The 50,585-nt window shown below is 67.2% G+C and carries 49 protein-coding genes and 1 other RNA gene; 25 read left to right on the plus strand and 25 right to left on the minus strand.

Going from position 1 to position 50,585, the window contains the following annotated elements:
* Positions 1-146: 146 nt before the first annotated feature.
* Positions 147-635: a Cys-tRNA(Pro) deacylase gene (gene ybaK / locus ABD231_RS19560; RefSeq protein ID WP_344153628.1), complete on the plus strand. Its 489-nt coding sequence runs from the start codon at positions 147-149 to the stop codon at positions 633-635.
* Here ybaK and ABD231_RS19565 read toward each other — a convergent pair.
* The 3 genes from ABD231_RS19565 to ABD231_RS19575 form a co-directional block, all read right to left on the minus strand.
* Complete coding sequence (locus tag ABD231_RS19565) at positions 622-1,425, minus strand: ATP-binding cassette domain-containing protein (protein ID WP_344153631.1); 804 nt, start codon at positions 1,423-1,425, stop codon at positions 622-624. The genes ybaK and ABD231_RS19565 overlap by 14 nt on opposite strands.
* Positions 1,422-2,297, minus strand: coding sequence for an ABC transporter permease (locus ABD231_RS19570; RefSeq protein WP_344153634.1), 876 nt, complete (start codon positions 2,295-2,297; stop codon positions 1,422-1,424). Before ABD231_RS19570 ends, ABD231_RS19565 begins: the two co-directional genes overlap by 4 nt.
* Positions 2,298-2,550: 253 nt before the next feature.
* Positions 2,551-3,552, minus strand: coding sequence for a substrate-binding domain-containing protein (locus tag ABD231_RS19575; RefSeq protein ID WP_344153637.1), 1,002 nt, complete (start codon positions 3,550-3,552; stop codon positions 2,551-2,553).
* A gap of 131 nt (positions 3,553-3,683) precedes the next feature.
* On the opposite strand from ABD231_RS19575, the gene ABD231_RS19580 reads away from it, so the two are divergent.
* Positions 3,684-4,682, plus strand: a complete 999-nt coding sequence (locus tag ABD231_RS19580; RefSeq protein WP_344153640.1) for a LacI family DNA-binding transcriptional regulator — start codon at positions 3,684-3,686, stop codon at positions 4,680-4,682.
* On the opposite strand, the gene ABD231_RS19585 is transcribed toward ABD231_RS19580, so the two are convergent.
* The gene (locus ABD231_RS19585; protein ID WP_344153643.1) at positions 4,672-6,747 is read right to left on the minus strand and encodes a phosphocholine-specific phospholipase C; all 2,076 of its coding nucleotides are present in this window, start codon (positions 6,745-6,747) and stop codon (positions 4,672-4,674) included. The genes ABD231_RS19580 and ABD231_RS19585 overlap by 11 nt on opposite strands.
* A gap of 170 nt (positions 6,748-6,917) precedes the next feature.
* Positions 6,918-7,997, minus strand: coding sequence for a 3-deoxy-7-phosphoheptulonate synthase (locus ABD231_RS19590; RefSeq protein ID WP_344153646.1), 1,080 nt, complete (start codon positions 7,995-7,997; stop codon positions 6,918-6,920).
* 279 nt (positions 7,998-8,276) lie between these two features.
* On the opposite strand from ABD231_RS19590, the gene ABD231_RS19595 reads away from it, so the two are divergent.
* The 5 genes from ABD231_RS19595 to ABD231_RS19615 all read left to right on the plus strand — a co-directional run bounded on the left by ABD231_RS19595 (position 8,277) and on the right by ABD231_RS19615 (position 10,404).
* Positions 8,277-8,612 carry a hypothetical protein gene (locus tag ABD231_RS19595; protein WP_344153648.1) on the plus strand — a complete coding sequence of 112 codons (336 nt, stop codon included), beginning with the start codon at positions 8,277-8,279 and terminating at the stop codon, positions 8,610-8,612.
* 4 nt (positions 8,613-8,616) lie between these two features.
* Positions 8,617-9,165: a histidine phosphatase family protein gene (locus ABD231_RS19600; protein WP_344153653.1), complete on the plus strand. Its 549-nt coding sequence runs from the start codon at positions 8,617-8,619 to the stop codon at positions 9,163-9,165.
* Positions 9,162-9,563, plus strand: a complete 402-nt coding sequence (locus tag ABD231_RS19605; protein ID WP_344153656.1) for a fluoride efflux transporter FluC — start codon at positions 9,162-9,164, stop codon at positions 9,561-9,563. Before ABD231_RS19600 ends, ABD231_RS19605 begins: the two co-directional genes overlap by 4 nt.
* Entirely contained in the window at positions 9,542-9,925 is a 384-nt protein-coding gene (gene crcB, locus ABD231_RS19610) for a fluoride efflux transporter CrcB (protein WP_344153659.1), read from the plus strand. The genes ABD231_RS19605 and crcB overlap by 22 nt, the downstream gene beginning before the upstream one ends.
* A 188-nt stretch (positions 9,926-10,113) precedes the next feature.
* On the plus strand, positions 10,114-10,404 hold the full coding sequence (locus ABD231_RS19615; protein ID WP_344153662.1) for a WhiB family transcriptional regulator: 291 nt from the start codon (positions 10,114-10,116) through the stop codon (positions 10,402-10,404).
* Positions 10,405-10,450: 46 nt separating this feature from the next.
* Here ABD231_RS19615 and ABD231_RS19620 read toward each other — a convergent pair whose 3' ends face one another.
* The 6 genes from ABD231_RS19620 to ABD231_RS19640 all read right to left on the minus strand — a co-directional run bounded on the left by ABD231_RS19620 (position 10,451) and on the right by ABD231_RS19640 (position 14,858).
* The gene (locus ABD231_RS19620) at positions 10,451-10,864 is read right to left on the minus strand and encodes a PLD nuclease N-terminal domain-containing protein (protein ID WP_344153666.1); all 414 of its coding nucleotides are present in this window, start codon (positions 10,862-10,864) and stop codon (positions 10,451-10,453) included.
* A gap of 70 nt (positions 10,865-10,934) precedes the next feature.
* Positions 10,935-11,810, minus strand: a complete 876-nt coding sequence (locus ABD231_RS19625) for an ABC transporter permease (protein ID WP_344153669.1) — start codon at positions 11,808-11,810, stop codon at positions 10,935-10,937.
* Positions 11,797-12,603, minus strand: coding sequence for an ABC transporter ATP-binding protein (locus tag ABD231_RS19630; protein WP_344153673.1), 807 nt, complete (start codon positions 12,601-12,603; stop codon positions 11,797-11,799). Before ABD231_RS19630 ends, ABD231_RS19625 begins: the two co-directional genes overlap by 14 nt.
* 24 nt (positions 12,604-12,627) lie before the next feature.
* Positions 12,628-13,710: an ABC transporter substrate-binding protein gene (locus ABD231_RS19635; protein ID WP_344153675.1), complete on the minus strand. Its 1,083-nt coding sequence runs from the start codon at positions 13,708-13,710 to the stop codon at positions 12,628-12,630.
* Between the two features lie 91 nt (positions 13,711-13,801).
* Positions 13,802-13,915, minus strand: coding sequence for a putative leader peptide (locus tag ABD231_RS42180; protein WP_380160824.1), 114 nt, complete (start codon positions 13,913-13,915; stop codon positions 13,802-13,804).
* Positions 13,916-13,967: 52 nt separating this feature from the next.
* A complete protein-coding gene (locus ABD231_RS19640) occupies positions 13,968-14,858 on the minus strand; it encodes a M1 family aminopeptidase (protein WP_344153678.1) in 891 nt (296 codons plus the stop codon).
* A 409-nt stretch (positions 14,859-15,267) separates the two neighbouring features.
* On the opposite strand from ABD231_RS19640, the gene ABD231_RS19645 reads away from it, so the two are divergent.
* Positions 15,268-17,820: a family 78 glycoside hydrolase catalytic domain gene (locus ABD231_RS19645; protein WP_344153681.1), complete on the plus strand. Its 2,553-nt coding sequence runs from the start codon at positions 15,268-15,270 to the stop codon at positions 17,818-17,820.
* Here the strand turns inward: ABD231_RS19645 and trmB are convergent.
* Together trmB and ABD231_RS19655 are read right to left on the minus strand one after the other, a co-directional pair.
* Entirely contained in the window at positions 17,801-18,505 is a 705-nt protein-coding gene (gene trmB / locus ABD231_RS19650; RefSeq protein ID WP_344153684.1) for a tRNA (guanosine(46)-N7)-methyltransferase TrmB, read from the minus strand. The genes ABD231_RS19645 and trmB overlap by 20 nt on opposite strands.
* A 946-nt stretch (positions 18,506-19,451) precedes the next feature.
* Positions 19,452-22,427, minus strand: a complete 2,976-nt coding sequence (locus tag ABD231_RS19655) for a bifunctional [glutamine synthetase] adenylyltransferase/[glutamine synthetase]-adenylyl-L-tyrosine phosphorylase (protein ID WP_344153687.1) — start codon at positions 22,425-22,427, stop codon at positions 19,452-19,454.
* Positions 22,428-22,586: 159 nt separating this feature from the next.
* Between ABD231_RS19655 and ABD231_RS19660 the strand changes: the two genes are divergently transcribed.
* Both ABD231_RS19660 and ABD231_RS19665 read left to right on the plus strand, forming a co-directional pair.
* Positions 22,587-23,120, plus strand: coding sequence for a hypothetical protein (locus ABD231_RS19660; protein WP_344153690.1), 534 nt, complete (start codon positions 22,587-22,589; stop codon positions 23,118-23,120).
* 45 nt (positions 23,121-23,165) lie between these two features.
* The gene (locus tag ABD231_RS19665) at positions 23,166-23,741 is read left to right on the plus strand and encodes a peptidylprolyl isomerase (RefSeq protein ID WP_344153693.1); all 576 of its coding nucleotides are present in this window, start codon (positions 23,166-23,168) and stop codon (positions 23,739-23,741) included.
* Between the two features lie 465 nt (positions 23,742-24,206).
* Here ABD231_RS19665 and ABD231_RS19670 read toward each other — a convergent pair whose 3' ends face one another.
* Positions 24,207-25,547, minus strand: coding sequence for a glutamine synthetase family protein (locus ABD231_RS19670; RefSeq protein ID WP_132415057.1), 1,341 nt, complete (start codon positions 25,545-25,547; stop codon positions 24,207-24,209).
* A 120-nt stretch (positions 25,548-25,667) separates the two neighbouring features.
* Here ABD231_RS19670 and ABD231_RS19675 point away from each other — a divergent pair, with 120 nt between their 5' ends.
* Entirely contained in the window at positions 25,668-26,069 is a 402-nt protein-coding gene (locus ABD231_RS19675; protein ID WP_344153758.1) for a hypothetical protein, read from the plus strand.
* On the opposite strand, the gene ABD231_RS19680 is transcribed toward ABD231_RS19675, so the two are convergent.
* Both ABD231_RS19680 and ABD231_RS19685 read right to left on the minus strand, forming a co-directional pair.
* Positions 25,995-26,906, minus strand: coding sequence for an HTTM domain-containing protein (locus tag ABD231_RS19680; RefSeq protein ID WP_344153701.1), 912 nt, complete (start codon positions 26,904-26,906; stop codon positions 25,995-25,997). The two genes, ABD231_RS19675 and ABD231_RS19680, sit on opposite strands and share 75 nt — an antisense overlap.
* The gene (locus ABD231_RS19685) at positions 26,903-27,361 is read right to left on the minus strand and encodes a hypothetical protein (protein ID WP_344153704.1); all 459 of its coding nucleotides are present in this window, start codon (positions 27,359-27,361) and stop codon (positions 26,903-26,905) included. The genes ABD231_RS19680 and ABD231_RS19685 overlap by 4 nt, the downstream gene beginning before the upstream one ends.
* A gap of 57 nt (positions 27,362-27,418) precedes the next feature.
* Here ABD231_RS19685 and ABD231_RS19690 point away from each other — a divergent pair, with 57 nt between their 5' ends.
* On the plus strand, positions 27,419-28,075 hold the full coding sequence (locus tag ABD231_RS19690) for a peptidoglycan recognition protein family protein (RefSeq protein WP_344153707.1): 657 nt from the start codon (positions 27,419-27,421) through the stop codon (positions 28,073-28,075).
* Here ABD231_RS19690 and ABD231_RS19695 read toward each other — a convergent pair.
* Positions 28,027-29,205 (minus strand): DUF418 domain-containing protein, encoded by a 1,179-nt coding sequence (locus ABD231_RS19695; RefSeq protein ID WP_344153710.1) that lies wholly within the window; start codon positions 29,203-29,205, stop codon positions 28,027-28,029. The two genes, ABD231_RS19690 and ABD231_RS19695, sit on opposite strands and share 49 nt — an antisense overlap.
* Positions 29,206-29,291: 86 nt before the next feature.
* Between ABD231_RS19695 and ABD231_RS19700 the strand changes: the two genes are divergently transcribed.
* From ABD231_RS19700 to panB, 4 genes are all read left to right on the plus strand, one after another.
* On the plus strand, positions 29,292-29,543 hold the full coding sequence (locus ABD231_RS19700) for a hypothetical protein (protein WP_344153713.1): 252 nt from the start codon (positions 29,292-29,294) through the stop codon (positions 29,541-29,543).
* 142 nt (positions 29,544-29,685) lie between these two features.
* Positions 29,686-30,225 carry a P-loop nucleotide/nucleoside kinase family protein gene (locus ABD231_RS19705; protein WP_344153716.1) on the plus strand — a complete coding sequence of 180 codons (540 nt, stop codon included), beginning with the start codon at positions 29,686-29,688 and terminating at the stop codon, positions 30,223-30,225.
* A 9-nt stretch (positions 30,226-30,234) separates the two neighbouring features.
* The gene (locus ABD231_RS19710; protein ID WP_344153719.1) at positions 30,235-32,007 is read left to right on the plus strand and encodes an NAD+ synthase; all 1,773 of its coding nucleotides are present in this window, start codon (positions 30,235-30,237) and stop codon (positions 32,005-32,007) included.
* Between the two features lie 176 nt (positions 32,008-32,183).
* The gene (gene panB / locus ABD231_RS19715) at positions 32,184-34,241 is read left to right on the plus strand and encodes a 3-methyl-2-oxobutanoate hydroxymethyltransferase (protein WP_344153721.1); all 2,058 of its coding nucleotides are present in this window, start codon (positions 32,184-32,186) and stop codon (positions 34,239-34,241) included.
* Between the two features lie 601 nt (positions 34,242-34,842).
* On the opposite strand, the gene rnpB is transcribed toward panB, so the two are convergent.
* Positions 34,843-35,241, minus strand: an RNA gene (rnpB, locus tag ABD231_RS19720) — RNase P RNA component class A.
* Positions 35,242-35,249: 8 nt separating this feature from the next.
* Positions 35,250-35,618 (minus strand): DUF952 domain-containing protein, encoded by a 369-nt coding sequence (locus tag ABD231_RS19725; protein ID WP_344153724.1) that lies wholly within the window; start codon positions 35,616-35,618, stop codon positions 35,250-35,252.
* A gap of 245 nt (positions 35,619-35,863) precedes the next feature.
* Between ABD231_RS19725 and ABD231_RS19730 the strand changes: the two genes are divergently transcribed.
* The 4 genes from ABD231_RS19730 (at position 35,864) to ABD231_RS19745 (ending at position 44,209) form a co-directional block, all read left to right on the plus strand.
* Positions 35,864-38,674: a glycosyl hydrolase family 95 catalytic domain-containing protein gene (locus ABD231_RS19730; RefSeq protein WP_344153727.1), complete on the plus strand. Its 2,811-nt coding sequence runs from the start codon at positions 35,864-35,866 to the stop codon at positions 38,672-38,674.
* Between the two features lie 25 nt (positions 38,675-38,699).
* Entirely contained in the window at positions 38,700-41,516 is a 2,817-nt protein-coding gene (locus ABD231_RS19735) for a carbohydrate-binding protein (protein ID WP_344153729.1), read from the plus strand.
* A gap of 10 nt (positions 41,517-41,526) precedes the next feature.
* Positions 41,527-42,648 carry a ThuA domain-containing protein gene (locus tag ABD231_RS19740; protein WP_344153731.1) on the plus strand — a complete coding sequence of 374 codons (1,122 nt, stop codon included), beginning with the start codon at positions 41,527-41,529 and terminating at the stop codon, positions 42,646-42,648.
* A gap of 67 nt (positions 42,649-42,715) precedes the next feature.
* Positions 42,716-44,209 (plus strand): S10 family peptidase, encoded by a 1,494-nt coding sequence (locus tag ABD231_RS19745; protein ID WP_344153733.1) that lies wholly within the window; start codon positions 42,716-42,718, stop codon positions 44,207-44,209.
* On the opposite strand, the gene ABD231_RS19750 is transcribed toward ABD231_RS19745, so the two are convergent.
* The 3 genes from ABD231_RS19750 to map are packed head-to-tail and all read right to left on the minus strand — an operon-like array spanning position 44,184 to position 45,741.
* Positions 44,184-44,483 carry a hypothetical protein gene (locus ABD231_RS19750; protein WP_344153736.1) on the minus strand — a complete coding sequence of 100 codons (300 nt, stop codon included), beginning with the start codon at positions 44,481-44,483 and terminating at the stop codon, positions 44,184-44,186. The genes ABD231_RS19745 and ABD231_RS19750 overlap by 26 nt on opposite strands.
* 29 nt (positions 44,484-44,512) lie before the next feature.
* Positions 44,513-44,896, minus strand: coding sequence for a GNAT family N-acetyltransferase (locus ABD231_RS19755; RefSeq protein WP_344153739.1), 384 nt, complete (start codon positions 44,894-44,896; stop codon positions 44,513-44,515).
* Positions 44,893-45,741: a type I methionyl aminopeptidase gene (gene map / locus ABD231_RS19760; RefSeq protein ID WP_344153742.1), complete on the minus strand. Its 849-nt coding sequence runs from the start codon at positions 45,739-45,741 to the stop codon at positions 44,893-44,895. Before map ends, ABD231_RS19755 begins: the two co-directional genes overlap by 4 nt.
* A gap of 47 nt (positions 45,742-45,788) precedes the next feature.
* On the opposite strand from map, the gene ABD231_RS19765 reads away from it, so the two are divergent.
* On the plus strand, positions 45,789-45,986 hold the full coding sequence (locus ABD231_RS19765; protein WP_344153745.1) for a hypothetical protein: 198 nt from the start codon (positions 45,789-45,791) through the stop codon (positions 45,984-45,986).
* Positions 45,987-46,056: 70 nt separating this feature from the next.
* Here ABD231_RS19765 and ABD231_RS19770 read toward each other — a convergent pair whose 3' ends face one another.
* Positions 46,057-46,662: a histone H1-like repetitive region-containing protein gene (locus ABD231_RS19770; RefSeq protein ID WP_344153748.1), complete on the minus strand. Its 606-nt coding sequence runs from the start codon at positions 46,660-46,662 to the stop codon at positions 46,057-46,059.
* Between the two features lie 48 nt (positions 46,663-46,710).
* The gene (locus ABD231_RS19775) at positions 46,711-47,004 is read right to left on the minus strand and encodes a hypothetical protein (protein ID WP_344153760.1); all 294 of its coding nucleotides are present in this window, start codon (positions 47,002-47,004) and stop codon (positions 46,711-46,713) included.
* On the opposite strand from ABD231_RS19775, the gene ABD231_RS19780 reads away from it, so the two are divergent.
* Positions 46,955-47,647: a helical backbone metal receptor gene (locus ABD231_RS19780; RefSeq protein ID WP_344153750.1), complete on the plus strand. Its 693-nt coding sequence runs from the start codon at positions 46,955-46,957 to the stop codon at positions 47,645-47,647. The two genes, ABD231_RS19775 and ABD231_RS19780, sit on opposite strands and share 50 nt — an antisense overlap.
* A gap of 63 nt (positions 47,648-47,710) precedes the next feature.
* Complete coding sequence (locus tag ABD231_RS19785) at positions 47,711-47,887, plus strand: hypothetical protein (protein WP_165952739.1); 177 nt, start codon at positions 47,711-47,713, stop codon at positions 47,885-47,887.
* An 8-nt stretch (positions 47,888-47,895) separates the two neighbouring features.
* Here the strand turns inward: ABD231_RS19785 and ABD231_RS19790 are convergent, their stop codons facing one another.
* Entirely contained in the window at positions 47,896-48,393 is a 498-nt protein-coding gene (locus ABD231_RS19790; protein WP_344153752.1) for an NUDIX hydrolase, read from the minus strand.
* A gap of 91 nt (positions 48,394-48,484) precedes the next feature.
* Between ABD231_RS19790 and ABD231_RS19795 the strand changes: the two genes are divergently transcribed.
* Positions 48,485-49,387, plus strand: coding sequence for an aldo/keto reductase (locus tag ABD231_RS19795; protein ID WP_344153754.1), 903 nt, complete (start codon positions 48,485-48,487; stop codon positions 49,385-49,387).
* A gap of 2 nt (positions 49,388-49,389) precedes the next feature.
* The gene (locus ABD231_RS19800; RefSeq protein ID WP_344153756.1) at positions 49,390-50,547 is read left to right on the plus strand and encodes an alpha/beta hydrolase; all 1,158 of its coding nucleotides are present in this window, start codon (positions 49,390-49,392) and stop codon (positions 50,545-50,547) included.
* Positions 50,548-50,585 lie beyond the last annotated feature (38 nt).

Raw genomic sequence — 50,585 nt, forward strand, 5'->3', positions numbered from 1 at the left:
CACCCTTAACCATGGTGCAGAACCCCCAACCGCGGTGGCTAGCCAGCCAAATGGGGTTCGGGCGGGGGCGTGTGGGCGTTCGGGCGGGGGCGTTCGGGCGGCGGGCGTGTGGGGGGTTTGGGTGGGTGGGCGGTTAGGGTCGGGGGGTGGCTAAGGGGAAGCAGTCGGTGGGGACGCCGGCGACGGTGGCGTTGACTAAGGCGAATGTTCAGTTCAGCTCGCATGCGTATGAGCATGATCCGGCAGCGAAGTCGTACGGGTTGGAGGCGGCTGAGGCGCTCGGGCTAGAGCCGGAGCAGGTGTTCAAGACGCTGCTGGTCGAGGTCGACGGGAAGCTGACTGTCGGCGTCGTGCCGGTGGACAAGCAGCTTGATCTGAAGGCGATCGCGGCGGCTGCCGGTGGGAAGAAGGCCGTGATGGCCGACCCGGCCGCGGCCGAACGCACGACCGGGTACGTCGTCGGTGGGATCAGCCCGATCGGTCAGAAGCGTCCGTTGCCGACAGTCGTGGACAGTACGGCGACCGACCACGCCACCGTCTATGTGTCGGGTGGTCGGCGAGGGCTCGACATCGGTCTCGCCCCCGCCGACCTGATCGCGGTCACGAACGCCCGGACCGCGGCTATCGCACGCTGACGTCCACCAGGTTCGGCGGTGCGTCCGGGTCGCCGGGCCGGAGGGCTCCGGTCATCAGCGAGACCACCTGGCTCATCGACGCGTCCGCCGGCCGTACGACGGCGGTCCGGCGGCCGAGGCGGTGGACGTGGATGCGGTCGGCGATCTCGAACACCTGGGGCATGTCGTGGCTGATCAGCACCACCGGCAGCCCGCGATCACGGATCCGCCGGATCAGGTCGAGCACCTGCCGCGATTCCTTCACGCCGAGTGCGGCTGTCGGTTCGTCCATGATGACCATCCGGCTGCCGAACATAGCGGCCCGGGCAACCGCGACAGCCTGCCGCTGACCACCGGACAGCGTCTCGACCAACTGGCCGATGTGCTGCACGGTTTCGATGCCCAAGGCATCTAGTTGCTTCTGCGCCTGCTCGCGCATCGCACCGCGGTCGAGCAGCCGGAACACACTGCCCAACGGGCCAGTACGGCGTACTTCGCGGCCGAGGAACAGATTCGTGGCGATGTCCATCGCCGGCGCCAGCGCCAGCGTTTGATGGACCGTCTCGATGCCTGCGTGCCGAGCGTCGAGTGGTGAATGGAAATGCGTCTCCGACCCGTCGAGCAGGATCGTGCCCTCGTCCGGGATCAACGCGCCGGACAGGGCCTTGATCAGGCTGGACTTGCCGGCACCGTTGTCGCCGACCACGGCCAGCACCTCACCGGCGTACAGGTCGAAGTCGGCACCGTCGATCGCGGTCACCCGGCCGTAGCGCTTCACCAAACCGCGGGCTTGCAGTGCGGGTGTCGTCATCGCGACCTCCTCCGAACGACCTGGTCGAAGGCAACCGCGGCAATCACCAGGACACCGGTTGCGACATCCTGGTAGAGGCTGTCGATCCCGGCCTGGGTCAGACCGCTGCGCAGTACGGCGACGATCAGCGCGCCGACCACGGTTCCCATCACGCTGCCCCGGCCACCGAACAGGCTGGTGCCGCCGATGACTACCGCGGTGATGCTGTCCAGGTTGCCGGTCTGGAAGGCGTTCGGGTCCGCGTTCGGAATCCGGCCGAGTGCCTGCCAGGCGGCGAACGCGTAGATCACGCCGGCGATCAGGTAGACGCTGAACCGGGTCCGGCCGACGTGGATACCCGTCAACCGGGCGGCCTCCGGATCGTTGCCCAGGGCATACACATGTCGCCCCCAGGCAGTTCGGGTGAGCGCATACCAGGTGATCGCGAACATCACCACGGCCAGCATCATCCCGTGCGTCACCTTGATCTGGCCGAACAGGTAGCCGCCTTCGCCGAGCACACCGAGCAGGTTGTCGGTGACCGGGTACGAGCTGCCTTCGGAGTACAGGCGACCGGCCGCGAGGACGACCGTCAGCATGCCGAGCGTGACGATGAACGGCGGCAGGTTGAGCATCGTCACCAGCCCACCGGAGATCGCGCCCAGCACCGCACACACCAAGAACCCAGCCACCAACGCAACCACCGAGTTACTGCCCTCGGTCACCAGCCGCGCCAGCACCATCGTCCCCAGCACCATGACCGCGGCATTCGCCAAATCAATCCCGCCGGTCAACACGATCAACGTCTGCCCCAACGCCAGCGTCGCCACCACCAACGACTGCTGCACCACCAAACTCAGGTTGTCCACGGTGAGGAACGTCGAAGTCGTCACCGAAAACACAACCATCGCCAAAATCAACGCGGCGAGTGGTCCCAGCGCGGGGTTATGGAGGAAAGCCTCACCAGCTCGTCCTCCCAGCACTCCCGGCGCCAATGCGGCCGACCCTGCCCTGCCCCTCCCCGCCGCTGCGGCCGAAACAGATGGGTGGGAGTCCTCAGCCCGCTTCCCTGGGGCTGAGGTGGGACTCCCCTGGGCGGGACTTTCGGGGGTGACTGGGCGGTCGGTGTCCTTGTCGCTCATCAACTCAGCCCCAGCAGTTCTGGGAGCCCCATGCCGTGTCCTTGCTGTCCAAGCCGGCGAGGGGTTTGTCGGTGATCAACTGGGCGCCGGTGTCTTGGAAGCCGGTGGGCTTCTTGCCGTCCTTGGCGAAGGCGACTACTGCGTCGACGCCTTGTTCGGCCATCTTCTTCGGGAACTGCATGACGGTGGCGAGGTACTTGCCGGCCTTGACGTCGGCGACGCCTTGGCAGCCGCCGTCGATCGAGCCGACGGCGACCTTGCCGGCCAGGTTCTTGGCGGTGAGGGCGGCTACGGCGCCTCGGGCGGCGGGCTCGTTGATGGTGTAGACGGAGTTGACCGTGGCGTCGCGTTGGAGGAGGTTCTCCATCGCGGCCTGCGCCTTGTTCTGGTCGCCGTTGGTCGGGGCCACGCCGATGATGGCGGGGTCGCCGTCCTTCAGGCCCATGCCTTGCAGGAAGCCGCGGTGCCGCTGCTCGTCGACCGTGCCGCCCGGCGTACCGTCCATCATCAGCAGCCGCGGCGCGGTCGACCCGAGGGCCGCCTTGACGTACTTGCCCTCGAGCTCACCGGCGGTCACGTTGTTCGTCGCGTAGGTCGCGTCGACGGCGTCCTTCGGATCGGTCTCGGTGTCGAGGGCGATCACCAGAACGCCCTTCTCCTTGGCCTGTTTGAGCGCGCCGAGGATGCCGGTGGAGTTGCTCGGCGTGATCAGGATGCCCTTCACGCCTTGCTGGACGAGGTTCTCGATCGCGGCCACCTGACCCTCGTTGTCGCCGTCGAACTTGCCGGCCACGGCGATCAGCTGCGCACCCGACTTCTCGGCGTGCGCCTTGGCGGACTCGCGCAACTTCACGAAGTACGGGTTGGTGTCGGTCTTGGTGACGAGCCCGATCTTGACCGGGCCGGTGCTCTCACCACCGCCGCCACTGCCGGACTTGGTCTGGGTACACGCCGCGGTGGCCATCAGTGCGAACGACAGCAGTACGACGGGGACGGTTCTTCTCACGCCTCGGCCCTCCCGAGCGAATGGGGTCGGTCTGAGACGCGAAGGTAGACCGGTCGACACACTGGTTTCCTGCTTTGCGCAAAACCTTGCGCAAAGCACCTGCGGCGACGACGATACGACGGATGGTCACCATGACCGAGGTCGCTCGCGCCGCCGGAGTGTCGGTCAGTACGGTCTCCCATGTCGTCAACGGGACCCGCCTGGTGGCGCCCGCGACCCGCGAACGCGTCCAGCACGCGATGGACCTGCTCGGCTACAAACACCAGCCGACCGCGCGCTCGCTCTCCGCAGGAACGAACCGCACCATCGGCCTGGCGATTACCGTCGCGACCAACCCGTACTGGGTCGAGCTCATCCAAGGCATCGACCGCGAGGCCACCCGCGCCGGCCTGAACGTGATCATCGTCGACACCCGCGACGACGCCCGGCACGAATCAGTGGCGGTCGCGAACTTGCTTGCCCACCGCATCGAAGGCCTGATCATCGCCCCGGCCGACGGCTGGCGCGATCTCACCCTCCCGATGCTCCGCGACCACGCCCTCCCCTACGTCCTGGTCGACCGGATCACTCCCGAGCTCCGCGTCGACCAGGTCGGCGTCGAGAACGAGGCCGCGACCACCGCGATCATCGATCACCTGATCTCGCTCGGCCATACCCGGATCGGCATGCTCAGCGGCATCCCCGGCCTGTCGACGAGTGCCGAGAGACTGCGCGGATACCAACTGGCTCACCAACGCGCCGATCTGCCGACCGATCCCGCCTTGATCCGGGTCGGCTCGTCGTCGAGTGACGGCGGCCGCAAGGCGACCTGGGAGTTGCTACAACTCGACGACCCGCCGACCGCGCTGTTCGCCGCGAACAACAGCATGACGATTGGCGCCCTGGCCGCGCTCAACGCCGCCAAGATCGCCGTACCGAAGGACATGGCTCTCACAGCGTTCGACGACTTCGCCTGGGCCGATCTGTTCAGCCCGGGCCTGACCACCGTGGCTCAACCGTCCGCGGCGATCGGCGCCCGGGCTGTCCAGCTGCTGCTACGCCGGATGAACGATCCCGATGCGCCTCCGCAGACAATCCGGTTGCCTGCGGAGATCATGCATCGTCAGTCGTGCGGTTGCGTCAGCCGGTGAGCCCGGCCCGGCCGGTCTCCAAGTGCCCACTCAACCGGCGCCGGTACGTCGTGTCCTCGACGACCGTGACCTCGACGTCGTACCAGCCGTGGTCGGTCGGCCAGTCGACCTCGCGGGTCTGCTTGCCGCGGAGCGTGACGGTGACGGTCTTGCTGCCGTAGCCACGAGCCTTCAGCTTCAGCGTGAGCGGCTTGCGAGACGTGTTGACCAGCGCCAACTCGAGCTCACTCCCCCGCTGACAGGTCCGCACATCCAGCCCCGCCGCGACCCCATCGGTCGACCCGGCCAGCTCAACCCAGAACCGGTTCGGACCCTGCACGGCGATCTCGTACGGACCCGCGACCGCGATGGCCTCCGCGTGATCCCGCCGTACGTCGAGATGCGCCGGCGCGGGCAGTTCGCCGCCGTACGGATAGATCGCGAAATGCGCCGACTCGGCGCCTTCGTTGCTAATGGCCACCTTCAACTTGCCATCGGCAACGAAGCCGGAAACCGCCGGCCGGTAAGGCAGCGGGCGGGCCGGACGCCGGCCGTTCTCCTGCTGCGGGACGGCCTGGTCGACGGGCGGCGTCGGCTTCCAGCGCGCGATCGGCGCCGGGATCGGGCCTGGTGCCTCGACGGTCGGCTGCCGGTACGAGCGGTCGAAGTCGAAGGCGGACGTGAGGTCACCACAAGCAGCCCGCCGCCACTTGCTGATGTTCGGCTCCTGGACACCGGTCCAGCGCTCGAGGAACCGGATCACCGACGTGTGGTCGAAGGTCTGTGAGTTCACGTGACCGCCGACGGTCCACGGCGACACCACGGTCATCGGGACGCGCGGGCCGAGCCCGATCGGCTGCCCGTTGTACCAGTCGTCGCCGTTGCCCGAGGGCGGGCGCGGTGCGACCGGCGGCGGCACGTGGTCGAAGTACCCGTCGTTCTCGTCGAAGTTGATGAACAGCGCGGTCTTCGACCAGGTCTCGGGATCGGAGGCGATCGCGTCCAGCAACTCGTAGACGAGGTTCGCGCTGGCCACCGGAGTGGACGAGCCCGGGTGCTCGGAGTCGACCGCAGACGGAACCAGCCAGCTGACGCGCGGCAGCTTGCCCGCCTTGATATCGGCCTTCACCCGCGGGACCAGCGACTCCGGCTCGGACCGGTACATCGCCTGGTGGAACAGCTTCTGGTCGGCCTTCGGCTGCTTGGCCACGGCCGCCGCCAGCTGCTGCAGCGCCTCGGTCTGCTGCTCGGGCGTCTTCTCGAAGAGCTTGTCGTAGAACTCCTCGGTGGTCCGGTACCCGCCCGGCACCGACGCCAAGATCCGCGTCCCGAGGTCCTTGAAGGTCCGGAAGTACTCGACCGCGTTGTCGGTGAAGTTGTCCCACTCCTGGTAGATCTTCCAGGAGACACCGGCCTGCTCGAGCCGCTCCGGGTACGCCGTCCAGTCGTAGCCCTTGTGGTTGTAGTCGTACGCCGCGTTCGTCACCGCGCGCTGGGTCGTGCCGGGCTCGTAGCCGGTGGTGCCGGACCACAGGTAGTTGCGGTTCGGGTTGGTGGAGCCGTTGACCGAGCAGTGGTACGCATCGCAGATCGTGAACGTCTCGGCGAGCTCGTACTGCAAGGGGATGTCGCGGCGGTCGTAGTGCGTCATGGTCGCGGCTGTCTTGGCCTGGACCCAATTGTCGTTCCAGCCGTTGCTCCAGGCCTGGGTCGCGTCGGTGAAACCGTGCGCGAGGGCGCCGAGGTACTGGATGTCATCGGGGTTGCGCCCGGCCGCCGCGGCGGCGGTGCGGATCGAGAACGGCAGCACCTCACCACCCGCGGTCTTCGGCTGATGGAAGACGCTCTGCCCGTTGCGCAACCGCAGCGGCTGGCGATCGCCGAACCCGCGGACTCCGCGCAGTGTCCCGTAGTAGTGGTCGAACGAACGGTTCTCCTGCATCAACACGATCACGTGCTCGATGGCCCGCAGTCCCCCACGCCGTGCCGGTTGCGCCATCGCGGTATGCAGCGACGGCGGGAGCAGTGACAACGCCGCTCCGCCGGCCGCTGAACCGAGAACAAGACGCCTGGAGATCCCGGTCATGATGCCCCATTTCTGGACTGAGGAGCGTAGGGAGCGCAGCGACTGGAGCGACGAGGGAAGAAATGGAACCAGGCCTCATGACCCGCCACGCGGAGCGTGGCAATGTGCTCTGTCATGGTCCGGACCATGACAGAGCCCCGCATCCGCCGCAAGACGTTCAGGTGAACAGATTATCCGCGCCGCGCAAGCACTGCATTCCGTAGTTCGGCGAGTACTGATTCGGTGGTTTCCCAGCCCATACAGGCATCTGTGATGGATTGCCCGTAGGTCAGCTCGCGAGTCGGGTCAAGATCCTGACGCCCCTCTTCCAGGAACGACTCCAGCATTACGCCGACGATCGCCCGGTTGCCGGCCGCGACCTGCGCGCCGATCTCGCCGGCGACGACCGGCTGACGGCGGTGGTCCTTGCGGCTGTTGCCGTGGCTCGCGTCGATGACGACGCGCTCCGCGAGACCCGCCGTACGAAGCAGGTCGGTGGCGGCGGCAACGGACTCGGCGTCGTAGTTCGGACCGGCGTCGGAACCGCGCAGGACGAGGTGGCAGTCCGGGTTCCCGCGGGTGTGCAGGATGGCCGGTGCGCCGTCGTGGTCGATACCGGTGAACACATGCGGTACGGCGGCCGCCTTGATCGCGTCGACCGCCGTACCGAGGCTGCCGTCGGGGCGATTCTTCATCCCGATCGGCATCGACAGTCCGGACGACAACTGGCGGTGGACCTGGCTCTCGACCGTCCGCGCACCGATGGCGCCCCAGCCGACCGTGTCGGCGATGTACTGCGGCGTGATCGGGTCGAGGAACTCGCAGCCGACCGGCAGGCCCAGCTCGGTCACCTGCAGCAGCAGCTTCCGGGCGAGCCGCAGACCGCGGTTCACATCACCGGAGCCGTCGAGGCCCGGGTCGTTGATGAGGCCCTTCCAGCCGAGCGTGGAACGCGGCTTCTCGAAGTACACCCGCATCACCACGAGCAGACCGTCGGAGAGCCGCTCGGCGACCGGGCGGAGGCGCTCGGCGTACTCGAGGGCCGCGTCGGCGTCGTGCACGGAACACGGGCCGACCACGACCAGCAGCCGGTCGTCGACCCCGTTCAGTACGTCGGTGACCGCCTGGCGGCCGTCGATGACCGTCTTCGCGAGGTCGTCGTTCATCGGCAGCTCGTCGTGCAGAGCGAGCGGCGTGATCAACGGGACGGTCTTCTCGATCCGCCGGTCGACAACTGCGGCCTGTTCGGATCGTCGCGGGAGGGTGTTCATGGTGGTGGGACCTTTCCGCCGGAGCACCGCGGAAGGTCGCAGTCAGCCGGCTGGGAACAAGAAAAGGCAAGGACGGTTGTCCTTGCCTTCGGGCCGGCTGTGGAGTGTTGGGTGGGCGTCAGCGATCGGCTGAGTCGCCCGGCACCACGGCCGGCCACTCAAAAAATCGCCAATAGCAACGCTTCACAGACCAGACGATAGCACCTCCCCAGTAACCAACCCGGCTCCGGGCTCGTTGAGCGCTGCAACAACGGGTCGACATCTGAGGGGTGCTGGACAGTGAGGCCGCGGGTCTTCGAGCTGGTGCGGTACCGGGATCCGAGTGGCGTCTCCGGGACCGGTGTGGTCGCGGAGGGCTGCGAGTTCAGCGACGGGTCGGTCGCATTGCGGTGGCGGGGCGACAACCCGGCGACCGCGGTCTGGCCTGGTCTCGAGGCTGTGCTCGCCGTGCACGGCCACCAGGGCGCCACCGAGGTGCGCTGGATCGACACCCAACCCCCGACGACGACAAGCCCCCAACCGCCCGGAGGCATCGATCAACTCTTCGACGAGCTACATCAGATCCGGCCACCGTCCGCTCCTCAGGGGTGGGCCGGGGCCCGACATCTTCGCTAGGCCCATGCCGGTCACGCAGATCTATCTGGTTCGCCATGGGGAGCCGGACTATGCCCGGATCGACGGTCAGGGGCTGCGCGGAGCCGCGGCCGACTCGGCCCCGCTGACACCGGACGGGGTGCGGCAGGCCGAGGAGCTGGCCGACCTGCTCGGCGGGATCGGCGCGACGTACCTGGTCAGTTCGCCGTTCACGCGCGCGCTGCAGTTCGCCGCGATCGTCGGTCACCGGCTGGCGCTCGGCGTCCGGGTCGATCACGACCTGCGCGACTGGCTGCCGGATCACTCGGGCAGCTGGCGCGGCCACGCCGACGTACTGGCCGCGAAGGCCGAGTTCGAGGCGTACGGCGGTGAGTGGCCGGACGGCATCCGGAGGCCGTGGGAGCCGTTGTCCCAGGTGCGGGAGCGAGCGGAGACGGCGCTCGCCCGGCATGCGGCCGGCACGGATGGTCCGGTGCTCGCGATCACGCACGCGACGGTGATCCGCGCGCTCACCGGCGAGACCGGGACTGCCCATGGCGCTCACGAGTACTACCGCTACGCTCCGGCGGTGTGACCGAGGTTGTGCAGCCAGGGCTGCCGCGCGTGCTCGGCGTGGTGGCCCTCGGCGGGATTGTCGGCTCATTGGCCCGCTACGGGCTCGCAGCGGCGATTCCGCACGCCGAGGGTGGATTTCCCTGGGCCACGTTCCTCACGAACGTGACGGGCTGTCTGGCCATCGGCATCCTGTTCGCGCGGCTGACCCCGGGATCCCATCCGCTGCTCCGGCCGTTCCTCGGGACCGGAATCCTCGGCGGCTTCACGACCTTCTCGACGTACGCGGTCGACACGGACAAGTTGTTGCACGCGCAGATGCACGCGCATCTGGTGGTTGCCTTCGCCTACTTCTTCGGCACGGTCGCTGCGGCGTTGCTGGCGGCAACGCTCGGCGAGTGGCTGGGCCGGCGACGATGAACGTACTGCTCGTCGCCCTCGGCGCTGCGATCGGCGCGCCGCTGCGGTTCATTGTCGACAAACACTGTGTGGCAAGGCTTTTGCAGACCACTGGCCAACAGGTCCCGTTGCCGTGGGGCACCTTCACGGTCAACGTCGTCGGCAGTTTCATCCTCGGTCTGATGACCGGCGTCACCGATCAGAACTGGACGCTGCTGATCGGCGTCGGGTTCTGCGGAGCGTTCACGACGTACAGCACCTTCGCGGCCGAGACGACGGCACTCGTCAGTTCGGGGCATCGGGCAAAGGCTTTGCTCTCGGTGCTGCTCAATCTCGGAATCGGCCTGCTGGCCGCAGTTTTTGGTGCATCGCTCACTAAGTGATCCATGTCACAGTGAGTAGGCCTGTGGTCACGCTCTCCGCGTGAAACGCCGTGATCACAGGCTGCAACGCCACGCGCCGATAACGAATGGACCGAAGTTCGAGACAACAAGGGTTGAACTCGGCATGAGTTGAGCATAGTTTTCACCGAGCGCCCGTCCGCGCTCACGGTGAGTCATAGGAGGTTGCCATGTCGAGAGGGATGCCTCGCCTACCCCGCCCGCTCATGGATCTGTGGGACTGGCAGTCGCAGGCTGCGTGCCGCGATGTCAACCCGGAGCTGTTCTTCTCGCCCGAATCGGAGCGTGGCGTCCGTAAACGCGCCCGCGAGATGGTGGCGAAGTCGCTCTGTGGGACCTGCCCGGTCCAGCCCGAGTGCCGTCAGCACGCCCTAGCGGTCGGAGAACCGTACGGCGTCTGGGGCGGCACCACGGAATCCGAGCGCGACAACGCCCCCTTGGAGCACCGCAAGTCCGCCTGAGAAGCCGCGCCCCCGTCGCCTCGAACGAGCGACTGCGGGCGCGGTCTCACGACTTACCGTCGTCGGTCTCGGCCGAGGGCGAGTCACCGGTCGGAGTCTCGTCGGCCGGCGTTTCCGGATCCTTGGGACGCGGTGTGTCCTGCGGCTCGTCGACCGGCGGCTTGACCGTCGTCCGCGGGTCCCGGTAGCGGTCCAGTGACTTCAGGAAGTCCGGATCGTCATCGGGCGCCATCGATCGACCGGCGGGCCGCGGTGGCCGCACCGGTCGCTCACGCCCAGCGCGCGACGTGCGCTGGGCGAGCAGCCAGACGATCGGCCCGACGAACGGGACGAACACGATGATCAGGATCCACACCAGCTTGGGCAGGTGCGGGACCTCGTCGTCGGGTGTCTGGATGCAGGAGAACAGCGCATACACGCTGAGCACCAGGCTGATCAGGAACGGAAGGAATCGGACCACATCCCCACAGTACGGCGCGCGGCCGAACCCCGGCCGCGACGCGGGCCCCAGTTGCCGAGCCGTAACCCGGTCAACGAGCAGCGCTGGTCAGTCCGCGCGCCTTCAGGACCGAGTTCTCCAGCGGGCGGAACACGAGCAGTTCGATGCCGACTCCGACCACGAAGATCAGCAGGATGCCGGCGAACACCATCGAGATGTCCGACAGCGACATCCCGTTGTGCAGGTACTGACCAAGGCCCTCGCCCAGATCCGGTGAGGTCGCGATCAGCTCGGCGGCCATCAGCGACCGCCACGAGAACGCCCAGCCCTGCTTGAGTCCGCCGAGGAAGCCGGGCAGCGCAGCCGGCAACAAGATGTACCGGATACCTCCCCAGCGGCCTGCCCCGAGCGCCTTGCCGACACGCGGCAGGATCGGCGGCACCTGGTCCAGACCCGAGACCAGACCGTTCGCGATCGACGGCACGGCACCGAGCAGCACAACCCAGTAGATCGCGCCGTCGGTCAGCCCGAACCACAGCAGCGCCGCGGGCACCCACGCGACCGACGGCAGGCTCTGCAGACCGGACACCAGCGGCCCGATCCCCCGCCGTACGACGCGGATGTTCGCGATCGCCAGCCCGAGCGGTACGGCGATCAGCAGCGAGATCGCGAAGCCGATCACCGCCCGGTGCACCGAGACCCAGAACAGTTCGACGATCTTGCCCGAGGTCACGAGCGTCCAGATCTGGGCCCAGACCGCGGCCGGCGCCGGAAGCTTGAACTCGGGCCAGAACGCGGCCGCCCACAGCAGCTGCCAGATAACTACCAAGAGCACGATCGCGCCGATCGGCGGTAGCGCGCGGGCCGCGATCCGCCGTACCAGCGAACCTTCGGACGCGGCGATCGGTGTGTCGAGGGCATCCAGCCCGGCCTCGACCGAGCCTTCCTTCACATCAAGCTGCGGCATGACTGCTGATCACCTTGCGCAGTTCACTGTTGATCTCGTCGACCGCACCGGCCTCGTCGCTTCCAGCCAGGCCTTCAACATCCCACTGGCGCACGACCCGGCCGGGCCGCGATGACAGCAGGACGACACGCTGCCCGAGCCGCACGGCCTCCCGGACATCGTGGGTGACGAACAGGATCGCCGTACCGGTGGCTCGCCAGATCCGCAGCAGCTCACCCTGCAGGACATCGCGGGTGATCGCGTCCAGCGCGGAGAACGGCTCATCCATCAGCAGCAACGACGGCTTGCCCGCGCCCGAACCGGTGTTGTCGGTGGTCGAGGCGAGCGCGCGGGCCAACGCGACCCGCTGCCGCATCCCGCCGGACAGCTCGTGCGGACGCTTGTCACCAAGCCCGGCCAGCCGGACCAGCTCCAGCAGCTCCGCCGCCTTCGCCCGCCGCTGCGCCTTCGGCACGCCGGCCATCCGCAACGGCAGCTCGACATTCCCGGCCGCCGTCAGCCACGGCATCAGCGCGGCCTCCTGGAACACGACCGCCGGCCGCGACGAACTCAGCTCGATCCGCCCGCTGGTCGGCTTGTCCAGACCGGCGACCAGGTTCAGCAGCGTCGTCTTGCCGCAACCGGAAGCACCGAGCAGGCAGACGAACTCCCCGGCCTTGACCTCGAGGTCGACGCCGTCCAGCGCCACCACCTCCTTGCGGCCGGACCCGAAAGCCTTGCCGACCTGGTGGAAACGCACCGGGCCGATGCCGAACTCGCTCACCCTGCGGGGTACCTCGACTGTCGCGGTCATGTCTGCTCCTCGATCGGTCGGGAACTACTTGGTGTCGAGACCGGCGGCGTCGACCGTCGGCTTTCCTGCTGCAGTCAGTACGGCGTTCAGCGGGCCGAGGTCGGCGAATCCGGCGACCTTCGGTGCCTCCTTGACGATGCCCGCGGAGACCTGGTCCTTGGCCAGCTGCGGGAAGGTCGCGGCGAGCGGGTCGGCGGTGAGCTCGATGTTGCCGAACGCACGGTCGATCACGGCCGGCTTGAGATCCTTGCCGGTGAGCGTCTTCAGCTGCTTGTTCACCGCGGTCTTGGCCGCGGCCTGGTCCTTGTTCGCGAAGTCGATCGAGGCGACGAGACCGCTGAGCAGCCCCTTCACCGTCTCCGGGTGCTCCTGCAGGAACTGCGTCCGCACGATCAGCACCGTGGTCGGGAACTTGCCGTCCGGCCAGAGGCTCTTCTCGTCGAGCAGCACCTTCGCGCCGGCGTCGAGGACGAGCCGCGACGACCACGGCTCCGGGACCCAAGCTGCGTCGACCTTGCCCTGCTTGAATGCGTCGAGCGTCTGGGCGTTCTCGAGGTTGGTGACGGTGACCTTGCCGGTCAGCCCCTTCTCGGCCAGCCACTTCTTCAGCGACACGTCCTGGGTGTTGCCGAGCTGCGGGGTGACCACCCGCTTGCCGATCAGATCCTCCGGCTTGTTGATCCCCGGCTTCACGACCAGCTGCGCGCCACCGGAGGTCGAACCGGCGATCAGGCGGACAGCCTCGCCGTTCGACTTCGCGTAGGCGTTGATGGCCGGGCCGGAACCGATGAAGGTCGCATCCAGCGAGCCGCCGAGCAGTGCACCGACCGCCTCCGGGCCGGCGTTGAACTTGGTCGGGACGAGCTTGGTGCTGCCGAGGTCCTTGCTGAACAGGTTCTGCTCGAGGCCGACCAGGGCGGCGGCGTGGGTGACGTTCGGGAAGTAGCCGAGCCGGAGCTCGGCGGCCGGACCCTTGCCGGCTGCGGGAGCCGGGGTGTCCTTACCCTCGGCCCGGCTGCAGCCGGCGGCCGCGACCGCAAGGGTGAGTGCGGCCGCGGACGCGGCGAGCAGACGACGACGGACAGGACGGAAGCTGGAGATGCGCACAGGAGACCTTCGGGGATGCGGGTGGTCGTGAGGACCACGGGCGAGCGTGGATCAGCGAGATTTCAGAACGGGCTGAGAGCGACGCAGAAGGTCAACAGGTTGCGGAGGCAACGCGGAGCAGGTCCACATGCCGACGGCGCGTGAGCGCGTCGGCTGGCCGGTTGGCGGTGACCTGCATGTGTCCATGAAAGCGTACAAAGTCCATCGATCGCCCTGCATTTCACAGTGCGAGACAACAAATCGCGATGTGAGACGAATCAACCAGGGAAAGGTGGAGTCTTCGCTCCGTAGATCCAGCTGTTCACGAAGGCCGTCAGATCCTGGCCGGAGACCTCGTTCACGACGTCGATGTAGTCCTGGGTCGAGGCAGCCTGGTTCCGGAACCGCTCGAAGAAGGTCTTCTCGATCTTCTGGAACGTCGGCAGCCCGAGCCTCTGCCGCAGCGCGTAGAGCGTGACCGCGCCACCCGGGTTGGTGCCGAACAGGACGCCGTTCAGATCGGTCACGCGCCCGGGCGGCCCGTACTTCGGACGTTCCTCGGAATCGAACTGCCACGCGTCCCGCATGAAGTCGTCGAGCTTCGTCTGCCCCTTCGAGTCGTGGTACAGACCGGTGTAGTACGCCGCGTGTCCCTCACTCAGCCACATGTCGTCCCACGTCTTCACCGACACCGCGTTCCCGAAGTACTGGTGGATCAGCTCGTGGATCATCGTGCCGACCCCGTCAGTCCCGGGCTGGGCCAGATAGTCCGCGTTGAACATGGACAGCGTCGCGCTCTCGAGCGCATACCCGGTGACGCCGCCGACACCGAGGACGCCGTACGTCTCGAACGGGTACGGCGCGCCGATCGCCTGCTCGACCCATTTCAGCTGCTCCGGGACGAGTGCCACCCGTGGCCCAGCGGCCTTCGCCTTCGAACTGTCGACGAAGCTGCGCAGTGGCAGTCCATGCGGCCCCTTGCCCTTGATCTCGGTCAGATGCCCGACCGCGAGCTGAGCGACATGCGTCGGGATCGGGTCCCGCGTTCCGAACTCGTACGTCGTCCGGCCGGCCTTCGTACGCTCCGATCGGAGCGTCCCGTTCGCCACCGCCTGGTAGCCCTTCGGCACGCTGACCCGGAAGCTGACCCGCGCCTTGTCACTCGGCACGTCTCCTTCTGGTTGTCCAGGTTGAACCCGGCCGGAAGTCCGTTAACGGTCACCGACTTCACTTGCCGCGCCACCGCGTCGAGGGTGAAGCTGGACAGGCTGTGCTCGGCCTGCGCCACGATGTCCGCGGAGGCAGGCATCTGCGACTTGCCCGGGTAGTAGTCATAGGCGACGGCGTACGACTGCACGTCGTACCCGCCGTTGCCGAGCGTCGGCATCAAACGTTCGCCGGCACTCGGTGAACCAGGAGATATCGAGGTGAACAGCATCACCCCGGATGTCGCCGCGAGGCCAAACTTCCGGCCGATCTGCATGAGCATTCCTCCTCAGACTTGCTGATGGGTTGGTCAGCAGGTAATCAGGGAGGGCATATCGTCCCCGTTGACTTTTTGCTGAGGAGCCGCCGCCGATGCTCGTCGGAACACTGAAGGCCGAGTACGCCGTCCGCCCGTTGGGGACCAATGTCGATCGGCCCAGGTTCAGTTGGATCGCCACCGCTCCCGGGTACGGCGCGACTCAGACGGCGTACCAACTGCGGGTCGGGTCGTGGGACTCCGGCAAGGTGACCTCCTCGCAGTGCTTCGGAATCGAGTACGACGGTCCGGCGCTCACCCCGAGGACGCGGTACAGCTGGTCGGTCCGCCTGTGGGACGGCTCCGATCAGGAGACCGAGTGGGCGTCGGAGGAATGGTTCGAGACCGGTCTGCTCGACGAAGGTTTCGGTGGCGCTGAGTGGATCGGCGGCGAGACCTCCGGCGCTCCCCTGCTCCGCCGGGCGTTCAGCGTCGACGGGTCCGTCCGGCGTGCGCGGTTGTACGCGAGCGGCCTCGGGTACGCCGACCTCCGGATCAACGGTCAGGCGGTGACGGACGCCGTACTGGATCCTGGCTTCACCGACTACGGCCGCACAGTCCTCTATGTCACGCACGACGTCACCGCGCTGTTGCAGACCGGCGACAATGCGGTTGGGGCCGAGCTCGGCCGCGGGTTCTTCGGGATGAACACACCGAACGTCTGGCGCTGGCATCAAGCACCGTGGACCGCCGAGCCCCGGCTGATCGCCCGCCTCGTGATCGAGTACGACGACGGCCGCGTCGCCGAGGTGGTCAGCGATCCCTCGTGGCGAATCACCGGCGGACCGACCGTCACGGACTCGCTCTACACCGGCGAGACGTACGACGCCCGCCGCGCCCTGCCCGGGTGGGACACGGCCGGCTTCGACGACTCCGCCTGGTCGCCTGTCTTGGTGGTCGATGCACCGGCTGGTCGGCTCCGGGCGCAGGAGCATGAGCCGATCCGTGTCATCGAAACAGTCGATCCGGTCGCGCTCGACGAGGTACGCCCGGGTGTCTGGATCGCCGACTTCGGTCGCACGACAGCCGGGTGGGCGCGGTTGCGGGTGAGCGCGCCGGCCGGGACCACGATCAGTCTGACGTACGGCGAGACGGTTGCCGACGGCAACGTGGTTGCGGTGAACGGGCATGTCGAGGGCGACCGGATCCAGCGGGACGAGTACATCGCGGCCGGGTCGGGTGTCGAGGAATGGGAACCGCGGTTCTCCTACAAGGGCTTCCGCTATGTCCAGATCTCGGGAGCGCGGCCGGATGTGCAGTTGCGGGTCGTGAATTCGGACGTCCGATCGGTGACCGCGTTCGCGTCGAGTGAGCCGGCGTACGAGCAGTTCGAGCGGGCGATGCGGCGGACGGTGCTGAGCAATCTGCACGGCATCCCGACAGACACGCCGTTCTACGAGAAGAACGGTTGGACCGGGGACGCCCAGGTCGGTGCGCCGACGATGCTGGCGACGCTGGATCTCGCGCGCTTCTTCACCAAGTGGCTCGGCGACATCCGCGACAGCCAGGCCGAATCCGGGCAACTGCCGGTGATCATCCCCACCAACGGCTGGGGCTTCGCCGAACTCGCCCCCGCCACCGAATGGCCGACCGTCTACCCGATCCTGCTCCACGAAATGCATCGCACGTACGCCGACGAGCGGCTGCTGCGCGAGCATTGGGACTCGCTCACCCGCTACCTCGCCTGGGAACTCGATCGGGTCGAGGACGGCCTGTCCGTCAGCGTGCTCGGCGATTGGCTCCCGCCCGGTTACAGCGACGGCCCAGCTCCGGAGGACCGTCGACTGACCGGTACGGCGTACCTGTATCGCGCGGTGCTCGCGGCTGCGGAGATCGGGGACTTGATCGGCAAGCCGCACGACTACCGGAAGGCTGCCGCCGAACTGGAGGACGGGCTGAACCGGACCTTCCTGGATCGTTCAGTGGGCGTCTATCGCAGCGCCGACGATCCGGATTACCGGCAGACGTCCAACGCCGTACCGCTTGCCTTCGGCATCGTTCCCGAGGAGCTCGCCGAGCGCGTCGCTGCGAATCTGGCTGCCGATGTCGAAGCCCGCGGGTTCCACTTGAATACCGGCTGTCTCGGGGTCGGTGTGCTGCTGCCGGTGCTGACGGCGTACGGATATGGCGACGCGGCAACCAAGGTGGCGCTGCAGCGGAGTTATCCCAGCTGGGGCTACTGGTTCGACCTCGGCGCGGACACGATGTGGGAGATGTGGGAGGCCGACTCGCGTTCCCGCAACCATTACTTCCAGGGCACGGTCGTGCAGTGGATCCTCGAGAACGTCGTCGGTCTGCGGAACGCGGGTGTCGGCTGGGAGCGGATTATCGTCCGGCCGGATGCGCGTGGCGAGACCGCGTCGGCGAGCATTCGGACCTCCACGATTCGCGGGCAGGTGACTGTTCAGTGGCGGCGGGTCAGCCGGGTGTTCTCGGTGGAGGTGCATGTGCCGGTCGGCGTGACCGCGGTCGTGCACGTGCCATCCGAGTCGATGGCGGACGTTGCCGCCGTACCGCAGTCGTTGGCGGGTGAGGCGACGTACGAGGACGGCTACACGATCTACACGGTGGGCGCGGGCATCTGGAACTTCACGAGCCGGACCGCTTGACGTAGATCAGGTCGCGAACCTCGCGCCCTTCCGCCTGCGCCCGTGACTCGAACTTGGTGACCGGTCGCCATTCGGGTCGCGGGGCCCAGCCGTCGTACTGGTTCCGCAGCGTCGGCTCGGCGTCGCAGACCGCCAGCATCTGGTCCGCGTAATGCGCCCAATCCGTTGCCAAGTGCAACGTTCCGCCGGGACGCAACCGGGAGGCGACGAGCGCGATGAACGCCGGCGCGACCAGCCGCCGCTTGTGGTGCTTCTTCTTCGGCCACGGATCCGGGAAATAGATCCGTACGCCGTCCAGCCCGGCAGGCTCGACATGATCGGTCAGGAACGCGATCGCGTCACCCTGCAGCAGCCGCAGGTTCTCCAGGTCGTACTTCTCGGCCAGCATCATCAACTGCCCGAGCCCAGCCGTGTACACCTCGGCCGCGATGTGATTGACCTCCGGCGCCGCGACCGCGAGCTGCGCGGTCCCCTCGCCCATCCCCGACCCGATCTCCAGCACAGTCGGCGCCGCACGCCCGAACCACTTCACCAGATCCGTCGGCCCCGCGGGCAGATCCTCCAGCTTCGACCCCAGCTCGGCCCAGTGCGCATCCCACGCCCGCCGCTGACCGGCAGTCATCCGCACCCCACGCTGCGTAGTGCTCAACACACCCCGCCGCTTCTTCCGCTCCGTCGTCTCCACCAACCAATCCTAAAAGAACCCCATCCACCCACCGCCGCCGGTCCGTCGCCAGGCCAGTCAGCCAAGCGCCCTCCCCACCGGCCGGTGCGACGTCGAGCACGGCTCAACCACCTACACGGCCCAACGGTGGTCGACGAGCGCTCAAAGTGCCCCAGCCCGCCGACCTTGAGCACGGTTCGACCATTTCGGCGGAGCTCACGTGGTTGAGGAGTGCTCAAGGTGACTCGCGTCGCGATCTCGGGGTCTCAGGGCTGCCCGGGTGCGTTATCCGATGGATTCTCGTCACCGAGTCCCCCTAATCCCTCGGACAGCGCAGATCTCGGGCATCACGTACCTCAGCCACAGCCCGTCCGCCCCAGGCAACGTGGAACCGCGGTCGCCGGCCTCGCCATCCCGCCCAGCCATCCGCTCGGCTCGCCCTCTGGTTTTTGTCGGCCGCCTTTGGCGGTCGAGTGCGGGGTGCAGACCGAAAGGTTCTCGGCCGGGGACGTGCGCTGTGGCTGATCGCCGCGACCGGCCGACTACAAAGACAGCATGGCTGGGCGCCGACGTGGCTGAGCCGGATGGCGAGGTCGGCGACCGCGGCTTCGCGCCGCTTGGGGTTGACGGGCTCTGGCTGGGGCAGTTGAGTTCCCGTCGCCTGACAAGTGACCCGCTGCTGGAGGTTGGGGTGGATATTCGCCCTGACCGGCCCGTGTTCCTCCCCAAACCGGTTTGGGGAGTGCTGGCACCATCCGCGAGGGGATGTGGGGACGATCCACCCCCCGAAAACGACGGCTAGAACGCCCCAGCTCCCGCGAGAGCTCGACCCGGCGCCCCCAGCTCGGTGGTTATCCCCTCAGTTGGGGGGTTGCCCATCGAGAATCTCAGTGGGCAACCCCCCAACTCGATAGGCAACCCGAAGACCCCGCGGCCGAGGCGGACCGGTCTCCGGATGGTCGGAGGGTCAGTCGTCCCAGAAGAGGTGGGAGACGGTGTTGTGGGCTCGGCGGGTGATGCGGAGGTAGTCGTCGGAGAAGCGGCTGGACTCGCCGGGTGGGTAGCCGCAGATCTGGGCTACCGCGGCCAGGTCGCGGGGGTCGGTGGGGAGGGAGTCGCCGGGGCGGGCGCGGACGAGCATGATCGCGTTGCGGATCCGGGAGGCGAACTCCCAGGCGGTCTCGAGGGTTTCGGCCTGGGTCGGGTCGACCAGGCCGGCTTCGACGCCGGCGCGGAGGGCCGCGAGGGTGCGGGTGGTGCGCAGGCTTGGGAGGCGGTGGGCTTCGCGGAGTTGGAGCAGTTGGACGGTCCACTCGATATCGGCCAGCCCGCCACGACCGAGCTTCGTGTGGGTACTGCGGTTCGCTCCGCGCGGCAGCCGTTCCGCATCCACGCGGGCCTTGATCCGGCGGATCTCCATCACGTCGCGCTCGCCGACGCCGTTCGCCGGATAGCGCAGCGGGTCGATCAGCGCACGGAACGCCGTACAGAGGTCTGGATCCCCGCAGAGCGGGTCGGCGCGCAGCAGGGCTTGGGCTTCCCAGACTGCCGACCAGCGTGCGTAGTAGGACGCGTACGACGCCAGTGTCCGGACAAGCGGTCCCTGGCGACCCTCGGGGCGGAGGTCCGCATCGATGGCGACCGCGGGATCCGCACCGGGCAAGGCGAGCAGACGGCGGAGTTCGGTGGCGGCCTGGGTGGCGAAATCGGTGGCCGCCTTCTCGTCGGCGCCGGGTAGCGGGTCGTGGACGAACATGACGTCGGCATCGCTGCCGTACCCGAGCTCGTGCCCGCCGAAGCGACCCATCGCCACAATCGCCATCCGCGTCGGCTCCGGCTCGCCCTTGGCGACGGCCTTGCGCGCAACCTCGAGCGCGGTAGTGAGGGTGCCGATCGAGATCCCGGTCAGCGCGTTGCCTACTGCCTCGACGTCGAGCAGGCCGGACAGGTCCGCGGCTGCGACCCGGAACAGCTCCCGGCGACGTACCGCACGAATCGCCGCCACGGCGGCTGCCGGCTGATCCTGCCGACGTGCAGCAGCCGACATCTCGGTCCGCAAACCCTCGGGCGTGCGCGGGACGAGCTCGCGCTCATCGGCCAGCATCGCGGTCGCTTCGGGAGCACGCTGCAGCAGATCGACGGCGTACCGGCCGCTGGCGAGCAGGTGCGCGAGGCGCTCAGCGGAGGCGCCTTCGTCGCGGAGCTGCCGCAGGTACCACGGGGTCGAGCCGAGGCTGTCCGAGATCGTGCGGAATGCGAGCAGACCGGCATCGGGATCCGGCGACTCGGCGAACCAGCCGAGCATCGCGGGTAGCAACGCCTTCTGGATCGACGACCGCCGCGAGACCCCCTCGGACAACGCCTCGATGTGCCGCAGCGCGGACGCCGGATCGGCGTATCCGAGCGCGGTCAGCCGCTGCTTCGCTGCCTGCGGCGTGAGCCGAACCTCGACGCCAGGAATCCGCGCGACCGCCGCGAGCAACGGTCGGTAGAAGAGCTTCTCGTGCAGCCGCCGGACCTCGAGCGCATGTTTCTTCCACGCCGCGGTCAGGTCGGCGACCGGGTTCTTGGTGAAGCCGAGCGAACGACCGAGCCGCCGCAGGTCGGCATCGTCCTCGGGGACCTGGTGTGTACGGCGCAACCGGTAGAGCTGGATGCGGTGTTCCATCGAGCGCAGGAAGCGGTAGGCATCGGCCAGGACGGCGCCATCCGTGCGACCGACGTACCCGCTCGTGGTGAGCGACTCCAGCGCGATCAACGTTGTGCCGCTGCGCACCGCCTCATCGCTGCGGCCATGGACAAGCTGCAGGAGCTGTACGGCGAATTCGACGTCACGCAGCCCGCCCGGCCCGAGCTTGAGCTGGCGATCGACATCGGCGGCCGGGATGTGGTCGATCACCCGACGCCGCATCGCCTGCACATCGCCGACGAACCCTTCGCGGTCCGCCGCCGACCAGACCAGCTTGCCGATCCGCTCGACGTACTCGCGGCCGAGGTCGGCGTCACCTGCGACTGGGCGCGCCTTGAGCAGCGCCTGGAACTCCCAGGTCTTGGCCCAGCGCTGGTAGTAGGCCAGGTGGCTCTCGAGCGTGCGGACGAGTGGGCCGGACTTGCCTTCCGGGCGCAGCGCCGCGTCAACCGGCCAGAGCGTGCCCTCACCGGTGTGGTCGGAGCAGATCCGCATCGCGGCCGCGGCCAGCTGGGAAGCGGTCTTCAGGGCCGGGGCTTCGGGTTCGCCATCGAGTGGTTCGGCGACGAACAGGACGTCGACATCGCTGACGTAGTTGAGTTCCCGGCCACCACACTTGCCCATGGCAATGACCGCGAGTCGACAATCCGCTGCCTCGGGATGAACGGCGAAGTGGTTGTTGCGCGCGATCCGCAGCGCGGTCTCCAACGCTCCCCCGGCCAGATCAGCCAGTACGGCGGCCACCTCGTCGACCAAGAGTCCTTCGGCCAGGTCGCGAGCGGCGAGTCGCAGCAGCAGGCGGCGGTATTCGACCCGGAGCGCATCGATCGGCTTGTCCGCGTCGACCGCGGTAGCGAGTTTTGCCGCGACGTCCTCGACCGAAGGGCGGGAGCCGGTCAGGGTCGGATCGGCGAGGTCGTACCAGTGCCGCGGATGGACGTTGAGGTGCCGACCGAACGCCTCACTCGCACCGAGCACGAAGATCAGCCGGCGGCGGAAGTCGCGGTCCATCTCGAGTGTGCGGGCGAACCCGGCGACGTCGTACCGATTGCGGTCTAGCGCCTCGACCATGCCGAGCAGGCTGTAGAGCGCCAGATCCGGATCGGCGGACTCCGAGAGGGTGGTGATCAACGGCTCGGTGGCGAACGGGTGCAGCGCGTCGAGCTGCTGCAGTAGTTGCGCGGCGCGCTGCGGATCCCCGAACCCCAGCCGAACCAGCCGCCCTTCGCCCGAGCCCCTCTGCGCATCCGCCACGACCGTCAGGCTACCTAGTTGGGTGCGTGCCGTTGCAGGCTCCTCGGCCACGTCGCGTGACAGAATTTCGGCGAGCGCGCGAGCGGGTTGCGGAGGGATTGCGGTAAACACACGGAGTTGCCTGGCGTATTCGGGCTGTAGTCGGCATGATGAGTCTCCATGGTCATGATGACGGGGTCGCTCGCTGTTCGGGGCACGGTGGTCTGGTTGACGCCCCAGCAGGGTGGGCGAGTGTCCGGGCCGCCCGAGCCGGACTACGACTACGACTACACGGGCACAGCCTTTCTCCCACCGCGGACCGCCGAGGACGGGCAGGCGGGAGTCTGCCTGCGCCGCTTCGCGCCCGGTGCCTGGCGGACGCCGGTCGAAGGGATTCTCGTTCCTGGACAAGGGAATCGGGCCCAGCAGGTGATCCCCGGCTGCCTGGTGGTGATCACCGAAGGCGTCCGGCCGGTCGCGTTCCTCACGGTCGAGGAGGTGCACGCGATGGCCGACGACGGTACGCCGGCGATCCCGCCCAGACCCGTGGTCGAGCCGGCGCCACCACCGGCCGATCCGATCGAGGCGCCGTACCGGCACTCGACGGCGACCGCCCGCTTCACCTCGACCCACTCGTCCGACAGCGTCCCGGCCGAACCTCTCACGGCCGAGCCCGACCCGGACGAACTGCTCAAGGCCGCCACCTCACTCTGAACACACCCTGTTGCAATCCGGCTACTCAGTGTTATTTTCGATGGCATGGGCCGTTGGAAACGGGTTGTCGTCATCCTGCTGGTCGCCGCGATCGTGCTCGTCCTCGAAAGCTGGACGGTGCACGCCACCCCAACGATGTTCAAGAACTGCACCTACACCCGCACCGATGACGGCAGCATCCGGCCGCCGTTCTCGCTGACTCCGGTCCTGGGCTCGGTGAAGGTGACGCTCAAGACCGACCGCGGCACCCTCGAACTACGCCTCGATCGCCAGAACGCACCCTGCGCGGTCCACAGCTTCACCCATCTCGCGCTCCAGCGCTTCTACCAGGGGACCCCGTGCCCGCGCCGTACCCGGGCGATCCTCGAGTGCGGCGCGGGGCGGCCCGGCTACCGCTTCCCGGTAGAACTCACCGGCAAGGAGCAGTACCGCCGCGGCACAGTTGCCCTAAGCAACCAAGGCACGATGAACGGCAGCGCCTTCTTCCTGGTCCACGGCGTCCACGGCGCCCCCGCCGGCTCCACCATCATCGGTGTCGTCAGCAACGGCCTCACCGTCCTCGACCGCATAGCCGCCGACCCCCGGCACCCCGTCCAGGTACTGGAAGTCCTCATCGGCTAACCGGACGCCGCTCGGTAACTTTTGTGCGCTATCTGCGAAGAACTTACCGCCCCGAGCACCAGGCACCTCGAACCCAACGAATCTGCGTGACGGGTCGCCAGTCGGCCTCTTTCCCGCACAGCAACCCAAGCCCGTCAGCCCCAGGCGACGTCGAGCCGCGGTAGCCGGCCCCGCCATCCCCCTCAGCCATCGCCTTGCCCAGCCACCCCTTCTTTTAGTCGGCCGAAGCGGCGAGCAACCACCCACGCACGCCCTCGGCCGAGCCCCGGCGCGCACTCGACCGCTAAAGCGGCCGACAAAGCGAGAGGGCGAGCCGGGCAGATGGCTGGGCCGGATGGCGAGGTCGGCTACCGCGGCTCGCGTTTCCTGGGGCTGTCGGGCTGTGGCTTGGGTTCGTGATGTGCGTTGGTCGGAGGATTTTCGGTGTGGGCGCCGAAAAAGTACCGACTAGCGCACAGGGTGGGGTTAGAGGACTGGGAGGAGTTTGTTGAGTTCGAAGGGGGTTACTTGGCGGCGGTAGTCCTGCCATTCGGCGCGTTTGTTGCGGAGGAAGAAGTCGAAGACGTGTTCGCCGAGGGTTTCGGCGACGAGTTCGCTTTCCTCCATCGCGTGGATGGCTTCGGCGAGGCTGCCGGGGAGGGGTTTGATGCCTAGCGCTTTGCGCTCGCGCGGGGTGAGGGACCAGACGTCTTCCTCGACCTCGCGTGGGAGTTCGTAGCCCTCTTCGATTCCCTTGAGGCCGGCGGCGAGCATCAGGGCGAAGGCGAGGTACGGGTTGGCGGCGGAGTCGAGCGAGCGGAACTCGACGCGCGACGACTGGCCCTTGTGCGGTTTGTACATCGGCACGCGGACGAGTGCGGAGCGGTTGTTGTGACCCCAGGAGACGAAGGACGGCGCTTCGTCGCCGACCGCGAGTCGCTTGTAGGAGTTCACCCACTGGTTCGTGACCGCGGTGATCTCGGCCGCGTGGTGCAGGAGGCCGGCGATGAAGGCGCGGCCGGTCTTGGAGAGCTGGTACTGCGCGCCGCCCTCGAAGAACGCGTTCCGGTCACCCTCGAACAGCGACATGTGGGTGTGCATCCCGGAACCGGGCTGGTCGCTCAGCGGCTTCGGCATGAACGAGGCGTAGATGCCCTGGGACAGCGCGACCTCCTTCACCACGACGCGGAAGGTCATGATGTTGTCCGCGGTCGACAGCGCGTCGGCGTACCGGAGGTCGATCTCCTGCTGACCGGGGCCGCCCTCGTGGTGGCTGAACTCGACGGAGATGCCCATCGACTCCAGCATCGTGATCGCCTCGCGGCGGAAGTCGTTGCCGATGCCCTGCGGGGTGTGGTCGAAGTACCCGGAGGAGTCGACCGGCTCGGGCGTCGTCCCGACCGCGCCGACCAGGGACTTGAACAGGTAGAACTCGATCTCGGGGTGCGTGTAGAAGGTGAAGCCGAGATCGGCCGCCTTCGACAGGGTCCGCTTCAGCACGTGCCGCGGGTCGGCGAACGACGCGGACCCGTCCGGCATGTTGATGTCGCAGAACATCCGCGCCGTACCCATGGTCTCGCCGCGCCACGGCAGGATCTGGAACGTCGACGGGTCCGGCTTGGCCAGCATGTCCGCCTCGGTCACCCGGGCGAACCCCTCGATCGCAGAACCGTCGAACCCGATCCCCTCGGAGAACGCGCCCTCCAGCTCGGCCGGCGCCACCGCCACCGACTTCAGGAACCCGAGCACATCGGTGAACCAGAGCCGCACGAAGCGTACGTCGCGCTCCTCGAGTGCGCGCAGTACGAACTCCTGCTGCTTGTCCATCAGTCCACCTCGATCGTCAGGTTGTGCGGCCCTCACACAGTGTGCCCCGCCTCTGTTAAGCGAACGTTACGTCCTGCGTGCTCTTTGACGCGTGCCAGGCCCTACCGTGTCTTCGTGCAGATGACCTTCCGGGTCGCGCTGATCGTGGCCGCCATCCTGTGTCTGAGCGATTTTCTGCTCTCCACAGCGCGGTTCGTGCAGTCGATCCGGCACCGCAGACCGGCCGAGCGCGACGTGCTCGGGCGGCGCTGGCTGCCGCTGCCGGAGATCGGTTTCGGGATGTGCGCGTTCTGCTTCCCGGGCCTGATCACGCTCGGACTGACCCACCACGACGCCGACAACCTGCCGACACGGCAGATCCTGCTGGTCGCGTTCGTCTTCGGGTACGCCGGTGCGGTGCTGTCCCGGGTGGTTCGGACTCCCGGCCCGGGTGGTCGCCGGTTCCGGCTACGCGCCGGCCTGCTGCTGGGCCTGCCCGCTGCTTTCGGGCTCGTGTTCGGTCTGTCGGGTATCGCGGTCTGACCTGCGCCTTTTGAACCACGGCACGATCCGCTCCAGCGGGGCGAAGGCCAGCCAGCAGACGACTGTCGGCAGGAAGTGGATCAGCAGGATCGCCGTGTTCGCCACGTGGAAACCGAGGAAGAACAGCGCGCCCAGCAGTTGCCAGCGGCCCTTGAGCCAGAGGATCACCGGCGAGAAGAACTCCGCGATGAACCCGACCCACTGCATCACGTGCAGCATCCACGGGTGGTGGAGCAACCACTCCCCGACCGGGTGCGGCCGCCGGACGATCGCCCAGGTCAGGATCGCGCTACTCGGCCAACTGAAGTTCCATCCTGGGCTGCGCACCTTCGCCACCCAGGACAGGAAGTACGTCGCGATCACCGAGATCTGCACGCACCGCACCGCCCACCCGGCCGCTTCCGACCGGGTCTGATCCCCGTACGCCGCTCGGCCGCGGACCGTGGATTTGACCGTCGGAAGGACCCAGAGCGCGACCACGAGTGCGAGGTGGTCGTGGTCGACCTTGCCGTCGCTCATCCCGATCAGCACCCACCACGTGAACGCCGGGGCGACGATCCACCCGGCCGTGCGGGGGAACCAGTTGGTCGCGCCGACCAGGCAGGCCACGATCAGGACGACGTACAGGGCGGTGGTGTTGGCGACCGAAGGCTTGGGGAGGTCGAAGATCCGGGCCAGCAGGAGTGGTTGGTACAGGCCGGGGTGTTCGCCTTTGAGGCGGGTGTCGCGGACGAACGCGTGCATGTCGAGAATGACGAACAGGTAGAGGACCGTCCGCAACCAAGCGACCCGCGCGAGGGCGATCTTCGGAGTGAACCAGTTTGCTACTCGGTTCATCGGCGGACCTGCCACGTGGCGAGGACCTCGGGGGTGGGTGGGCCTACTACTCGGCCCTTCACCAGCTGAGTCGTGTCTCGGATGAGTTCTAGCTTTACGTACTGCGGCTGGTCGGGGTGCTTTTTCTTCCAGCCGTCGGCGACTTGCTGCAGCAGCGACGGGTCCTTCTCGATCTCGCCGGTCCGCGCCTCGATCTCGGCCCGGGCGACGCCTGCGCCCTCGATGTTCAGCGGTACGTCGACCGTCGTACCGGCGTCGGTCTGTGCGCTGACCCGGGTGAAGGTGACCGAGGCGTCGTCGGCGATCCAGCCGGCGTACTGCGACATCGGGCCGAACGGCCACGCGTCGTCGGTCGCGCGCACCGAGCCGTTGATCAGCAGCACGATGCCGAGCACCGCGATCAGCACCCGGGCCGTCTTGCCGACCCGCCCGAGTTTGAGGTCACCTTCCGTCACCCGACGTATTAGACCAGAGCGGTTTGGCGAGCTCGCCGGTAGGGGATTTTCTATGGCATGACCGCCCCCGAAAGTTTCCAACCGTCCCGGCGGACCCTGTTGCGCGGCGCGGCCGCCTCCGGGGTCCTGCTCGGCGGGATCGCGCTCCCCACGACCGCGGCGTACGGCGCCCCGGCCCCTCGCTGTTACACCCGCTCCGAGTGGTCGGCCCGGCCGCCGAAATCCGCCACCTCGGTGACCGCCAAACCCGACCACATCGTCATCCACCACACCGCCTCGCCGAATGTCACGGACTATTCGCTGGCGGCGGCGTACAAGGTCTCGCACTGGATCCAGGACCTGCACATGGACACCAACGGCTGGATCGACGCCGGGCAGCAGTTGACGATCAGCCGCGGCGGATACCTGATGGAGGGCCGCAGCAAGTCGCTGTCGTCGATCAACAACGGGCAGAACGTGCTCGGCGCCCAGACCGCCAACCACAACAGCCACACGATCGGGATCGAGCACGAAGGGATCTACGTCAACGCGAACGTGCCGGTGAAGTTGTTCGACATGTCCGTACTGACGTGTGCGTGGCTGTGCACGAAGTACGGTCTCGATCCGCACGTGGCGATCGTCGGGCACCGGGACTACAACGCGACCCAGTGCCCAGGCGATGTCTTCTACGCGAGGCTGCCAGAACTCCGGGACCGCGTGGCCGCGGTCCTGTAGGTGAACCAGCGGATGAGCTTCTCGAACGGCCCGCGGTAGTTCGCTTTGCGCATCCGGTCGGCCATCGCGACGGTTGCCAGCCAGGTTGCGATGGCGAGTAGCGCGGTTGTCGTGGTGGTGAGGGTGCCGGAGAGGTCTAGTAGGTAGGGCGTGAAGACGAGCGCCCAGACGACCGACTGGCTGAGGTAGCAGGTCAGCGACCGCTGACCAACGGCGGCGATCGCCAGGGTGAACGGGCCTTGGCGATTGCTCAGCCGGTGTGCGATCAGCACGATCAGAGCGGCGTACCCGAAACCGCCGAGGACACCGCTGGCATCGTGCAACGGGCCGAGGTACGTGAGGGCGTGATCGCTCGGCCGATCGATGATGCCGCCGACAACCAACGACACCGGCAGTGCACCGAGAACCGCGACGGTGAGGCCGACGATCGCCGTCGTACGCAGGAGTGTGCGGTGCTCGGCCGGCCGCTCGAGGATGCGCCGCCGCCCAGCCCACAGGCCGATCAGGAACGGCGTCACGAACCCGATCCAGCCCAGCATCGCGATAAAGGGATGCGCGACGATCCGCGCCGAGAACTGCTCGGCCAGGTTGTGCGACAGCACCGCCGGATCCGGCCCCGCGGTCATCGTCGAGAAGGAGTCATCACTCGGCATAGCCGTCAGCACGAACGCGAGCCCCGCGACCACGAACAGCCAGACGCCCTTCCAGTTGATCGCCCAAACCCCCAGGAACAACAGCACGCCGTACGCCCCCAGGATGTCGCCGACATACAGCAACATCGCATGCACGAACCCCAGCACCACCAGCACCAGACTCCGCCGCCACAACAACTTCCGAATCGGCCACCAAGCCCGCCCCGACTCCCGCTGCCGCCGCACGATCTGCGCCACGCCGTACCCGAACAACACCCCGAACATCGGAAACGCCCGCCCGTCCACGAACGTCGAGATCAAGGTCCCGATCCCCCGATCCAGCACCGACCCACCCACCGGAAACCCCCCGAACGCCCGCTCCCCCGCCACAAAGTAATGCGAGTTGGCCAGCGCGATAAACAACAACATGAACCCCCGAGCCAAGTCCGGCCCCAGCGCCCGCTCCCCCACCCCAGTAGGCCCACCACTCATCGTCATACCCACACTCAACCCACCCCCGCCCCACCCCACATCCACCAAAAGTCCCCACCCCACCAACCTTCGTCGCTGCTTCGATAGAAGTCATGGATGAACTACTGGGTCGCTGGCAACGCGGTTGGCCGCTGTCGCGTGGCTGGACGAACTACACGTCGACCGAACACGTGATCGTCGTCCAGGTAGGCGAACCGGATCGCCGACTCGAGCTCTTCACCACTGACGAGCACGCCGAAGCTGCGGCCCGCCTGGCCCTAGCCGCTCCGCACCCACCCGGCACCACCCGGCCGACTGTCATCACCACAGACCTTCGTCACCACGGCGATTCCGCCACCACCTAGCCCGCGCCCGGCGTACAGAAGGACTGTCAGTAGTCGGGTGGTCGGCACGGATTTGCCACGAGCCTGCGGGGATTGGCGGGAACCACGATGGGCCGGCCGACTATTAACAGTCCGTCGGTACGCGTCGTGGCAGCCTGGAGGGATGAACCAGGTTGTGGTCTTCACCGGATTGCCGGGGACGGGGAAGTCGACGCTGGCCGAGGAAGTGGGGCGGCGGGGTGGCGTGCCGGTGTTTGCCGGCGACTGGTTGATGGGGGCGTTGAAACCGCATGGGGTGTTGGCGGGGTTGGGGCGGCCGGAGTTTCTGGCGATGTACTACGGGCTGCTGGAGACGCTGGTACGGCGGCAGTTGATGCTCGGGCAGTCGGCGATCGTGGACTGTCTGGTCGATGACGCGACGGTTGCGGGGTGGGCGCAATTGGCAGCCGAGTACGGCGGGCAGTTGCGGGTGATCGAGTGTGTGTGCACCGATCTGGAGGTGCACCGGCGGCGGTTGGAAGGCCGGCGGCGCGGGATTCCTGGGTGGCACGAGGTGAGCTGGGATCACGTCGAGCGGATGCGGATCGAGTATCCGGGGATCGGGTCGGAGCACCTGCGGGTGGATGCGAGTGAACCGGTTGAGGGGAACCTGTCGCGTGTCCTGGGGTGGATCGGGGGTTGGAAAGACCAGCGGAGACAGTAGTGTGCTCTCGTGTCTCAGCTTCGGGTGGCTCTTGCTCAGCTCAATGTGACTGTCGGTGATGTGGACGGGAACGCCGAGAAGATCGTTGCCTGGACTCGGAACGCGGTTGAGCGGGGGGCTCATGTGGTGGCGTTTCCGGAGTTGGCGCTGACTGGTTATCCGGTGGAGGACCTTGCATTGCGGGGGTCGTTCGTGGATGCGTCGCAGGGGAAGATTCAGGGGCTGGCGAAGCGGCTTGCCGATGAGGGGCTTGGCGAGATCGTGGTGGTGTGTGGGTATCTGGACCGCGCCACCGGTACGGCGATGGGGGTCGATCGGCTCGGTCGTCCGAAGGGGTCGCCGACCAACGCGGCTGCGGTGATCCACCAGGGGCGAGTGGTGACGAGTGCGGTGAAGCATCACCTGCCGAACTACGGGGTGTTCGACGAGTTCCGGCATTTCGTTCCAGGGAGCACGTTGCAGGTGGTTCGGATCCACGGGGTGGATGTCGCGCTGGCGATTTGTGAGGACCTGTGGCAGGACGGTGGGCCGGTGGCGGTGGCCAAGGCCGCTGAGGCGGGACTGCTTCTGGTGATCAATAGTTCGCCGTACGAGGCGAACAAGGACGACGTACGGGGCGAGCTCGTCACGCGGCGTGCTCGGGAGGCCGGGTGTGCGCTGGCCTACGTGAATCTAATCGGCGGTCAGGACGAGCTCGTATTCGACGGCGACTCGCTGATCTCCGACGCCGAAGGCAACATCTTCGCGCGCGCACCGCAGTTCGAGCAGGGCAGCATGGTCGTCGACCTCGAACTGCCCGCCGCGACCAGTACGCCGTCGGGTACACACGAGGGCATCGAGATCGTGCACACGGTCATCCACGAGGACGCGCTCCCGGCGTACGAACCGATCGCGGCCGCGGTCGCGCCCCGCCTGGCCGACGAGGCCGAGATGTACGGCGCGATCGTCACCGGCCTGCGCGACTACGTGCAGAAGAACGGGTTCAAGTCGGTTCTGCTCGGGCTGTCCGGCGGCATCGACTCGTCACTCGTCGCGGCGATCGCCTGTGACGCGGTCGGCGCCGAGCATGTCTTCGGTATCTCCAACCCGAGCGTCTACTCCAGTGAGCACTCCAAGGACGACGCCGCCGAGCTCGCCGCGCGCACCGGGCTGAACTACCGGGTGATCCCGATCCAGCCGATGGTGCAGCCGTTCATCGACACCCTCGGACTGACCGGTCTGGCCGAGGAGAACCTGCAGGCCCGCGTCCGCGCGGTGATCTGGATGGGCCTGTCGAACGCCGACGGCCACCTGGTACTTGCCTGCGGCAACAAATCCGAACTGTCCGTCGGGTACTCCACCATCTACGGCGACGCGGTCGGTGGTTACGCACCCCTCAAGGACGTTCCGAAGACCGTCGTCTGGCGGCTGGCCAAGTGGCGTAACGAAGACGCCAAGGCCCGCGGCAAGCAACCGCCGATCCCCGAGAACTCGATCGCCAAACCCCCGTCCGCCGAGCTCCGCCCGGGACAGCAGGACACCGACTCGCTCCCGCCGTACGATCTGCTCGACGACATGCTGGACGATTACGTCGAGCTGGACCGCGGCAGCGCCGAGCTGGTCGCATCCGGTTTTGAGACCGAGCTGGTGAGCAAGGTGATCCAGCTGGTCGACCGCGCGGAGTACAAGCGCCGGCAGTACCCACCGGGCCCGAAGATCACCCACAAGGCCTTCGGCCGGGACCGCCGGTTGCCGATCACCAATGCATGGCGTGAGGACGCACGGAAGGCAGCCGAGCACTGAGCGACTCCTGGCGGTACCGCCCATCCGAGGACACACCGTGGGGCTCTCCTGAAGAGGTCGGCGGTGACTCAAGCACGTCCAGCGACCGTGACTCCGGCCGGTCCCGGGACAATGTGACTGACCACTCAGCGACAGGCGGTGGCGCTTACCCTCCGCATCAGTGGGACGATGAGGGCATGGTTGACAACTTCATGTCGGCCGGTACCCAGGATGACGACGAGCTGCCCTCGCCGTACGGGACCGGACCGTCGAACCGGACAACCGAAGAGCACCGCCGTTCGGACTACGACAGCGACCCCTGGCGGGACCGGCCCAACGGGCTCGGCCTCGACCCGTCGCCGTCGCTGCCGAACGCACCGCGGCAGTTCGAGCGCGGCCCGGTGCCGCAGCAGCCGTACGTGCCGAAGCCGCCGTACCTGCCCGGCCCGCCGCCGGCCCAGCCGCCGCAGCAACAGCGGTTCGCCGAGCCGCCCACCCAGCCCCAGGCGCCGGTTCAGCAGCCGCCACGGTCGCCGTACGGCGAGCCACCGCAGCGCCCGGAGTACTACGGGGAGCAGTCGCGGGGCGATGAGCAGCAGTACGGACAGCCGGCGTACCCGCAGGAGAGCCCGTTCCGTCCGCAGCAGCCGCCTGCGCCGAATCGGCCTAGTCCGTTCGCCCCGGGGAACGGAAACAACGGCGTACCGCCGAACCGGCAGACTCCCCCGCCGCAGCAGCCTCAGCAGCAGGCACCTCAGCAGCAGCCCCCGCGGCCCCCAGCCGCGCCGCAGGGCAGCAACGGGCTGACCCAGCACGCGCCGCCTGCGTCGAACGGGTCGACCAACTGGAGCAGCCCGGCCCCGCAGCAGAACGGCGTACCGCCGACGACTGGTGCGTTGCCGCAGCAGCAGCCGGCGCCGAGCAACGGCCTGGCCCCGCTGCAGCCGCCGCCCGGTCGGCAGCCGGAGCAGCAGGCGCCGTCACAGCATGCGCCGCTGCAGCCGCCGAACCCGCCGCGGGTACCGGCCCAGCCGCAGACCAGCAACGACGACCAGGCCAGCCAGCACCGGCCGCCCGCACCGACGCCGGCACAGGCATCCGCGCCTTCACCTTCGCCTGCGTTGTCGCCTCAGTCCGGGCAGCCGGCGCAGTCGCAGCCGTCGTCGCCGGAGCAGAGCTATCTGTCGGATCCGAGTGCGGAGTATGAGAGCAACACCCCAGTGAGCGAGCCGCGGTCGCGGATCGGCGCGCGCCGGCGGGCCGACGTACAGCAGGACGCCCCCAGCCAGGTCCACGCTGAGCACGTCGCCTCGCACCGCGCTGCACGCCGAGCCCAGGCCGCAGCCGCCGGTACGCCGGAGGTCGCGAACTCGTCGGCGCCGTCCGAGAACGTCTCGTCCGACACCGGTGCGCTCAGCACCGGCGGTGCCGGGGCACCCTCAGGTGACGCTCCGAAGCGGCCGCGACGGTACCGGGTCCACCACCTGCGGGACATGAAGAACCGCGGCGAGAAGTGGGCGATGCTGACCGCGTACGACCAGTACACCGCCGAGATCTTCGACCAGGCCGGCATCCCCGTCCTCCTCGTCGGCGACTCCGCCGCCAACAACGTCTTCGGCTACGACACGACTCTTCGCGTCACGGTCGACGAGCTCATCCCGCTCGCCCGCGCGGTCGCGCATGCGGCCGACCGCGCGCTGGTGGTTGCCGACCTGCCGTTCGGCTCGTACCAGGCGTCGCCGGAACAGGCCTTCCACACCGCAGTCCGCTTCATGAAGGAAGCCGGCGTGCACGCGGTCAAACTCGAGGGCGGCCGAACCGTCGTACCGATGGTCGAGAAGCTGACCCAGTCCGGCATCCCCGTGATGGCGCACATCGGCTTCACCCCGCAAAGCGAACACAGCATCGGCGGCTACCGCGTCCAAGGCCGAGGCGACCAAGCCGCCGGCCTGATCGACGACGCAGTAGCCCTCGCCGAAGCCGGCGCCTTCTCCCTGGTCCTCGAAATGGTCCCCGGCGACGTAGCCGCCGAAATCACCAAACGCATCCCGATCCCGACGGTCGGAATCGGCGCCGGCCGTGACACCGACGCCCAAGTCCTCGTCTGGCAAGACATGGCCGGCCTCCGCTCAGGCCCCATGCCCCGCTTCGTCAAGCAGTACGCCGACCTCCGCGGCATCCTCACCGGCGCCGCCACCACGTACGCCGCCGACGTAGCCAACGGCACTTTCCCCACCGACGACCACACGTTCTAACCCCTTCCCGGCTACCGCCGGGGACGTGCGCGCTGCCGCGCGCGAGTGTGCGGGCTCATGGCCCGCGCCCCCGCGTGCGGGCTTCGCCCTTGCACGCTCCCCCAGCCGCCCTGGGTTCAGTTGCAGGCTGCCGCCTGCGATGTGCGGCTACCGCCGCCAGTTGGCGTGGGTGCGCCGGAGCCGCGTGGGGCGGGGAGGCACGGGTTAGCTGGCGAAAGGCTCAGCGGCGGAACCGGGCACTGGAATCACGGACCTGCAGGCCATCACAACTGGGCTGTCGCCCCGGGGCTCACGCCTGAGCACGGCCGACGACAGCAATTGTGGAGTGCTTGGGGTCCGCCGGAAGCTGCAAACGGACGAACGGGTAGGAGTTCTGGGCGGCGGGGGTGCCACCGGTTGCCGGGCGAACGTGCATCACCCAGTAACCGCAGTCGCTGAGGTGGTCCCAGGCGGGAACGCGGTGCCGTTGGAGCAGTTGGTGGGTGATGACGGTCAGCCGAGGCGAGGGGCGCGAACTGGCGGGCCTGGCGAGAATGCATGGCACGGCAGTTGAGCGCGATCGTGGAGCCCGACACGTGGCGCGGTAGTCGGCGTACAAGTGGGAACGGGTCGGTCCGTAAGCCGGATCCTGTTGTGGCGATCATCTATCTACGACGACTGTTGCCAGGCGCCTCTAGCGGCCTACCCGCGAGCTCGGGCGGGCAGCCCTCGAACGCTCGCGCGGACGGCGGTTGCCCGTCGTCCTTCTTGGCCTTGCTCCACGTGGGGTTTACCGAGCCTCCGCAGTCACCTGCGGAGCTGGTGGTCTCTTACACCACCGTTTCACCCTCACCCGCACCTCGATGAACCACGGGGTTCACCGAAGCCGCTGGCGGTCTGTTCTCTGTGGCACTGTCCCGCGGGTTGCCCCGGGTGGGCGTTACCCACCACGTTGCCCTGTGGAGTCCGGACTTTCCTCGGCGCCCACTCGCGTGGACGACGCGATCGCCCGACCGACCCGTTCCGTGATCAGGATACGGCTTCGGCGGCCACCTCCGGCCATCGGCCGTCGGCGGCGCGCTGGTAGCGGCGGACGTCGACGACCGCGTCCAGGTTCAGCGGGCCGTAGATGTGCGGGAAGCTGATCCCGATCCCGTCCAGGTCCTCGTCGCACAGCGCCGACACCAGCCGCTCGGTGTCGATCACCAACAGGTCCAGCGGGCCGGCCACGTCGTCGTACACGAAGTTGGCCACCATCGCGACCTGGTCGTGCCGCGACGCATGGATGAACGTCGCCCCGTCGTCCAGGGACTTGCCCCGCGTCGACCACCGGTAGCACCCGGCCTCGACCGCCGCCGCCCAGTCCTCCGGAAACGCCAGATGAAAGATCGTCGCCATGCGCACACCCTAAATCGCTCCCGCCCCACAATCCCGCCAGCACGCCGCCCGCAAGATCTCGGCGGATGTTTGTAAGAAGTTGGCCTTTAGTTCGGATGGTCGCCCAACGAAGTCTTGACGTGACGCTCCGGGGCAGGAAATATCCGATAGCACCCAGGGTTCTTCCGTGCCCGGCCGATGGGTCCGCCCCAGGGTCATTCGAGCTACGCCGCTTGCGTGACCCTAAAGCTCATCAGTGAGGTCACATGCACGCCCCCGTGCACTCAGCCCTGCCCAGAATTCGGCCGAAACCCAGAATCCGGCTCAGTATCCTGCTCGCCCTCCTCCTCACGGCAACGTTGCTCGTCCCCGCGCCGGCGACCGCGGCACCCGGTACGACGGCCTGGCAGAACGGCTCGTTCGTCGTCGACACCCCGAACGTCGTCCGCCGCTCGGACATCGTCCTCCAACGCCCCAACACGGCACCCACCGAATCCCTCCCGCTCGGCAATGGCGCCCTCGGCGCAGCGGTCTGGGCGGCCGACGGGTTCACCGCGCAACTCAACCGCACCGACACGTTCCCCGACCGCAAATCCCTTGGCCACCTAGTGATCCCGGGCCTCGCCCGGCTCACCACTGCGCCCGACTTCACCGCCAAGCTCGACCTGTACGACGGAATGCTGCGCCAATCGGGCGGTGGCATGACGCTCACCGCGTTCGTCCGAGCCGATACCCAACAGCTCGTCGTCGACGTCACCGGCGCCGATCCGAACAGCGCGCAGACCGCCCAAGTGAAGTTGTGGAGCGGGCGCTCCCCACAAGCCCGGGCATCTGGCGGTACGGCGGCCCTCGCCGAAACGTGGGTCGACAACAACGGCGCCGGCGCTTCCGGCCGAACGTTCGGATCGCTGGCGGGGCTCACCGCAGGCGGCCGCAATGTCGTCGCGAGCACCCCGAACAACCTCACCGGCCACGTCAGCTTCCAACCCAACACGAATGGCTCGTTCCGAGTCGTCGTCGCGGCACCGACCTGGACGGGTGGCGACTCAATCGCCACGACCAACACAGTCCTAAACGGTGCAGCGCAAGGCGAAGTACGCAACGCGCATCTCCAGTGGTGGCACAACTACTGGAGCTCGGCAGGCCTGATCAAGATCAGCTCGGCCGACGGTACCGGCGACTACGTCGAGAACCTGCGAACGATCTTCCTCTACGCAAGCGCGGCGCAGAGTCGCGGCGTGCTACCAGGATCGCAAGCCGGTGTCGCCGACCTGTTCACGTTCTCCCAGGACAAGCGCGACTGGTACCCGGCCGGCTACTGGTTCTGGAACCTCAGGATGCAAGTCGCCGCCAACCTGGCCGCCGGACTACCCGCACTCAACGACCCCATGTTCCGCCTCTACAACGACAACCGAGACGCCATCGCGTCCTGGACCAGCGCGCACATGCCCGGCAAACAAGGCCTCTGCGTCCCGGAGACGATGCGCTTCAACGGCAACGGCACGTACAACGGCGGCAACGACAACGCCTCCTGCGACGCGACCATCCCGCCGATGTGGAACTCCCTCAACGTCACCACCGGCGCCGAGGTCGGCCTGTGGGTCTGGGAGCACTACCGGATGACCGACGACCGGGCCTTTCTCGAACGGCACTACCCGTTGATCAAAGGCGCAGCGCAGTTCCTGCTCTCGCACGCGACCACCGGTTCGGACGGCAAGCTGCACACCAGGTCGAACGCCCACGAAACCCAGTGGGACGTCACCAACCCGGCCACAGATATCGCAGCAATGCAGTCCCTCTTCCCAGTCGCGGTGAAGGCTGCGCAACTCCTCAACGTCGACGCGGCCCTGGTCAGCCAACTCAACGCAGCGATCCCGAAAATCCAGACGCTGCCGCGAACCGACACCGCCACCCAGACGCAACTCCTCACCCCCGCGGACGATGCCAACGGCAACACCATGATCGGCCCGTCCACCCAACCCGCTGCACAGCGCCGCAACTTCGAGAACATCGGCTTGGAAGCGGTCTGGCCGTTCAATCTCCTCGGCGACAACTCGGCTCTGGGCCGCCGAACGTTCACCGCACGCAGTTACGTCAACAGCCATACCTGGAGCTACGACTCACTGCACGCCGCCCGCCTCGGGATGGCGAACGAGGTCAAGACCTCGCTCCTGGCAGCAATCAGGCAGTTCCAGGTCTACCCATCCGGCATGGCAAGCTTCACCGCCCAACCGGCCTCAGAGCCGTACATCGAGCAATCCGGCGTCCTCGCCGTGGCCGTCCCCGAGGCACTCGCCCAGGACTACGACGGCCTGCTGCGCATCGCCCCAGCCTGGCCGAGCGACTGGACCGGCGAAGGAACAGTTGCCATCGGCCACAAATCCAAGGTCCACGTCCAGATCACCGCCGGTACGCCGACCACGGTCGCAATCACGTCCGGCGCCAACCAGCAACTCGCCGTACGGAGTCCATGGCCGGGCCAAAGTGTCACCGTCCTCGACGGACAAACCCGGGCGACCGTCGTCGCGCCACAGAGCAACGCGACGTTCACCATCCCGGCTCAGGCCGGCCGGTCCTACCTGGTGGAGAAGACCGGCTCGGCAATCCAACCCTTCCAAGCCCTGACCGGTACGCCGGCCACCGCACCCCGGCGGTACGACAAGGCAACGATCGGTCTGCCCAAAAGCACCGGCACGATCAGCCTCAAGGCCCGTGCCAACGGCAAGTACGTCACCGCCGGAACCGGTACGCCGCTGATCGCCAACAGCACCACGATCGGTACGGCGCAACAGTTCGACCTGGCGGATCTCGGCAACGGCAACGTGTCGCTCAAGGCCCGAGCCAACGGCCTGTTCGTTGCCGCCGACAACGCCGGTGCGGCTCCACTGCTCGCCAAGAACCCGGCCGTGGGCTCATGGGAGACCTTCCAGCTGATCCGCAATCCAGACGGCACGGTCAGCTTCCGCGCGCAGGTGAACAACAACCTGGTCTGCGCCGAGAACGCCGGTGCCGCCGCCCTGATCGCCAACCGCACGGCGATCGGTCCCTGGGAATCGTTCGATCCCATCTACAACTGACGCAGCTACAACTGACGGAGTACTCATGCGCACTAGAACTCTCCGGCGGCTCTCTTTAGCGATCGCCGCCGTCCTGACCGCCGCGGTGGGCCTCACCGCATCCGCCCAAGCCGGGTCGACCATCCCTCCCGGCGACTACCAGCAGATCTCGCTCGCCTCCGGCGGCAACGAACTCGGCGAGGCGATGTCGCTCGCCGTACTGCCCAACCGCTCGGTCATTCACACCGCCCGCGACGGTTCGGTCCGGATCACCGACGTGAACGGTACGACGAGTCTGGCCGGCAAACTCAACGTCTACACGCACGACGAAGAAGGACTGCAAGGTGTCGCGGTCGATCCGAACTTCGCGACCAATCGCTATGTCTACTTGTACTTCTCGCCCCGACTGAGCACCCCCGACGGCGACGCACCAACCGAGGGCACACAAGCCACCTGGGACGCCTGGAAGGGCGAGCTACACCTGTCACGCTTCACGCTCGCCGCGAACAACACCCTCGACCTGGCCAGTGAGAAGATCGTCCTGCGCGTACCGAATGATCGCGGCCAGTGCTGCCACGTCGGCGGCGATCTCGACTTCGATGCCGCAGGCAACCTTTACCTGACCACTGGTGACGACAGCAACCCGTTCCAGTCCGATAGCTACACGCCGATCGACGAGCGGACCAACCGCAACCCGCAGTTCGACGCGCAGCGCACCTCGGGCAACACCAACGACCTGCGCGGCAAGGTACTCCGGATCAAGCCGCAACCCGACGGGACCTACACGATCCCGTCCGGCAACCTGTTCGCGCCGGGCACCGCCCAGACCAAGCCGGAGATCTACGCAATGGGCTTCCGGAACCCGTTCCGGATGAGTGTCGACAAGGCGACCGGCATCGTCTACCTCGGCGACTACGGCCCGGACGCCGGCGTCACGAACCCGAACCGCGGTCCCAACGGCCAGGTCGAGTTCGACCGGATCACCGCGCCAGGCAACTACGGCTGGCCCTACTGCACCGGCACGAACACCACCACCGAGACCTACAACGACTACCAGTTCCCCAGCGGCCCATCAGGCGCCAAGTACAACTGCGCGGCCGGAGCCACCAACAACTCCTTCCGCAACACCGGCCGAACCACCTTGCCGCCCGCCCAGCCGGCCTGGATCCGGTACGCCGGTGATGCCGGTACGCCGCCCGAGTTCGGCAACGGCGGTTCGGAGTCACCGATGGGCGGCCCCGTCTATCGGTACGACGCCAATCTCAACTCGCCCGTCAAGTTCCCGGCCTCGCTCAACGGCCGCTATTTCGCCGGTGAACTCGGTCGCCAGTGGATCAAGGCGATCGAGGTCACCGGAAGCGGCGGCGTCGGCGACATCGGCGCGTTCCCCTGGAACGGCACCCAGGTGATGGACATGGCCTTCGGCCCGGACGGCGCGCTCTACGTCCTCGACTACGGCACCGGCTCGAACAACCAAGCACTGTGGCGGATCGAATACATTGGCGCCCAGAACCGCAACCCGATCGCCAAAGCCGCCGGTACGCCGACCTCCGGCGGGCGTCCGCTCACGGTGGCCTTCTCCTCAGCGGGCAGCTCGGACCCCGAGGGTGGCGCGTTGACCTACCGCTGGACCTTCGGCGACGGCGGCACCTCCACGCAGGCCAACCCGTCGTACACCTACAACACGGCCGGCAACTTCACCGCGACGTTGACCGTGACCGACCCAACCGGGCTGACCGGCTCGGCAAACGTCCAGATCAGCGTCGGCAACACCGCCCCGACCGTCACACTCCAAACGCCGATCGACGGGCAACTGTTCTCGTTCGGCGACACGGTTCCGTTCCAGGCGACTGTGACGGATCCGGAGGACGGCACGATCGACTGCTCCCGGGTGAAGGTGACCTATTGGCTCGGCCACGACGCCCACGAGCACGAGATCACGTCGAAGACCGGCTGCAGCGGATCCATCGCCGTACCGGTGGACGGTGAGCACGATCCGGCGGCCAACGTGTACGGCGTCTTCACCGCGTCGTACACCGACAACGGCGGACTGACCACGGTCGACAAGCACAAACTGCAGCCGCGGCACCGCCAGGGCGAGCACTTCTCCGCCCAATCCGGAATCCAGCTGGCCGACCATGGGGCAGCCGAAGGCGGGAAGACAGCCGGGTTCATCGACAACGGCGACTGGATCTCCTACACGCCGTACGCGGTCGGCAATGCCTCGTCGTTCACCGCACGCGTCTCTTCGGCCGGTCCTGGTGGCACGCTCGAGGTCCGCGCCGGCTCGGCGACCGGGACGCTACTCGGTACGGCGACCGTGCCGAACACCGGCAGCTGGGACACGTTCACCACCATCAACGCCAACCTGAGTAACAGGCCGGCCGGGACGACCACGTTGTTCCTGGTCTTCAAGGGCGTCACCGGTCAAGGCAGCCTCTACGACGTCGACGCGTTCACGCTCAACACGTCCAGCTCGGGCGGGACCACGACCGAGGGCGAGGCGTTCACGTCGCAGTCCGGTGTCCAGATCGCCTCACATGCCAGCGCAAGTGGCGGCGCGACAGTCGGCTTCATCGAGAACGGCGACTGGGCCGGGTACTCCGGTGTGAGCACGGCCGGGATGCGCGGGTTCACTGCACGAATCTCGTCGGGCGGGGTCGGCGGCACGCTGCAGATCCGCGCCGGTTCCGCGACAGGCACGTTGCTCGGATCGGTCGCCGTACCGGTCACTGGCGGCTGGGAGAACTTCCAGACCGTCTCGACCACCTTGAACGCGTCAGCGAGTGGTCCGTTGTTCCTGTCCTTCGTCGGCGGCGCCGGAAATCTGTACGACGTCGACACCTTCACCGTGACTCCCTGAGGGGCCTGCCATGACTACTTTCACACGTCGTACCGCATTGATCGCCGGTGGACTGCTCGTTGCCGGCGCCAACAACCTTCCCGCGTTCGCGGCGCCGTACCAGGTGCTGGTGTTCAGTAAGACGGCCGGTTTCCGGCACGACTCGATCCCGGCCGGCATCCAGGCGATCCGCGATCTTGGGGCCGCGAACGGGTTCACCGTGACTGCGAGCGAGGACAGCAATGTGTTCACCGCGGCGTCGCTCGCGGCGTACAAGGCGGTGGTGTTCCTGAGCACGACCGGGGATGTTCTGAACGCCACGCAGCAGGCGGCCTTCGAGTCGTACATCAACGGCGGCGGCGGGTACGTCGGTGTGCATGCGGCCGCGGACACGGAGTACGACTGGCCGTACTACGGGCAACTGTGCGGGGCGTGGTTCCACAGTCACCCTGCGATCCAGCAGGTGACCGCACGCGTCGAGGACCGCACGCATCAGTCGACGGCCCATCTGGGTGCGACGTGGGTGCGCACCGACGAGCTGTACAACTACCGCACCAACCCGCGGCCGAACGTGAAGGTGCTGATCAACCTCGACGAATCGACCTACAGCGGCGGGAACATGGGTGATCACCCGATCGCCTGGTACCACGCCCAGGGCTCCGGCCGCTCGTTCTACACCGGCTTCGGGCACACGATCGCGTCGTACACGGAGCCCGCGTTCCGTCAGCACCTGCTGGGCGGCATCCAGTACGCCGCTGGTGCCACGTCGACGCCGCCGGTGATCCCGATTGAGGGTGAGGCGTTCACGTCGCAGTCAGGCGTTCAGGTGGCCGCGCACAACGGCGCCAGTGGCGGCCGGACACTCGGCTACATCGACAACGGCGACTGGGCCGGGTACTCACAGGTCAACACCGCCGGCAAGACCAGCTTCAGCGCGCGCATCTCCTCGGGTGGTGCCGGTGGCACAATCCGGATCCGCTCCGGCTCGGCAACCGGACCGGTACTCGGCACAGTCGCCGTACCGGTCACTGGCGGCTGGGAGAACTTCCAAACCATCTCAACCACCCTCACCCCCGGCACCGGCCCCCTCTTCCTCACCTTCACCGGCGGATCCGGAGCCCTCTTCGACATCGACACCTTCACGCTCAGTTAGCCGCTAACGTCCGAAGGATCGGAGGGCGTGGTCTCCGATCCTTCGGACATTGTTTAGGGTGCTCGGCATGGCCGATGAGCAGACGACCGCCGACAGCACCGACAAGCCTGCCACCGAGGAGAAGAAGCCGGCGCCGCCGGTGGACGACCTGGTGGCGACCAAGCACACGCTGACCATCGGCGGGCGTGAGCTGAAGTACACCGCGACCACCGGGCGGATCGTCCTGCGGGAGGAGGTGCTCACCGACGGCAAGTCCGAGGGGTACAAGCCGAAGGCGGAGGTGTTTCTGACCGCGTACACGCTGGATGACGCCGAGGCCGCTGACCGGCCGGTGACGTTCGCGTTCAACGGTGGTCCCGGGTCGTCGAGCATCTGGCTGCACCTCGGGCTGCTGGGACCGCGCCGCGTCGTCTCCGGTGACGCCGGTGCGGTGGCAGCGCCGCCGTACGAGCTCGTGGACAACGATGAGAGCCTGCTCCTGCACAGCGACCTGGTCTTCATCGACCCGGTGTCGACCGGGTTCTCGCGGGCGGTCGAGGGTGAGAAGCCGGGCGAGTACCACGGCTTCACGCGCGACCTGGAGTCCGTGGGTGAGGTGATCCGGCTGTGGACCTCGCGGAACGGGCGGTGGATCTCGCCGAAGTTCCTCGCCGGTGAGTCGTACGGGACGACGCGCGCGGCCGGGCTGTCCGCGCACCTGCAGACGCGCTACGGGATGTACCTGAACGGCGTGATGCTGATCTCGTCAGTGCTCGAGTTCGGCACTCTCGACTTCTCCCCCGGCAATGATCTGCCGTACACACTGTTCCTCCCGACGTACGCCGCCATTGCGCACTATCACGGGCTGATCCCGGACCGAACGCTCGAGGAGGTTCTCGCCGACGCCGAGCGGTTCGCGGCCGGGCGCTACCCGAATGCGCTTGCCCAGGGCAACCGCATCCCGGACGACTACCGCGCCGAGGTGGTAACGCGGCTGGCCGCGCTGACCGGGTTGAGCGAGGACTACATCGACCGCGTCGATCTGCGGATCGAGCACCAGCGCTTCTACACCGAGCTGCTGCGATCCCAACGCCGTACGGTCGGTCGGTTGGACGGCCGGTTCACCGGATGGGAGGTCGACTACGCCATCGACGCGACTCCGAACGACCCGTCGTTCGCCGCGATCATCGGTCCGTACTCGGCCGCACTGAACCACTACGTGCGCTCAGAGCTCGGCTACGAGAACGACCTGCCGTACGAGACGCTCAGCTGGGAAGCCGCGAAGAACTGGTCCTACAAGGAGTTCGAGGGCCAGCAGATCACCGTCGCCGACAAACTCGCCGAAGCACTCCGCACGAACCCGCACCTCAAGGTCCACGTCGCCTCCGGCCACTACGACGGTGCCACGCCCTACTTCGCCACCGAACACACGCTCGCGCGCCTGAAGATCCCCCGCGAGCTCATTGGCAACATCGAGGTCAAGTACTACCCGGCCGGCCACATGATGTACGTCCACGACGAGTCCCGCATCCAGCAGTCGGCCGACCTAGCGGCCTTTATCGACGATTCTTCGAACCGCTGACGAGTGCGAGGACCCCGCTGGTCAGCAGCGTGGCCCAGATGTAGGCGTTGGTGAGGATCTGCTCCAAGAACGAGCGTTGGTCGGCAGGTTCGCCGGTGGTGAGTTCCCAGAACATGCCCCCGACGAGCCTGCCGATGCCGAACAACGCGATGCGGGCGATCCACCACGCCCACCACCGCTTGCCTTCACCCTCGTACATCGTGTTGAAGTCGAACAGCCCTCGCAGCACGCGCGAAACCGTCAGCGCGCTCGCCTGTTCCCCACCCTCGCTCATCAGCGCAGTGTGACAGGCGAGGGGTTCTTCTACGGGTAGATGCGGAAGCCGGAGAAGGTCCGGTGATGTTCGTACGACGCGTAGAAGTCCTCGGCAGTGTCGGTGACGAGGTCGATACGCTGCGCACCGGTGAGCGGGTGGGCGTAGTCGATCAGCGCACGGCCAACGCCCTTGCGGCGATAGTTCACGTGCGTTGCCATCATCGATAGGTACGACGCGATGTGCCCGTCGCTGAGCAGATACGCGAAACCGATCACCAGCTCACCGTCCAGCGCGACCACACTCGTCACGCCCGGCGCGGTCAGTGTCGCGTGCGCGCGGTCGAGGTCCGCGCCGAAACTCGGCCAGCCCTCGGCTTCGCACAACGCGACGATGCCGTCGAGATGCGTGCGCTGGTACTGCTGGATGTTCACGGCAGGGTGAGGATCTCGGCGCCGGTGTCGGTGACGACCAGCGTGTGCTCGAACTGCGCGGTGCGGGACTTGTCCTTGGTGGTGGCGGTCCAGCCGTCGTCCCACAGGTCGTAGTCGTACGTCCCGAGCGTCAGCATCGGCTCGATGGTGAACGTCATCCCGGGCTCGATGACGTCGTCGAAACGCTCGTCGTCGTAGTGCGGGATGATCAGGCCGGAGTGGAACGACGTCGCGATGCCGTGACCGGTGAAGTCGCGGACCACGCCGTACCCGAAGCGTTTCGCGTAGGACTCGATCACGCGGCCGATGATGCTGACCTGGCGACCGGGCTTGACCGCCTTGATCCCGCGCATCAGCGCTTCGTGCGTGCGCTCGACCAGCAGGCGGCTCTCCTCGTCGACATCACCGACCAGGAACGTCGCGTTGGTGTCACCGTGCACGCCGTCGAGGAACGCGGTGATGTCGACGTTCAGGATGTCGCCGTCCTCGAGCGGGCGGTCGTCCGGGATGCCGTGACAGATCACCTCGTTGACCGAGGTGCACAACGACTTCGGATAACCGCGATAACCCAAGGTCGACGGATAAGCGCCGCGCTCAACCAAATAGTCGTGGCCGACCGCATCGAGTTCGTCGGTCGTCACACCCGGCTTCGCAGCCGCACCGACCGCCTGCAGCGCCTGCGCGGCGAGTTTGCTCGCGACGCGCATCTTGTCCACCAGCTCCGGCGCGGTCACGTACGAACCCTCGTACGGCGTCGGGGCCGGCTTGTCGACGTATTCGGGGCGCGGAATGGCGGCAGGAACTTCGCGACGCGGCGAGATGGTGCCGGGAGTGAGGATCGACATGGTGGGAACATCTTAGTGAGTAACGCCAAGACTCCCGGGAGGTGGTCATGCCGAAGAGCGACGATCACGAGAACGAGTGGTACTACAACACCAAGACCGGCGAGGTCGAGCCGTACCAGGGCGCCAAGTCCGGCGACCGGCTCGGTCCCTACAGTTCACCGGAAGAAGCGGCCCGGGCGCTGGAAATTGCCCAGGAACGCAACGAAGCCTGGGAGAAGCAGAACAAGGACTGGGAAGACGACTGAATCCAGGTGCGTGAACACACCGAAGGGCACCGCCGTGACGGCGGTGCCCTTCGGGTTTTCGGGTACGGAATCAGCGGGCAGTGGCCTTCCGGGCCGGTGCCTTCCGTGCGGGTGCCTTACGGGCCGGGGCCTTGCGGGCCGGGGCCTTCTTGGCGACCGTCTTCTTGGCCGGAGCCTTCTTCGCCGCGACCTTCCGCGCCGGAGCCTTCTTGGCAACGGCCTTCTTCGCGGGGGCCTTCTTGGCGGCGACCTTCTTGGCCGGGGCCTTCTTCGCCACCTTCTTGGCGACGGTCTTCTTGGCGGCGACCTTCTTCGCCGGAGCCTTCTTGGCCACCGTCTTCTTCGCGGCGACCTTCTTGGCCGGAGCCTTCTTCGCCACGGTCTTCTTGGCAGTGGCCTTCTTCGCCACCGTCTTCTTCGCGGCGACCTTCTTGGCCGGAGCCTTCTTCGCGACAGTCTTCTTGGCGGTGGCCTTCTTCGCCGGGGCCTTCTTCGCCACCGTCTTCTTGGCGGCGGTCTTCTTTGCCGCACTCACCTTCTTGGCGACTGTCTTCTTCGCTGCAACCTTCCGCGCGGTCGTCGTCTTCGCGGCGGTGGTCTTCTTCGCGACAGTCTTCTTGGCGGGAGAAGCCTTTTTGGCTGTCGCCTTCCCTGCGGCTGCCTTCTTGGCTGGCACTTCTGCCTCCTTGTGCGGCTGAGGAAAACCACGGTGGATTCCTCGTCGTCAACGATGATGACAACACTTGGTGGCTTCGTAAAGCACCCGAAACACCTTCGGGTCAAGGCGACGCACGGCCGCGACTGCGAAGAATTTCCGAAAAGCGTTGTGCAGAAGGGTTTCTGCGACACCTGCTGTACGCCGAAGGGCTTCCAGAATTTCTTCACGACACGCGCGCAAAAGTCGTGTCGAACGGCCGTTTGGCGCAGTGTTGTCGTTGGCAACGGAGTTGAGAGGGAGTGTCGAAGCGATGCGTGTAGTGAGTCTCGTGCCGTCGTTGACGGAGTCGATCGCAGTCACGCACGCACACCTTCTCGTCGGTGCAACGGACTGGTGCACACACCCTGCAGAGCTCGAGGTGACACGTGTTCGCGGCACGAAAAATCCTGACCTCGAACGGATCCAAGAGCTCGCACCAGACCTCGTGATCGCGAACGCCGAAGAGAATCGCGCGGTCGATGTCGACGCGTTGCGCGCACTCGGCATCGACGTGTGGATGACATCACCGACGACAGTCGACGAAGCACTCGATCAACTCGACGAACTACTCGTCGCGATCACCGCCGACGTACCGCAGTGGTTGCGCGATGCGCGAGCAGTGTGGAGTACGCCGTACTCCGGTTCTCGTCGTCGCGCCGTCGTACCGATCTGGCGGCGACCGTGGATGGCATTGGGACGGGACACGTTCGCCGGTGATGTGCTCAGTCGCATCGGCGTCGACAACGTGTTCGCGGAATCGGGCGAACGCTATCCGCGGTTCGACCCCGAAACATTGCCGCCGTACGACGTCGCGGTGTTACCGGACGAGCCTTATGCGTTTGCACCCGATGACGGGCCGGAGGCATTTCAGCAGCCCGCGAAGTGCGTCTCGGGCCGGCATCTGACCTGGTACGGACCGTCACTCGTCGAGGCGCGCAGCGTGCTCAGCGGACAACTAGCGTGACGTGCGACACGATCCCTGCCGTCTCAACTAGACAGTTAGGTTTGCCTCACCTACGCTCGGCCCGTGCCGGAGATGACCGCGAAGAAAAAATGCTGCAAGGACAAGCCGAGGTGTAAGAAGTGCCCGGTGGTCCTGAAGCGGCTGGCTGATGCCGGCTGCGCGGAGCGGCTCGACCGGGTGCACTACAAGGTCGACAAGAAGGTCCCGAAGAAGGTCCTGAAGGAAGCCCGCTCCCGCTGACGGTCGGTTTACGAGGCGCGCCGCAGGGTGATCGCATCCGCCGCCTGCCGGAGTAATCCGGGGATCGTGACGTGGGCGGCCTGGCCGGTCGCCTCGAGGTCGTCACCCCACCACCAGCCGTGCGCGCTGATCGTCTGCAGTTCCAGCTCCTCCTGGTTCGCGAACGTGACGTCGACGGTGTCGACGGCGACCGCGAAGAACGTCTGCTGCTGAATCATCCGGGCACCGCCCCACTCGAACTCGATCGTGTTCGACGCGACCGGCGTACCGAGGGCGTCGGCGGGCAGCACGATGCCGACCTCCTCGCGCAACTCGCGGCAGGCGGCATCCGCGATCGACTCGCCGGCCTCGACGCCACCGCCGATCGTGAACCAATAGGGAACGTGGGGTTTCAGCGGATCCCAGCCGTGCAGCAACAGGACTTTGCCGTCCGGACGCACCGGCAGCACACGAGCCGTCGTCCGGCGGACGACGGTACCTGGAGGTGGCAACCGAGATTCACTCACACCACAAAACGCTAGACGACTTCCGGCACCTCGTGCCGCGCAATGCGGCGAGTCTCACGAGTTGTTGCCGTCGACATCTAGGATCGAAGGCATGACAGCGCGTATCGGTCTAGGCCTCGCAGCACTCGGCCGGCCGGGGTACATCAACCTCGGTCACGACGAGGATCTGCCCGCCGGAAGGGCGGTTGAAGATCTTCGGCAGCGCACTCACGAACTGCTCGAACTGGCCTGGCGATCGGGTGTTCGCTACTTCGATGCCGCGCGTTCGTACGGGCTTGCCGAAGAGTTCCTCGGCGAGTGGCTGACTCCGGAACGTCGTGCCCAGCTGACCGTGGGTTCGAAGTGGGGCTACACGTACGTCGCGGGCTGGCAGCACGACGCCGAGACGCACGAGGTGAAGGATCACGCGCTCGCGACGTTCGAGCGGCAATGGCCGGAGACCTTGCAGGCATTGGGTGGCGCACCGGATTTCTATCTCGTGCACAGCCTGACGACGGACAGCCCGGCGCTCGACGACGAGAAGTTGCTGAACCGGTTACGCGAGCTTGCGGACACCGGCGTACGGATCGGCTTGTCGACGAGCGGACCGCATCAGGCCGCCGCGTTGCGTAAGGCACTCGAGCTTGATGGACCGTTCACAGCGGTCCAGTCCACCTGGAACGTCTTGGAGACCTCGGTCGGCGGCGCGCTGGCGGAGGCGCACGACGCCGGTTGGTTCGTGGTGGTGAAGGAGGCGGTCGCCAACGGGCGGCTGACCGCGAAGGCGGGCGAGACGCCGTTCAATGTGTCCGCTCGCAAACAGGGCATCGCTCCGGATTCGCTCGCGATCGGTGCGGCGGCCGCGCAACCGTGGGCCGACGTCGTGCTCAGTGGCGCAACGACCGCCGAGCAGCTTGAGAGCAATGTGGCATTCCGTCTCGACGGGCCGCTGACCGAGTTTGTCCAGCAACCTGAGGAGTACTGGACCGAGCGTTCAGCACTCCCCTGGATCTAGCCATGGCACGCAGGGGGTTGCGCAAGATGCGCACCGGGCTCGTGATCCTGGTGCTGCTAGTCGTGGTCGGCGGCGGTGGGTACGTCGGTTGGGTGCTCGTCCAGCGATCCGAAGCGGTGTCGCTGCCCGCACCCACCGGCAAGCTGCAGGTGGGACGGCAGACCTTCGAGTGGACCGACAAGGCCCGCAAGGACCCGTACGTCGCCGGGCCGCGGCGGCTGGCTGTGTGGGCCTGGTACCCGGTGGCGAAGGGCATGAGCGGACGCAAGGCGGCGTACGCGCCCGGGCAATGGAGCGGCCTGCGGGAGAAGGCGCCGTTCTCGATCCTGCAAAGCCCCTTCGACAGCGTGCGGGACCCTGCGCTGGATCATGCCGAGGTTGCGCCGGGCCGCTTCCCGGTCGTGGTTCTGCTGCCCGGCGAGGGGCTGTCCGCGCCGATGTACGCGACACTCGCCGAGAACCTCGCGAGCCACGGATATCTGGTCGCGGGCGTCACACCGACGTACAGCGCGAAGCTCACTGTCCTCGGTGGGCAGACGATCGAGAGCATGCCGGCCGCCGTACCGCCGAAGCCTGAGGACAACTCACCGGGTGGATTGCAGACCGGCGATCATCTCGTCGGCACCTGGGCGGCCGACGCGCGGTTCGCAGCGGCGGAGGTGGCGAAGGAGTTCCCGGACAGCGTGGACCCGGACTTCGGTCCGTCGTACGTCGGGCATTCGTTCGGCGGCGCGGCCGCGTTGGAAGCCTGCCGGACCGACGCGCGCTGCGCGGCCGCAGTCGACGTGGACGGCCGGCAATTCGGTGAGGTGCTGAAGAAGGGTGTCCAGGCACCGATCATGCTGCTCGGTGCCGACGACTCGTGCATGACCAGCATCTGCGGTCCGGACGCCAAGTCCGACACGGACCGAGCTCGCGCCTTATCGTTGCTCAAGGCAAGCACCAACACCTCGTGGTGCGCGACCGTCCCCGGTACCCGGCACCTCAACTTCACCGACTACGGCACCTACTACCTGGCACTACCCCTCCGAAAACGCCTAGCGCTAGGCACCGTCGATCCCCGCCACGCCCTCACCGTCCAGAACGGCTACCTCACCACCTTCCTCGCCCACGCCCTCCGCAACACCCCCGCGCCCGGCGCCCCGGCCTGCGCGTCCTAGAGGATCTCCCCTCCCCTCCCCTCCCCTCACCCCCTCAC

The organism is Kribbella yunnanensis (assembly GCF_039529655.1).
GTDB classification, from domain to species: Bacteria; Actinomycetota; Actinomycetes; order Propionibacteriales; family Kribbellaceae; genus Kribbella; species Kribbella yunnanensis.

What these genes read in the sequence shown, in the direction of transcription:
- ABD231_RS19565 (WP_344153631.1), bottom strand. Translation starts at nt 1,425, where the DNA reads ATGACGACACCCGCACTGCAAGCCCGCGGTTTGGTGAAGCGCTACGGC.
- ABD231_RS19580 (WP_344153640.1), top strand. Translation starts at nt 3,684, where the DNA reads ATGACCGAGGTCGCTCGCGCCGCCGGAGTGTCGGTCAGTACGGTCTCC.
- ABD231_RS19585 (WP_344153643.1), bottom strand. Translation starts at nt 6,747, where the DNA reads ATGACCGGGATCTCCAGGCGTCTTGTTCTCGGTTCAGCGGCCGGCGGA.
- ABD231_RS19590 (WP_344153646.1), bottom strand. Translation starts at nt 7,997, where the DNA reads ATGAACACCCTCCCGCGACGATCCGAACAGGCCGCAGTTGTCGACCGG.
- ABD231_RS19600 (WP_344153653.1), top strand. Translation starts at nt 8,617, where the DNA reads ATGCCGGTCACGCAGATCTATCTGGTTCGCCATGGGGAGCCGGACTAT.
- ABD231_RS19615 (WP_344153662.1), top strand. Translation starts at nt 10,114, where the DNA reads ATGTCGAGAGGGATGCCTCGCCTACCCCGCCCGCTCATGGATCTGTGG.
- ABD231_RS19625 (WP_344153669.1), bottom strand. Translation starts at nt 11,810, where the DNA reads ATGCCGCAGCTTGATGTGAAGGAAGGCTCGGTCGAGGCCGGGCTGGAT.
- ABD231_RS19630 (WP_344153673.1), bottom strand. Translation starts at nt 12,603, where the DNA reads ATGACCGCGACAGTCGAGGTACCCCGCAGGGTGAGCGAGTTCGGCATC.
- ABD231_RS42180 (WP_380160824.1), bottom strand. Translation starts at nt 13,915, where the DNA reads ATGGACTTTGTACGCTTTCATGGACACATGCAGGTCACCGCCAACCGG.
- ABD231_RS19645 (WP_344153681.1), top strand. Translation starts at nt 15,268, where the DNA reads ATGCTCGTCGGAACACTGAAGGCCGAGTACGCCGTCCGCCCGTTGGGG.
- ABD231_RS19660 (WP_344153690.1), top strand. Translation starts at nt 22,587, where the DNA reads ATGGTCATGATGACGGGGTCGCTCGCTGTTCGGGGCACGGTGGTCTGG.
- ABD231_RS19665 (WP_344153693.1), top strand. Translation starts at nt 23,166, where the DNA reads ATGGGCCGTTGGAAACGGGTTGTCGTCATCCTGCTGGTCGCCGCGATC.
- ABD231_RS19670 (WP_132415057.1), bottom strand. Translation starts at nt 25,547, where the DNA reads ATGGACAAGCAGCAGGAGTTCGTACTGCGCGCACTCGAGGAGCGCGAC.
- ABD231_RS19675 (WP_344153758.1), top strand. Translation starts at nt 25,668, where the DNA reads ATGACCTTCCGGGTCGCGCTGATCGTGGCCGCCATCCTGTGTCTGAGC.
- ABD231_RS19680 (WP_344153701.1), bottom strand. Translation starts at nt 26,906, where the DNA reads ATGAACCGAGTAGCAAACTGGTTCACTCCGAAGATCGCCCTCGCGCGG.
- ABD231_RS19690 (WP_344153707.1), top strand. Translation starts at nt 27,419, where the DNA reads ATGACCGCCCCCGAAAGTTTCCAACCGTCCCGGCGGACCCTGTTGCGC.
- ABD231_RS19695 (WP_344153710.1), bottom strand. Translation starts at nt 29,205, where the DNA reads ATGACGATGAGTGGTGGGCCTACTGGGGTGGGGGAGCGGGCGCTGGGG.
- ABD231_RS19700 (WP_344153713.1), top strand. Translation starts at nt 29,292, where the DNA reads ATGGATGAACTACTGGGTCGCTGGCAACGCGGTTGGCCGCTGTCGCGT.
- ABD231_RS19705 (WP_344153716.1), top strand. Translation starts at nt 29,686, where the DNA reads ATGAACCAGGTTGTGGTCTTCACCGGATTGCCGGGGACGGGGAAGTCG.
- panB (WP_344153721.1), top strand. Translation starts at nt 32,184, where the DNA reads ATGGTTGACAACTTCATGTCGGCCGGTACCCAGGATGACGACGAGCTG.
- ABD231_RS19725 (WP_344153724.1), bottom strand. Translation starts at nt 35,618, where the DNA reads ATGGCGACGATCTTTCATCTGGCGTTTCCGGAGGACTGGGCGGCGGCG.
- ABD231_RS19730 (WP_344153727.1), top strand. Translation starts at nt 35,864, where the DNA reads ATGCACGCCCCCGTGCACTCAGCCCTGCCCAGAATTCGGCCGAAACCC.
- ABD231_RS19735 (WP_344153729.1), top strand. Translation starts at nt 38,700, where the DNA reads ATGCGCACTAGAACTCTCCGGCGGCTCTCTTTAGCGATCGCCGCCGTC.
- ABD231_RS19740 (WP_344153731.1), top strand. Translation starts at nt 41,527, where the DNA reads ATGACTACTTTCACACGTCGTACCGCATTGATCGCCGGTGGACTGCTC.
- ABD231_RS19745 (WP_344153733.1), top strand. Translation starts at nt 42,716, where the DNA reads ATGGCCGATGAGCAGACGACCGCCGACAGCACCGACAAGCCTGCCACC.
- ABD231_RS19750 (WP_344153736.1), bottom strand. Translation starts at nt 44,483, where the DNA reads ATGAGCGAGGGTGGGGAACAGGCGAGCGCGCTGACGGTTTCGCGCGTG.
- map (WP_344153742.1), bottom strand. Translation starts at nt 45,741, where the DNA reads ATGTCGATCCTCACTCCCGGCACCATCTCGCCGCGTCGCGAAGTTCCT.
- ABD231_RS19765 (WP_344153745.1), top strand. Translation starts at nt 45,789, where the DNA reads ATGCCGAAGAGCGACGATCACGAGAACGAGTGGTACTACAACACCAAG.
- ABD231_RS19780 (WP_344153750.1), top strand. Translation starts at nt 46,955, where the DNA reads ATGCGTGTAGTGAGTCTCGTGCCGTCGTTGACGGAGTCGATCGCAGTC.
- ABD231_RS19795 (WP_344153754.1), top strand. Translation starts at nt 48,485, where the DNA reads ATGACAGCGCGTATCGGTCTAGGCCTCGCAGCACTCGGCCGGCCGGGG.
- ABD231_RS19800 (WP_344153756.1), top strand. Translation starts at nt 49,390, where the DNA reads ATGGCACGCAGGGGGTTGCGCAAGATGCGCACCGGGCTCGTGATCCTG.